The sequence below is a fragment of the Caballeronia catudaia genome (assembly GCF_001544755.2).
Taxonomy (GTDB): Bacteria; Pseudomonadota; Gammaproteobacteria; order Burkholderiales; family Burkholderiaceae; genus Caballeronia; species Caballeronia catudaia.
In genome coordinates this window covers 168609-225075 of the sequence record NZ_FCOF02000002.1, presented here as the reverse complement: position 1 = coordinate 225075, position 56467 = coordinate 168609, and the positions used below count along the sequence as shown (strand labels likewise).

The following is a 56467-nucleotide window of genomic DNA, read 5'->3' as shown; positions in this document are numbered from 1 at the left end:
TCCACAGCAGGTGCAAGGTAGAAAGTTGTAAGTCGGCTGACGCATAGTGTTTCATTTAACCGGGTTTGGCACCGGGACACGACGAGCGGCGACCCTTTGACCACGTGCTCGACAACTCGACGTGACTGCGCCCTGAGCGCACCGCGCGGCCTGCGCTGCATCCCGTTCTTGCGGAAGACTCATATAGCGACGACGCGATGCCCAGCCGGTCAGCCGAGACCCATCCCTTATTGCGGCGACCGAAAACCGGTCGCCAAAGTGGCGGAGAAGCATGCGTCGCATTTTGAATATAACGACAGACGCACAAAATGCGTTCGGCGCAGCAAATAGCGCTGAGAATATTTCGGAAACGCCAAATAATCTCACAACTGGGGGGCAATTTCCACCGAAACCACCCCCTTGAAAAGGGCCAAAGCCGTTAAGAAACGAATCTTGACACGCGCGGCGACTACCATTAAGGGCCAATTCGGTCTTCGTTTTTCTGTAAAAATCGAGACGCATTCCTATTGCGCAAAATACCCGTGAGCTTCGCCCAAATGAGCGCCCCAAAATGCCTGCGGAAATCTGTCGCACTTTCTGCAGAAGATGGGAACGGGTTTACGGCCCTCAACTCACCGTTCGCTGCCTTACTGTCTTTTACGAACGGCGGGATTACGCACCGCTCCAGAACGGCCCACGATTCCGTCCCAGAGTCCGGTTCCCATGAGCCGCAGACGCCTGATTCGCGGCGCGGCGACAGCGCCGAAAAACACGATCGTCAGGATGAGGCGCACGATAAGAAAAGTGCGCCATGCCAGCGACATGGGAATGTTCCGGACGATCGCGACGGTATTTCGGCAAATATAGTAGTCACGCACCGGCGAATGTACGAAGACCTCACGCCACCTCCCCATCCATACGCGCACGACCGCATCGCCGAGGGTGTGCAGGAGACGGGCACGGCACGCGCCGAAAAGCGCATAACCGCAATGCACTGCCCGCAGGCACCACTCAGTATCGACATGATCGATGAACAATCCTTCGTTCATGCCGCCGACGTCTTTCAATACATCTACGCGAATCAGCGTGCCGGAGGAAATCAGGAAATCGACCTTCATCTCGCGACAGTCGGCGCGGCATGTCCGGCGGTGGATCCACCATCGACCTTCCTGCATGAAGCGCCCGTCGGTATGCGTGCGCTTGTCCAGCGTGAGCGGCCCGACCGCGCCCACACGCACCCCCTTCTCGCGCATGCGGGCATCGGTCGCGAGCAGTTCCCGCACCATGTCGCCTTGCGGCACGCTGTCGTGGTCCAGGAACAGGATGAAGTGCTCACTGTCCGTCGCCGCCGACAGTCCGCAAATCAACTCGCTCACGCCGCGATTCTGCGCCGCCCCGATACCGACGTTCGTCGTCAGTCCGATGAACTTGCAGTCGCGCTCAGCCGCGATCTGCCTGAGCGCTTCGGCGGTTCCGGCCGCCGAAGCATTGTCGACTATCGCGATGCCTTCCACCTGCGGACGCACGGACTCCAGGATGGTGACGACGTTCGTCAGGTCCGGATTGAACGTCACGATGACTGCCGATACTCGCGGCCGATTTCCGGAACGACCGCGCTGTAATACCGCATCCGTGTCACTCATCCGTCGCCTTCGCGGAGGGATCGGTTCGCGGTGCGGAGAGCATCGTCCTGGCGCGACTCACGAGCAACAGCGAGCGCAAGCGGATGCGGCTCGCCGTCTTGCGCGCCCAGAGTCGCGCCTTGGTCGACGTACTCGGCATCTCGACGCTCGCGAACGTGCGGTATTCGCGCGCGAAACCGACGAGCGTGTCCCGCCATCTCGATGCAACGACGTGTTGCGCGTAATTCGCAGCCACGTCTTCGTATGCGGCGTTCGCGATGTCGGTGCGCAGCCTCGAGTCCGTGACGAGCAGCTCCATCGCGTCATACCACGCTTTGGGGTCGTGTTCGATCAGCAAGCCGGTCTTGCCGTGCGCTACGGAATCCTTGTACGGCGACATGTTGGTATAGATGCCCGCCACGCGCAGCCCGCCGTACTCGCGATACTTGTTGTTGGTCTTGTACCGATTGGAGGCCGTATCGGCCATCGGAGCGAGCCCGATATCGAGTCCGTACGACTCCTTCAACGCGATGAATTCGGCGTAGTCCCTGACGGTCGGGACGTCGATCACGCGTTCGCGTCCAACGAGCTCCGGCGGGCAATAGCCGAAAAAAACCAGCGTCACGTTCGGATATTTGTCTAGCAGGCGCTCGAACGCCGGAATGATCTCGACGAAGTCGGCCGCGCGCGAAACGTTGCCGGCAAAGCCGATGCGCACTTCTCCCGGCGCCTTGTTTCGCGGCTCGACCTGACGAACCAGCGAAAAATCGAACGGTGCATTGAGCACCTGCACGCGCGCGCGCGCATGACGCTTCTTGATGTATTCGCCGAGCAAGGGCGAATTGACGATTACGCCCTTCGAGTGCCGAATGGCAAGCCGCAGGGTTTCGCGCACCGGCTCGCACTGGTAGTACTGCGCGAGCGGGGTATCACCGGTCAGTTCCCAGAAATTGTCGTCGATGTAGTACAGATACGAAACGCCGTGCATGTCCATCCATTCGATCATCGGAATGGCTGCCGGACTCGATATGCGGCTGAAGACGACCAGCCCGCCGTCGAGCACGACATCGGGCGTGAAGTCGGTGAGCAAGAGCGGCTCGACGGAGCCCTCGTCGCCCAGCGCTTCCTCGATGACGCGCGCGATGATCTGATTCGTCGGAATGTCGCCTTCGATGATCAGCTTCACGTTCACAGGCGGCGTCGCCGCGCCAGCGCCCATCGCAGCCGTCCCGCCGGCGTTCGCCGTTTTCGCATGACGCGCCCTCGGCGCGAGCAGTTGCATGAACGGACTGGGCATGCCGTAAAACATGTTCAGCCAGCGTCGATTGACCAGTTCGTACACGTACACGGGTGTCGCCGAACGGCAGCGCAGCCGCAGACGCCACGTCTGCGCTTCCTCGATGGTCACCGGATCGAATGTGAATTCGACTGGCTGCGACAAATCAAGCCGTTTCAGATCTCGCGTGGCCCGCCCGGCAACGGTGCCCGACGGCGCGATCAGTTCCACCGAGACGCGGCCCTGTTTCAGGCCATCGACCGTGAAAGCAAGGGCCACGCCGCCAAACTCGCCCTTCGGCATCGGCACGTCGAATGTGTAATAGGGGCGGTCGTGCAGGCTGTCGCTCATCTCGAGCGAACCGCCGCGCCGTTTCCACCCGTACTTGAGCGTGTCCTGCTGCAGCGGCCAGAACGCCGTACCGCAGCCGTTCCAGAGGTCCGAGGGCCGCGCCAGAATGCGATGCCGCCACGAATACCGCCGCCCGCGACGCAGCGCGAGCAATTCCTCCGCGCTGCGCTGCAGGGCATGCTCGTCACGGGAGCCGCCGAGGCCGATGCGGTCTTGCACGAGGGGCAGCGAAGCGAGCCGGCGATATTGCAGTTGCCACGACGGTAAGCCGCCCGCCTTGCTGATCAGGCCGCGCAAGACGTCGGCGTTTTGCTCCCCGGAGAAGGCTTCGTCGCAATACTGGCGGTTGCGTCGCTTGATTGCCTCGCTGTCGACCCGTCCTTCGACAATGCGCCTCAGCACGCTCTCCCACGCATCCTTCTCGAACGGCTCTTCGACGACGAGCGCAATCGAATCCGGTTCGATGTCGAGATACGGGGCAAGCTTCGGCAGGACAGGCACCGCATCGATGAGGCTCGCAGTCAGAAGCGGATGACGCGTCTTGAACGGATTGTTCGGCGTGTCATTGCCTGCGAGCAGCATGAAGTCCGGTTTGAAACGCGCGAAGCGGCGCACGACATACGCATAGCCCGGATCCCACGGCAGCAGCGTCACGCGCAGCGAGGCCGGCAGACGCTTCAGCGTGTCCGCGTCGGTGTTAAGCCCCGGCGCCACAAAGTGGATGCGCGCGCCCTCTTGCGTGAGCCGCTCGAGGCACGGGATGATCAGTTCCCACACGACCTTCGAGCGCGCGAGACCACCCATGAACGCGAGCACGATTTCGTCCGCATCCTTGCTCGCGGCCTGGCCGATACGGGCGCGCTCCTCGTCGCCGATGCGCCCTGCTACCGGAAAGTAATGCAGATGCTCGTGGAAATTCTCCTGGCGGAAGAAGTCGATGAGCGGCAGGCTGCTCAGCAACACGCCATCGAAGCGTTTGAGGTCCGCTTGAAACGCCTTGCGTCCGAAATCCTCGCCGTTCATGCTCGCTTCGCCGATCTCCTGGAGAAGCGGCATGTTGTCGTCGAGAAAGTAATACGTCGGGATGCCCAGTGCCTTCGCCGCGTCGGTCCACGGCTGATACGCACGCAGCGCGCGCGACACGACCAGGATGCTTGCCCGCGCGAGGGCGTCGAGATAGCGCCGTGGATCGTTCGGCACCACGCGCACGCGACGCCCCAGCGCTTCCGGCAGCATGTCGAAATAAAGTGCCGCCGACGCGTCGTATTGCACGGAAACGACGAGGACATAACCTTCGTCATCGCGCGCGGGCGCGGCCGTGTCCATGGAAATGTGCCCGTGCGCACGCGCGGCCGCCGCACAGGCGTCGCGCGTCGCGCGTCCGTGACTCGGATCGGGAGAATGCACGTCGTATTCGCCGATGCGATTTGTCGTCAGGCGCGCGTTGCGCTCCGTGCGCATCCATTCCTCGACCGCCCAGCGATCGACGTCGAGCACGCCGCCGAGCGCCGCGCCCGCGTGGCTGAAGCTCACGAGCACGTCCGTGAACCTGAATTCGAAGCGCTCCGACGCGCGACGCCAAAAATCCCAGTCCGATGCGTACGAAAGAAGCACGTGCGGATCGAACAGCCCGATGGCGTCGAAGACCTGGCGCGGGATCAGCACCGCGTTGCGGGCGATGAAGTTCGCGACGCGCAGCATGATCATCGACTGCGCGCGCTGCTCTGCGCTCGACGCATTGCGTTCGCCGGCGGGGTGATCGGTAGAAACCACCTCGACATAGCCAAACGCGATTTGACGAGGGTTTTCCCGCGACGCGTGCAGCAAACCCTCAAGCGCCTCGGCACAAAATTCGTCCTCATCGCGCGCGAGCATCACGAATGCGCCCCGCGCGCGAAAGAAGGCTTCATTCCAGCAAACCGCCGCGATGCCAACGCGCTTGACGTGACGCAATACCGCGACCCGCGGATCGAGACTTTGCACACCCTGCAAATATTCGGCTACCGCCGCATCGCCACTGTCGTCGGCTACGATCAATTCAATGGAGGTGAGCGTCTGCGCGAGAACCGACTCGACGGCACGGCGCGCCGTCTGCGCGCCCCCTTCAGACAGGGACAGGAGAACCGACACGTCCGGCGTCGACTCTTCGCGCGCCGCAAACCATTGTGTATCGCGAATCAGAGTTTCAAATTTCATCGGAGATCCAGCCAGACGTATTCCGCATTGCACCGAACCGCATGGGCAGCACGGCCGTTGGTTCGCGCTCACTGCCCGGCAGCGCGCTCATACTCACCGAGTACATGCTTCGACGGGCCGTCCATCACGATCTCCCCCTTGCGCAGCCAGATGACGCGCTCGCAGAAGGCCTCGAGCATTTCGAGACTGTGGCTCGAGAACACAAGAATCTTTCCCTGCTCCATGAACTCATGCATGCGACGCTTTGCCTTGTTGGCGAATTGCACGTCGCCCGCGCCCATGACTTCGTCCAGCAGCAAAATTTCCGGGTTGATCGCCGTTGACACTGAAAAGGCCAGCCGGATGAACATGCCGGCCGAATACGTCTTGACCGGATAGTCGAGGAACTCGCCGAGTTCCGAGAATTCCCCGATCTGCTGGATGCGCTCTTCCACTTGCGCCGGCGTGAGTCCGAGAAGCATGCCGCGAATGCGGATGTTGTCCCAGCCGGTTTGCGTCATCTCAAAGCCGGTTGCGAGCTCGAACATCGCAGAAACGTGGCCGCTTATGCGCGCTTCTCCCGAAGTCGGCGGATAGATGCCCGCCATGACTTTCAGGATCGTGCTCTTGCCCGCGCCGTTCAGCCCGATGAGTCCGACACGCTCCCCATGCTCGATCTCCAGGGACACGCCCTTGAGCGCGTGGATCATGCGCCGCTCGGGCCGTTGCTTGTTTCGTCGCAGCGCGTTGGCGATGGTCGATTTGAGACTGTCCTGCCGCGCAGACACATCAAAGCGCACGCCCACGTCGCGCAGACTGATTTTCAGTTCCTGGGTCATAGCACGTAGACGATCCGGTGCGACATCTTCTTGACAATGAGCGACGCGACGAGTCCGGCCGCCACGCAGTAACCGATGGACACGTAGATGACTTCCGCGGGAGGCGCTTCGCTGTTCAGCAGTGGATATCGAATGAGCTCGAGCAGGTAGTACAAAGGATTGACCATGTACACGAACGCCAGGCCGCGGTCCTTGAGCATCGCTACCGTGAACATGACCGGCGTCAGATAGAACGCGATCTGAATCGCGCTGCCGAGCAGGTGCGGCAGGTCCCGAAAACGCGCGCCGATATGCGCGACGATCACCAGGTGAAAGAAGTTGACGATGAGAAAAAGCACGAAGCACGGCAGCACCCACAGCGCGCCCCAGCCCATCGGACGCTGATAGATCGCCGCACAGACGAAGAACACCCCGAGCCCGATGGCGAACACGATGATGTACGGCACCATCGCCCGATAAAGGTAGATGGTCTTGGGAAACGGGAACTGCTTGATGTAGCCCTCGGCGACGATGAATGCGTTGCAGCCCTCGGTGAGCGAGGAGCCGATGAACGCCCAGGTCACGAGGCCCAGCGTCAGAAATGGGAGGAACTCATTCATCGGCTGATGAAACAACCGCCCGTAGATCATGCCAATTGCGCCGATGATGGCGGCCAGATTCACGAGAATCCAGCCCGGTCCGAGGAACGAGCTGCGGAATCGGCTTTTTACGTCCTGCAGACCCATATGAAGCCACACGCGCCACAGTTTCAGCGCGCTGACAAACTCCCCAAAGGTCGGGCGCGAACTCGCGCTGTTATATGTAATCATCAAATAGTTCGCTCCATTCGCGCGAGTCCGTCGATGAAATCGGTCTTTACGAAACCGAGGGTCTCGTAAAGGCGCTTCGCGCGGGCGTTGGTGTCGAGCACTTCGAGGTATACCGACGTGAGGGACAGCTCGTGAGCCGCGAAGCGCATCAACGCTTCGATACCCCGTCGCATGAATCCCTTTCCCTGAAATTCGGGCGCTGCGACGAACCGCCCGATTTCAGCGGTTCGCTTGTCGCGATCGATGGCATAGATGGCCGCCTGACCCACTCGCGCGCCCGTCAGGACATCTTCGACGATGAAGACCAGATCGTCCGCCTTGTCGCTGTAGCGGACGAACCACGCATGATGAGCCTCCCATTCCAGCAAGGCCGAACTCTTGAACTGCTGACGTACACCGTCGCGGTTGCGCCATGCAAGCGTGATTCGAAGATCGTCTTCGGCAAGAAGGCGCAGCCGCACGCCACCGAGCTCGAACGGCGCGTGGTTTTGCTTCATTCTGCGGCGTACTGACGGACGAGGGATGTGATCCGCTCCGTATCCGCGCGGGTCACGCGCATGTGCATGGGCAACGACAGGATTTCCGAGCTCGCGAGATGCGCGTTCGGACACTGGCCCTTTCCGCTCGCGTACATGCGATATTCAGTGTTGTCGCGATAATGCACGCCCGGGTACACCTCGTGTTCGTTCAGGGCGAGCATCAGTTCGTCACGATTCTTCACGCGAATCTGGAACAAATGGCGGGATGATTCGCAGTTCTTCGCGATTTTGACGAGTCGAATCTTCGACTGTCCGGCGAATTGCTCTTCATACCATGTCGCGAGCTGGCGACGGTACGCATTGTCGCCGTCGAGATACTTGAGCTGCACGAGACCGATCGCGGCCATGATCGAGTTGCCGTGATACTTGAAGCCAACCTCTTCGACGTCGTACATCCACTTGTACGCGCCCTGCGACGCGGTGCGCGCGTACGTGTCCTTGTTGATGCCGAGCCAGCTCATCTTGCGCACGCGCACGTCGTCGTCCGCATCCTGGAAGCAGATCATGCCGGAGTCGGCCGTGGGCAGATTCTTCACCGCCTGGAAGCTGAACACCGACACGTCCGCGTCATATCCGGCATGCCGGCCTTCGATGCGCGTACCCGCCATGTGTGCCGCATCGAGAATCATCTTGATGCCGCGCTCCTTGCACAGCGCCAGCACCTCATGGTAGCGGCCGATATTGCCGCCGATACCGACAAAAATGATCGCCCGGGTCTTGTCGGTGATGCGCGCCGCTACGCTGTCCGGGTCGAGGCACAGCGAGTCGTCGACGTCCGCGAACACGGGCGTGAGCCGCGAGTACAGGATTGCGTGATTCGAGGAGACAAAGGTAAGCGGAGTCGTGATGACTTCGTCGCCGTCGGCCCAGCCGAACTTGGTCTTGAAGAGCTCGATCGCGAGATGCAGCCCGACCGTGTTCGAACTCAGAAAATGCGCATGCTGCAAGCCGGTGTAGGCCTTCCACGCCTCTTCGAACTGATTGGTCTTGAATCCCAGACCTGTCCAACCTTTTTCAAGGCATTCCCGGATTTCTGCGAGACATTCGTCGATACGGAAATTCGGCACGAACAATTGAATAGCCACACGCTTCTCCTTAGATCTTGTCAATCGAACAGCTGAGCGCCGGCGAACGAAGAGCCGTCCGCATCTTTCTTCGAAAGAATCGGCTCAATGCCGGCCGGCCAGCGAATATTAATTTGCGGATCATCCCAGCGAATGGACTGTTCGAATTCCGGCGCGTAATAATCAGTGGTTTTATAGAGAAACTCCGCGAACTCAGAGATCACGACAAAACCATGCGCAAACCCTTCCGGAACCCACAGCTGACGCCGGTTTTCCGCCGATAACTCCACTCCCGCCCATTTGCCGAACGTCGGAGAGCTTCTGCGGATATCGACCGCTACATCAAACACGGCGCCTGCAATTACCCTCACCAGCTTGCCCTGCGTGTGCTGCGTCTGGTAATGCAAGCCTCGTAATACGTTTTTCGCCGACCGGGAATGGTTATCCTGAACGAATTCCCGCTTCAGGCCAGTGGCCGCCTCGAAGTGCTTCGCGTTGAAACTCTCATAGAAGAAGCCGCGATCGTCGCCGAATACTTTTGGTTCAAGAATGACGACTTCCGGAATCTCCGTGCTCACGGCATTCAGATTCATGCGACCGACTCCTTGAAGACACGCTGCAGATACTGACCGTAGCCATTCTTGGACAATTCGGCGGCGAGTTTCTGCAATGTTTCGGCGGAAATCCAGCGGTTGCGGAACGCGATTTCTTCAGGACACGCCACCATCAGCCCTTGCCGCTTTTGCAGCGTCGCGATGAACACGGACGCCTCCTGCAGCGAGTCATGGGTGCCCGTGTCGAGCCACGCGTAGCCGCGGCCCATGATTTCGACGTTCAGCGATTTTTTCGCCATGTAGGCGAGATTCACGTCGGTGATTTCGAGTTCGCCGCGCGCGGACGGTTTGATGCTCGCAGCGATGTCGCAGACCTGGTTGTCGTAGAAATACAAGCCGGTCACCGCGTAGTTCGACTTCGGCACGGATGGCTTTTCTTCCAGCGACAAAGCACGGAACGACGAGTCGAATTCCACGACGCCGTATCGTTCGGGATCCTGGACGTGATAAGCGAAAACCGTTGATCCCTCAGTGCGCGCCGCCGCTCGCTGCGCGCGAATCTGCAAATCGTGACCGTAGAAAATGTTGTCGCCGAGGATGAGCGCGGACGGGTCGCTGCCGATGAAATCGCGCCCGATGATGAACGCCTGCGCAATACCGTCGGGTCGCTCTTGCACCGCGTATTGGAGATTGAGCCCCCAGCGCGAACCATCGCCGAGCATTTCGACGAAGCGCGGCGTGTCCTGCGGCGTGGAAATGATCAGAATATCGCGAATACCCGCCAGCATCAGAGTGCACAGCGGGTAGTAAATCATCGGCTTGTCGTAGACCGGCAGAAGCTGCTTCGACACGGATCGCGTGATCGGATACAGGCGCGTTCCGGAGCCACCGGCGAGGATGATTCCTTTTCTATTCATGTTTATTTTCTCCAATACACTAGAACGCTCGCCTCATTGCAGAACGTCTTTCGACGCGGCAATCTGCAGCAGAACGTCTCGAACGCCAGCTTCCCACTGGGGAAACTCCACGCCCAATGCCTTTCGCAGCTTCGATGTATCGAGCCGCGAATTGGCCGGACGGCGCGCTGCGGTCGGATAGTCGGCTGCCCCGATGCTGCGGATGGCATCGACGGCGGTAGACATCGGCACGCCGGCGCGCGAGAGCGTATCGACGATGAACCGCGAGTAATCGTACCAATTCGTCTCACCCGAAGCCGCAAGATGATAGACGCCGTTCGCAAGCGGACGGTCGTCCCGCAGATAAGCCCGCACCGCCAGCGCCGTGACATCCGCAACGAGCGCCGCCGACGTTGGCGCGCCAAACTGGTCAGCCACGACCGACAAAGCGTCGCGCGTGCGTGCGGCTCGCGCGATCGACTTCAAAAAGTTGGCGCCGCGCAGACCGAAGACCCAACTCGTACGAAAAATGTAATGCTTGCCGCCCGCTTCCATGACGGCGCGCTCGCCAGCCAGCTTGCTTTCGCCATACACGGACAACGGATTGGGCTCGTCCTCTTCGGTGTAGGCGGTGGCCTTTTCGCCGCTGAATACGTAGTCGGTCGAGTAGTGCACCAGGAGCGCATCCATTCTCGACGCCGCACGCGCGAGAACACCCGGCGCCTCCGCGTTCACGCGATGGGCTATCACGCTGTCACTCTCTGCGCGATCGACTTCCGTGTAGCCGCCCGCATTCAGTATCACGGCCGGCCCGACTTCGTTCATCATCGACTCGACTTGCTCCGACCGGCCCAGATCGCATTCGCTCCGCGTAACGGCGACCACGCGCCCCAGCAAACTCATGCCGCGGATTAGCTCGGTGCCGACCTGCCCGCCCGCGCCCGTGATCAGAATCACGGGCGCGGTCCGTTCGCCCTTACTCATTCCCAAGCGACTCCACCCTGCGATATTCACCCGATGTCACGTGCTCCCACCATTCGCGGTTGCCGAGATACCACTGCACCGTTTTGCGCAGACCCGTTTCGAACGTTTCCGCCGGTTTCCAGCCGAGTTCACGTTCGAGCTTGCGCGCGTCAATCGCGTAGCGCTGATCGTGGCCCGGCCGATCCTTCACAAAGGAAATCTGTTCGCGATAGGACCCGTTCTCCTTCGGCCGCAATTCATCGAGGAGATCGCACAGCGTATTGACCACGTCGATGTTCGCCTTTTCGTTCCAGCCGCCGATGTTGTACGTTTCGCCCACCTTTCCCTGTTCGAGCACGCGGCGAATCGCCGCGCAGTGATCGCTGACATAGAGCCAGTCACGCACGTTCTTTCCGTCGCCATACACAGGCAGCGGCTCGCCAGCAAGCGCGCGGGTGATAACGAGCGGAATCAGTTTCTCCGGGAAGTGATATGGGCCGTAATTGTTCGAGCAATTCGTGGTGAGCGTCGGCAAACCATAAGTATGATGGTAGGCTCGCACGAGGTGGTCCGACGCCGCCTTGGAGGCTGAATAGGGACTGTTGGGCGCGTAGGGCGTGGTTTCCGAGAACTGCGGATCCTCCGAACCTAGCGAGCCGAATACCTCATCAGTGGAAACCGCCAGAAAACGAAACGCGGCTTTTTCCTGCGGTGCCATTGCCTGCCAGTAAGCACGCGTGGCTTCGAGAAGCGTGAACGTACCGACGATATTCGTCTGTACGAAATCCGCCGGACCATGAATCGAGCGGTCGACGTGACTTTCAGCAGCAAAATGCAGAATGGCGCGCGGCTTGTGCTCGGCCAGCAGCGCGTCGATCGCCTGACGATCACAGATATCGACTCGCGCAAAGACGTGTTTTGGATTTCCTGCAAGCGGCTTGAGCGTTTCGAGATTGCCGGCGTAAGTCAGCTTGTCGACGTTCAGGACGGGTTCATCAGACCCTTTGAGCCAATCCAAAACGAAATTTGCGCCGATGAATCCGGCGCCGCCTGTCACAAGAATCATGAAAGTCCTCTTCTGCTGCCTACAGTCTCAAGAATTGAAGGTCCTTACGCGCAGACCAAGAATGTGCGCCCGTGCTGCCCCGCAGTTGCGCGGAGCTTCTGACCAGCCCCGAATGCGTACGAGGTCCGGCCCAGTTCCGGTCAACCGTTTATTATACGGCCGAGCAAAGCAAAAACGACATGGCTAACAACTTGATACAGCTACGCCCGACGGTTGCACCAGGTTGCAATTTGTGACGTTGTCCCGGACTTTCGTACGAAAAGACAGCGTTAGCCCTTTGTTTCATAATCCCGAATGTCCCAATCAGGCCGCGCTCCGGTGCTTCACGCGCACTTTTCTGCATGACCGACGCCCTCACCTCCAGCATCGACATCTCGCACGCCCCTCTCGCTTTCGGCGATCTCCAGGGCTGCTGCGACCCGTACCAGCGTCTTCTGAAAAAAGCCGCGCCCGAGCCCGGCACGCCGCTGTGGTTCGCCGGCGACCTGATCAACCGCGGGCCCAAGTCATTGCAGACGCTGCGCGAGGTGATCGCGCTCGGCTCGCGCGCGACCGTCGTGCTCGGCAACCACGATCTGAACCTACTCTCAGTCGCGGCGGGTTTGCGCAAGCCGAAGAAAGGCGACACGCTCGATGACATCCTCGACGCGCCCGACGCCGCCGATCTGATCGAATGGGTGCGGCACAAGCCCGTCGCGCATTTTGAGAACGACATCCTGATGGTCCACGCAGGCGTGCTCCCGCAATGGGACGCGACGATGACGATGGAACTCGCGCACGAGCTGGAGCAGGCATTGCGCGCGCCGAACTGGAAAGAGACGCTCGCGGCGCTCTACGGCAACGAGCCGCATCGGTGGGAAGACACGCTGACGGGCATGGATCGGCTGCGCGTGATCTATAACGCGCTGACGCGAATCCGCTTCTGCACGCCCGAAGGCGCGATGGAATTCGCCAACAACGGCGGCCCCGATGCCGCGCCGCCCGGCCACATGCCGTGGTTCGACGTGCCGGGCCGCCGCACGCAGGACGTCACGATCGTGTTCGGCCATTGGGCCGCGCTCGGCCTGATGATTCGCGACGACGTGCTCTGTCTCGACTCGGGCTGCGTGTGGGGCAATAAACTATCGGCGGTGCGCATGGCCGCCGATCCCGCGCAACGCGTGCTCACGCAGGTGAGTTGCGCGATGAAGAAGTGAGCGGCATCTCCGCCATCGTTTCGACCACGGCCGGCGCACCGCGCATGCGCTGCAACGCCGTATCGACCGCGGCCTGCGCCTCGCTCGCGAGCACGCGCCGGTCCGCGCCCGGCGCAAGCGGATCGCACACATACAGATGCGCGGTGAGCGGCGCCGCGCGCAAGAGCGCACTGAGCGAAGCGTCGAGCGTCATGTCGCCGATATACGCGGGCGCGGTCGACTGCCTGCCCTGCGCATCCTCGTACATCAGGCAGACCGGCTGCACCGGACACGACGCCGACACCGCCGCCTGAAACATGTTCGCGTGAAACGGCAGCAGCGACTGACCATCGGTCGTCGTGCCTTCGGGGAACACGCACATCAGCTCACCGGCGTGCAGGCGTTCCGCCAGCTCGTGCATGATGCGCTTCGCATCGCTGCGCTTCTCGCGCTGCACGAACACCGTGCCCAGTTGTTGCGCGAGCCAGCCGACGACCGGCCACTTGCGGATCTCCGCCTTCGACACGAACGGCGTCGGACGCCACGCGTTGATCACATAGATGTCGATCCACGAGATGTGATTGCCAACGACGAGCACGCCGCTATCGAGCCGCGCTTCGTCGTTATGGACGACGAGCTTCATGCCCGACAGCCGCAACATCTCGAGCGACCACGCGCGATTCGACGTCATGCGCTCGCGCGCCGACGCGCGCGGAAAACGCGTCGCGACGATCCACATGCCGCGCAGCAGGTGAACGGCGAGCCGCAGTTTGCGCAACACGAGCGTCATGATCAGCGGCTCTCGTAAGCGACGTGTCCGCCGACGAGCGTCGCCCGCACGCGCGCTGGCAGTTCATAGCCGAGGAACGGCGTATTGCGGCCCTGGCTCTTGAGCTTCTGCGGATCGACGCGCCAGTCGCCCGATGCATCGAACACGCAGAGATCGGCGAGCGCGCCCGTCGTGATGCGGCCCGCGGGCAGTTTCAGCACGTCGGCTGGCGCGGACGTGATGCGCGCCAGCGCCTTCACGAGCGGCACGTTCGCTTCACGCGCCCACTTCACCGTCAGCGACAGCAACAGTTCGAGCCCGGTCGCGCCCGGCGTCGCTTCGGCGAAGGGCAGAAGCTTCTCGTCGTCGTCGAGCGGCGTGTGATCGGAGCAGATCGCGTCGATGGTGCCATCGGCCAGGCCCGCGCGAATCGCGTCGCGGTCGCGTTGCTGACGCAGCGGCGGATCGAGACGGAATTGCGAATCGAAATAGCCGATGTCGATATCGGTCAGATGCACGTGATTGATCGTCACGTCGCAGGTCACGGCGAGCCCTTCGGACTTTGCCGCGCGCACGAGCTCGACGCCCGCCGCCGACGACAGATGCGACAGGTGCACGCGCGCGCCCGTCACGCGCATCAGTTCGAAGATGGTATGCAGCGCGATGGTCTCCGCCGCTACCGGCACGCCCGACAGCCCGAGCCGCGACGCAACCGCGCCGCTCGCCGCCACGCCGCCCTTCGACATGTACGCGTCCTGCGGGCGCAGCCACACGGTGTAGCCGTAAGTCGTCGCGTATTGCAGCGCGCGCTGTAGCGTGCGCGTATCGACGATCGGGTTATCCGCCTGCGAGAAGCCGACGCAGCCCGCTTCGGTCAGTTCGACCATCTCGGTGATAGCCTCGCCTTTGAGACCCATCGTGAGCGCGCCGAGCGGATACACATGCGCCAGATGCAGCTTCTGTGCCCGGAACTTCAGCATTTCGACGAGACCGGGCTCGTCGAGCGTCGGATCGGTGTCGGGCGGGCACACGAGGCTCGTCACGCCGCCCGCCATCGCGGCGGCCATTTCGGATTCAAGCGTCGCCTTGTGCTCGAAGCCCGGTTCGCGCAGGCGCGCGGACAGATCGACGAAGCCCGGCGCGATGTAAAGCCCGCTCGCGTCGATGACCTTCGCCGCGTTGAAATCCGCGGGCGCCTCGCCGAGGCCGACGATCCTGCCCGCCGCGATGAACACGTCCTTGCGTTCTTCCGTGCCCGCTGCCGGATCGATGAGCGTGCCGTTTTGAATTTGAATCTTCATGTTTAGTCGCTATTCCCAGCCACGATGCCCATCACCGCCATGCGCACGGCGATGCCGAAAGTCACCTGATTCAGAATGACCGACTGCGGGCCGTCGGCCACTTGCGAGTCGATTTCGACGCCGCGGTTCATCGGGCCGGGGTGCATCACGATCGCGTCGGGCGCGGCGAGCGCGAGGCGCTCGGGCGTCAATCCCCAGCTCTTGAAATACTCCTGCGCGGAAGGCAGCAGCGCGCCGCTCATGCGCTCGTTCTGCAGGCGCAGCATGATGATCACGTCGACGCCCTTCAGCCCTTCGTCGAGGTTGTGATAGACGTGCACGCCCATCTGATCGAGATTGCCCGGCAAGAGCGTGCGCGGACCGATCGCGCGCACTTCGGGCACGCCGAGTGTCGTGAGCGCATGAATGTCCGAGCGCGCGACGCGCGAATGCAGAATGTCGCCGACGATCGCCACGCGCAGCTTCGTGAAGTCGCGCTTGTAATGGCGGATCGTGTACATGTCGAGCAGACCCTGCGTCGGGTGCGCGTGACGGCCATCGCCCGCATTGATCACGTGCACGTGCGGCGCGCAATGCTCGGCGATCAGATACGGCGCGCCGCTCGACGCGTGACGCACGACGAACATGTCGGCGTGCATCGCGGAGAGATTGTTGATGGTGTCGAGCAGCGATTCGCCCTTGCTCGTCGACGATGCGTTGATGTTCAGATTCAGCACGTCCGCCGAAAGACGCTTCGCCGCGATCTCGAACGTGGTGCGCGTGCGCGTCGAGTTCTCGAAGAAGAGGTTGAACACCGACTTGCCGCGCAGGAGCGGCACCTTCTTCACCTCGCGATCGGTAACACTTACGAACTGCTCGGCGGTATCGAGAATATGCGTGACTATCGAGCGCGGCAGCCCTTCGATGGTGAGCAGGTGCTTCAGCTCGCCGTTTTTCGTGAGCTGCGGATTGCCCTTGAGAAAGCCGTACCGGAACGTGTCGGCGCTCTTTTCCGATGACGGCGCGCCCGATCCGGCTGCGCCCTGGGTGGCGATGTTCATGATGAATCCCGGGTGTTTCTTTGAGAAACGCGAGCGCGCGTCAGTTTGCGCGCGGCTCGGTCGTGAAAGTGAACGTGTTGTCGTCGCGGCGCGCGAGCACGAGATTGGCACTCGCCGGAACATCGACCGTGCCGCCGGTGAAGCGCGCGCCGATCGGCATTTCGCGCCCGCCGCGATCGGCGAGCACCGCGAGATCGATCGACGCCGGACGGCCGTAGTCGTACAGCTCGTTGACCGCCGCGCGCACGGTGCGGCCCGTGGACAGCACGTCGTCGATGAGCACGATGCGACGGCCATTCACATCGAACGGCAAGTCGGTCGGGCGCGCCTGGCTGTGCAGACCCTTCTTCGCGTAGTCGTCGCGATGCAGCGCCACGTTCACCACGCCGAAGCTCGGCGCGTTCAGGTCTTTGGCGAGCCGCTCGGCCAGCCACACGCCGCCGCTGTAGATGCCCGCGAGCACGGGGCCATCGTTCTCTGCGAACGACGATCCGAACGCCAAGCGAATCTGGTCGACGAGCGCGCGATACAGCGCCTCGGCGTCAATGGAACTCATGATCGTCGGCAAGTCCGTCGAGATATTGTTGAAGGATGACGCGGGCGGCTTCGGCGTCGATCTCGTCGAAGCGGCCGCGCGCATTGACGCGCACGCCGCGCTCGCGCAGCTCGGCCTTGGCGTCGACGGACGAATAACGCTCGTCCACCCATTGCACGGGCACGTTGAAACGGCCGTTCAGTTGATTGCCGAAGCGCTTGGCGAGTGCGCTCATTTCATGCGGCGTGCCATCGGGATGCATCGGCATGCCGACGACCACGGCGTCGGGTTTCCATTCGTCGAGCAGCTTGCCCACTTCGACGAAGCGATGTTCGCGGCTGAGATTTTGCACCGTGACGAGCGCGCGGGCGTGCTTCGTGAACGTATTGCCGACGGCGACCCCGATGCGCTTCTCGCCGTAATCGAATGCCAGCAGCGTGGCCTCGCGGCTCATGCGTGCCCTGCTTCGCCGGACAACATCGAGCGCGACACGCCGAGCAGCGAGAGCGCCGCCTCCAGCCGGTCTTCGGCGGGCACGTCGAAGATGATGCGCGGATCGGCTTCCACGGTAAGCCAGCCGTTCTTCGAGATTTCTTCTTCGAGCTGGCCCGCGCCCCAGCCGGCGTGACCCAGCGTGAGCAGGAAGCGCTCGGGGCCCTTGCCGCTCGCGACCGCTTCGAGCACGTCTTTCGACGTGGTCATGGCGAGGCCGCCGGGCACGCTCATCGACGAGCTATAGGGCTCGCCCTCGCCCGCTTCGTGCAGCACGAAGCCGCGCTCGGTCTGCACGGGACCGCCGAAATACACGGGCAAATGGACGAGCGGCTCGATCTCGAGCTTCAGATCGATGCGATTGAAAAGCGACTGGAGATCGATGTCGGTCGGCCTATTGATGACGAGGCCGAGCGCACCTTTCTCGGTGTGATCGCAAAGATAGACCACCGTTCCCGAAAACGTCGGATCGACCATGGATGGCATGGCGATCAGGAACTGATTCGTCAAATTGATGCGATCGGAAGTCTTGGACATAATTCAGAATTTTAACAAAGGCGCTGCGAGATGGCCGACTTTGATGTGGGTCTGGTCTGGTTTCGGCGGGACCTGCGCGCGGCAGACAATGCTGCACTCTATCATGCGCTTACACGTTGCCGCCGCGTGCTGTGCGCCTTCGTTTTCGATCGCGATATTCTCGCGCCGCTCGCCAAAAACGATCGTCGCGTGCCGTTCATCCATGCGAGCGCCGTCGAGTTGGAGCGCACGCTGCGCGAGGCGGGCGGCGGGCTGATCGTGCTGCATGGACATCCCGTTCACGACATTCCGGCGCTCGCGCGCAACTGCGGCGTGAATGCCGTCTTCGCCAATCGCGATTACGAGCCTGACGCCCTGACGCGTGACCAAGCCGTCGCCTCCAGGCTGGCGAGTCAGGACATCGCGTTCTTCACGTTCAAGGATCAGGCCGTCTTCGATCATGACGATGTGATGACAGGCGCCGGCAAGCCCTACACCGTCTTTACGCCGTACAAGCGCAAGTGGCTCCAGACGCTCACGCCGGATGCGCTGATGCCGTATGCGTCAGAAGGTCATCTGAACGCGCTGGCCATGCCGCCTACGCGCATAAGGCATGCGTTTCCGTCGCTGGCCGCGCTCGGTTTCGCCGATGCGCTCGCGCCCGCATTTCCGGCGGGCGCGAGCGGGGCCTACGCGCTTTTCGACGACTTCCGCGAACGCATGTCCGACTACGGCCGCACGCGCGATTTCCCCGCCCTCAGAGGCCCGAGCTATCTCGGCGTGCATCTGCGGCACGGCACGGTGTCGATCCGCGCGCTCGCCCGCACCGCGCACGATGCGCAGCGCCACGGCGACAAGGGCGCTGAAACGTGGCTGGGCGAGCTGATCTGGCGGGAGTTCTATTTCTCCGTGCTGCACCATTTCCCGCACGTCGGCGTGGCCGGGGATCATCGCGCGTTCAAGCCGGAATACGATCGCATCGGCTGGGAAACCGGCGACGCCGCCGACGCGAACTTCGCCGCGTGGTGCGCGGGGCAAACCGGCTATCCGATCGTCGATGCGGCGATGCGTCAGATCAATGCATCGGGATATATGCACAATCGCCTGCGCATGGTGGTGGCGAGTTTTCTGACGAAGGATCTCGGCATCGACTGGCGGCGCGGCGAAGCTTATTTCGAGGCGCTGCTGAACGATTTCGAGCTCTCGAACAACAACGGCGGCTGGCAATGGGCCGCATCGAGCGGTTGCGACGCCCAGCCGTACTTCCGCATCTTCAATCCGGTCACGCAATCGAAAAAGTTCGACGCTGCTGGCAAGTTCATCCGTCATTACGTGCCGGAGATCGCAGGTTTATCCGACCGCGATATCCACGCGCCGTGGCTCGCGAAACCCGATGCGCTCAAAACGGCGAAGCTATCGCTCGGCGCGGATTATCCGCAACCGGTCGTCGATCACGCCGCGGCACGACAACGCACGCTCGCACGCTATGACGTGGTGCGCAAGCCGGGCGCGAGAAATACCGCGCCCGACGACCGCGATGACGATTAACGCGTGATCGGCATCGGCCGCTCGATCATCGCGGTGAGCGCGACGATCGATCCGCGCCCTTCGGAAGGCGCGATGCCCGCGGCCGCCTGATGCAGCATCGAGCGCAGCATTTGCGCGGCGCGCTCGGGCACCATGGCGTCGAGCCCGCGCGTCGCGCCTTCGGCGCCGTCGGCGTGCGTTTCGCCGTGATGCGCGACGCGCCGCCACGCAAGGCCGAGCGTGTCCGCGAGCAGCGCGACGTGCCCGAGCCCGAGCGCGCAGGCCGCCGTGCCCAGCCGATGCGAAGCGTCCGCCGCGGACAGCGCCGCGGCCTCGTCCACCGTACCGGTTTCGCTCGCCTGCGCGCCGCGCTCGACCAGCGCGTCGATCGACGTTTCCGCGCTCTGCAGGAAGTCTTCGTAGGCGGCCGAATTCACGCGCAGCACGCCGAGATCGCGCGTCGCGGCCTCGCGCGACGCTTCTTCGCCCGCCTGCGCCGCGCCCTCTTCCCAGGCCGCTTCCGATGCCTGGGTCGCCGCCACGTGCCACGCGACGGTCAAGCCGTAGTCGCGCAGCACATCCACGTGTTCGGTGTCTTCCGGCGCCGCGCCGTAAAGCGCGAAATCGCGCCACAGCAGCGCGAGCGTCGCGCGCACGAGCGAGCGCGGCGCGTACGACAGCGCGTGCGCCTGATCCGCCAGAACGAGATTGAAGCGCGCGTAGAGGCGCTTTGCATCGGCGATATGGTCAAGCTCCGCGCCGTTGCGCTCGGCACGCTCGCGCAACGCCCGCACCGCGGACGACGCAAGCCGCCAGAAGTCGTAGGGATCGGAGCCGCGCAGTTCGTCCAGACAGGCATCGAGGCGCGCGAACGCATCGGCGGATGCTTCTACCGGTCCGCGCAAAAGCTCGAGCAGCGTCTCCTCGTAGTGCGCCCGCACGTGCGCGAGCCGCTCGGGCGCGAAGCCGCGCAGCGTCGCTGGTGCGATCGCACGGCCGACGAGGGCGAGATCGTCGTAAGAAACCGGCGCGACCCGCGTATGCGCCGCGAGCAGCGCATGCAGCCCGCGATAGTGATCGAAAAGCACGGTCGAACAGGACAGCTCGCGCAGATTGTGGCGCTCGACCGCCGCGCGGAACACCGCGAGCGCCTCCGCGATGCGCGCGTGACTTCCACCCGATTCCTCGCCGAGCGGCGCGACGAGCGCAAGCGCCTCGGCGAAGCGCTGCGCGGGCAGCCAGCCCGCCGAGTGCAGCGCGGCGATGGCGCGCTTCAGCGCAGCGCCGGTTTCACCTTGACGCTGAAAAGCGTGCAGCGCGTCGGTAAGCGCCATTTCGGCGAGTCGCACCGATCCGCCGCGCGGATTGGGCAGGGCTTCGAATGGAACGGGCAGATCGGGACGAGAAGTCATAACAAGCGCTCACAAGCCGGTTCGCGGGCGCGGCGGTCGATAGCCGCCGACGCACGCGGTTTGATTGCATCATCCGTAGGCGGGCGACGGACGTCAGCCATCACCGCGCTCGGAACTCCTCGCGGGCGGACCGCGCGCCGCTCGCTGCGCCTGCCTCAAGCGTATGCGCTAACGAGCCGGCAGGGAAACGAATGCGCCTGCCGCCGCCCTTCGCACCTTCGTTCGCCGCAACGAACTTGCCTCACGCTGCAAAGCCCGAAACCCACGCGACTCGCGCCGGCGTGTCCGAACGCAGTCCGCAAAAAACGCGCGCCGCATGACGCGAGTCATGCGGCGCGGCAGAACGACAAGATCAGATCTGAACCATCTCGAAATCTTCCTTGCGGGCTCCGCATTCGGGACAGGTCCAGTTGATCGGAACGTCCTCCCAGCGCGTGCCCGGCGCGATGCCCTCTTCGGGCAATCCCGCCTCCTCGTCGTAGATCCAGCCGCAGATCAGGCACATCCAGCTTCTGTATTCCATACTTATGCCGCATCGATTGGTCGGTTGAAATTAGGACATGATGGTACCGTGTTGCCGTGTCGATGCCTAGCAAGCCGCCCGCCCGGATGCGCGCGCCATGTGACATCGGTCGAAACGGCCGTCATGCGGGCGGACCGTGCAAAGGCTAGCGCGCCGGAAAAAAGTGCGCAAAGAAAACAGCCGGGCGGCATTAGGACGCATAATCAGCCATGACCGGGCGGGCCTTCGCTCACGCGCCCGAGGTGCGGACGAGTCCGCTCCACGCCGATCATCCAATCAAGCAATCCAATACCATAATGTCCGCTTTTGCCATGACCGGCGACTCCCCACCGATCGTACTCACCTTCGGCCTCTCGGACCCCACGGGCGGCTCCGGCCTGCAAGCCGACCTGCTGACGCTCGCGAGCATGGGCTGCCACGGCGTGACCGTGCTCACCGGCTACGCGGTGCGCGACTCCGCCACCTGCGATGAAGTGACGGGCCTCGACCCGGACGCCGTCGCGACTCAGGCGCGCATGTTGCTAGAGGACATGCCGATCGCCGCATTCAAGATCGGCGCGGCGACGCGCGCGGAGCTCGTGTCCGCCATCGCCGAGGTCGTATCCGACTACGACGACGTGCCGCTGATCCTCGCGCCCGATTTCACACTCGACGACGAACACGTCCTGTCCGCCGACGAGCTGCGCGAATCGCTCGCCGATCTGCTCGTGCCGCAGACCACCATGCTGATTGCCGATCACGCCACATTATTGCAACTCGCGCAGCCGGACAGCGACGCGGAATCGCCCACGCTCGATTCCGCGATTTCGCACATCCTCGCGCAGGGCTGCGAATACGTGCTCGCGATGGAAACCGGCACGCACCGGCACGTGAACACGCTTTACAGCGAGGAAGGCCAGGTGCGCCAGGATACCTGGGAGCGCGGCGTGCAACGCATCATGGGACTGACCGATACGCTCGGCTCGGCGGTCGCCGCGCTGCTCGCGAACGGCCAGGAGCCTGCCGAAGCCGCGCGCGAGGCGCAGGAATACGTGTTCCAGGCTGCGCGCGCGGCGTTCCGGCCGGGGATGGGCGCGTATCTGCCGGACCGTTTCTTCTGGGCGCGTTCGAACGACGCCGACGAAGACGGGGACGCGTCCGCGCTGCCCGACGATCCGGCGGGACTGCCCGGAGAAGCGCGCCACTGAATCCGCGTCGACGAAATCAATAAGGGAGGCCACGCGAGCGCATGCCATACCGACTGCCCCATCTGCACAAGCCCGGCCCGCAAGGTGCGATCCGCATCGGCTGCGCGGGCTGGGGACTGTCGAGCGCCGTCTCGGCCAGCTTCCCTCATGAAGGCACGCATCTCGAACGCTATTCGCACGTGCTGACGTGCGTCGAGATCAACACCAGCTTTTACAAACCGCACCGCGAACAGACCTACGCGCACTGGGCGGAGAGCGTGCCCGAGTCGTTTCGTTTCTCCGTCAAGCTGCCGAAGGCGATCACGCACGATGCGCGTCTCGCCGACACCGAATCCCTGCTCGACGAATTCTTCCATTGCGCCGGGCAACTCGGCGACAGGCTCGGCTGCTGGCTCGTGCAAGTGCCGCCGAGCCTGCCGTTCGATGACGCCACCGCCGAGACATTTTTCAAGGCGCTGCGCGAGCGCACGAAGCTGCCGATCGCATTCGAGGCGCGCGAACACAGTTGGTTCACCACGCACGCGGCGGCGCTGCTGAAGGCGCATCACATCGCCTACGTGGACGCCGATCCGATACCCGACGATTGCGAGATCAAGCACCGCGCGGACACGTCGCTCGTGTATGTGCGGCTGCATGGCTCGCCCGAGCTCTACAAGTCTTCCTACGACTACACCTACCTCGACGATCTCGCCCATACGCTACACGCGCGCGCGAAGAAAACGGCCGAGGTCTGGTGCGTCTTCGACAACACGGCGGAAGGCAACGCGCAGCCCAATGCGCTGCATCTGATGGAGCGCTTGCGGATTCATCACAAGGTCTGATTCTCTGGAGGATTGCCCGATGCGAAAGTCTGCGGGACGAATTGCCCATTTGCTTGGAGTCACACTGCTCGCCTCGCTGCTCGGTTTCGCCGCGCCGAGTCAGGCGCAGACTGCCACGCCCGCGGGCGACGGCACCTTCCTGCTGACGATTTTCCTCAAGCACGACGAATCGAAGACATTGCCGCAGATCAATCAGCAGTTGAAAGAACAAGGCTACTTCAAGACGTTTCCGCCGCCGGGCATCGAAGTGGTGTCGTGGTACGTGATGATGGGCATCGGGCAAGTGGTGACGCTGCGCGTGCCCGCCGACCGTCTGCGCGAAGTGAACCGGGCTATCGAAACGACCGCGTGGGGCGGCTATCGGACGGAGTTTTATCCGACTTACGACTACAAGGCCGCCGCGCAGAAGCTGCGCGACGAGATGAACAAGTAACGCGTTTCCTTCAGGCGAAAAAAAACCCGCATCGCTGCGGGTCTTTTGGCATGATGCGGGCCTCTTTCGAAGCCCGCGCCGATATAACCTGGCGTGACGCCAAATTACATATCCATGCCCATGCCGCCCATGCCGCCGGGCATGCCGCCAGGCATCGGAGCATCTTCCTTCGGCAGTTCGGCAACGGCTGCGTCGGTCGTCAGCAGCAGGCCCGCCACCGATGCCGCGTTTTGCAGCGCCGTGCGCGTGACCTTCGTCGGGTCCACGACACCTGCGTCAACCAGGTCGACGTACTCGCCGGTTGCCGCGTTGTAGCCGTAGTTGCCCTGGCCAGCCGCAACAGCCGCCACGACCACCGAAGCTTCTTCGCCGCCGTTCGTGACGATCTGGCGCAGCGGCTCTTCCATTGCACGCAGAACAATCTTGATACCGGCGTCCTGATCCGGGTTTGCACCCTTCACGCCTTCGATTGCCTTGCGAGCGCGGATCAGCGCGACGCCGCCGCCAGCCACGATGCCTTCTTCCACAGCCGCGCGCGTTGCGTGCAGTGCGTCTTCGACACGTGCCTTCTTTTCCTTCATTTCGACTTCGGTCGCAGCGCCGACCTTGATCACTGCAACACCGCCGGCCAGCTTGGCCACGCGCTCTTGCAGCTTTTCACGGTCATAGTCCGACGTCGCTTCTTCGATCTGCGTGCGCACTTGCTTCACGCGCGCTTCGATGTTCACGGCTTCGCCAGCACCGTCGATGATCGTCGTGTTTTCCTTGCCCACTTCGATACGCTTCGCCTGGCCCAGTTCAGCCAGCGTTGCCTTTTCCAGCGTGAGGCCGGTTTCTTCCGCAACCACTTGACCGCCGGTCAGGATCGCGATGTCTTCCAGCATGGCCTTGCGACGGTCGCCGAAGCCCGGAGCCTTCACGGCGACGGTCTTCAGGATGCCGCGGATGTTGTTGACGACCAGCGTTGCCAGAGCTTCGCCTTCGACGTCTTCAGCGATGATCAGGAGCGGACGGCCAGCCTTCGCGACTTGTTCCAGAACCGGCAGCAGATCGCGGATGTTCGAAACCTTCTTGTCGTGCAGCAGCACGAACGGGTTTTCGAGGACGGCGACTTGCTTGTCCGGGTTGTTGATGAAGTACGGCGACAGGTAGCCGCGGTCGAACTGCATGCCTTCGACGACGTCGAGTTCGTCTTGCAGCGACTTGCCGTCTTCGACGGTGATGACGCCTTCCTTGCCGACCTTGTCCATGGCTTCAGCGATGCGATCGCCGATCGACGTGTCGCTGTTCGCCGAGATCGCGCCGACTTGCGCGATTTCCTTGTTGGTCGTGCAGGGCTTGCTGATCTTGCGCAGTTCTTCGATGGCTGCTGCGACGGCCTTGTCGATGCCGCGCTTCAGGTCCATCGGGTTCATGCCCGATGCGACGTACTTCATGCCTTCGCGAACGATGGATTGCGCCAGGACCGTTGCGGTCGTGGTGCCGTCACCGGCGTTGTCGCTGGTCTTGGAAGCGACTTCCTTGACCATTTGCGCGCCCATGTTCTGGAGCTTGTCCTTCAGTTCGATTTCCTTCGCGACCGAGACACCGTCCTTGGTGACCGTCGGGCCGCCGAAGCTGCGCTCGAGCACGACGTTGCGGCCCTTCGGACCCAGCGTGACCTTGACCGCGTTGGCCAGGATGTTCACGCCTTCGACCATCTTCGCGCGTGCGGAATCGCCAAAAGTGACTTCTTTAGCTGCCATATCCAAACTCCTTGAGTCTATTCAGTGTGCTGGCTTCGCTGCGGCGCTTATGAAAGCGATATCGCGCGAAGCCAAACGTGCAGGAAGGATGCTTACTTGACCAGAACGGCCATGATGTCTTCTTCGCGCATGACGAGCAGTTCCTGCCCGTCGACCTTGACGGTCTGGCCGGCGTACTTGCCGAACAGCACGCGGTCGCCGACCTTCACATCGAGGGCGTTTTGCGTGCCCTTGTCATCGCGCTTGCCCGGGCCGATGGCCAGGACTTCGCCTTGATCCGGCTTCTCAGCCGCGGCTTCCGGAATCACGATGCCCGATGCGGTCTTGGTTTCCTGGTCCAGACGCTTGACGATGACGCGATCGTGCAAAGGACGAAGGTTCATACACACTCCTCTCTAGATTGAGACTGAAAACGCGGGAAAACCCGTCCTTGGAGAACATTCTCGCCGGACGGAAATCTTGTTAGCACTCTCGTGCAGTGAGTGCCAATTATATGGACGGGCTTTGACAATTTCAAGGAGGGGAGGAGCGGGGAATCCCGTAGAGGGTGCGCGTCACGGGATAAGCGCCCTAATCGGACCAATGATGATGCCGCATCCGATAGAGAGGATTGATGCTAATCCGCGAAGGCTGATTTGTTCAGATCAGGGTTTTTACCTAGATCGGTGCGGCCTAGACTGCCTCTAACGACGAAGCAGTGGAGAGACACCTCACCACCCGCAACGTTCCTCAAATCGGCATTCGGAGGTCATCATGTTCAAGTCCATCGTTCCCGCCATCGCCATTGCGGCCGTTCTCTCGATCCCGGGTTTCGCTCAGGCGCGCGAAGACGGTCCCGTCACACGGGCGCAAGTGCGTGCCGAACTGGTTCAACTGGAGCGCGCAGGTTATAACCCGACGGGCGACCAGACCACCTACCCCGCGCAGATCCAAGCCGCGGAAGCGCGCGTGGCCGCGCAGCAAGGCGAATCGCAAGCGTCGTATGGCGGAGCGGACGAAGGTGCGTCGACCTCGGGCCATGCAAGCCGTCCGAGCTTCCTTGACCGCATCGTCAGGCCGTCCGCGGCAAACCCCGTCGACTTCAACCGTCCGTAATTCACGCGGCTCTTGCGTGCGGCAGCCCGGCCCCAAGCCGGGCTTTTTTACATTCAAAAACGACGAATTGAAGAAATTGACGCCTTTCACCGCGCTGTAAGGCATGAATTCGACGATGTTTTTCAGACCGTGCTTTTTCATCGGTCAGCCGGGCAGGACTACAATTTGTGTCCGCCGCCGATACAAATTCTGGATTCGCCGCCTCTCATGCCCATGCCGTCCCCGCGTCTCGTTCTCGCTTCTTTCGGATTGATCGCCCTCGCCGCGTGCGGAGGCCGCGCCGCCACCACGCCGAGCTATCAGCAGGAGCTGTTCAACACCGGAGTGAGCCCGTATGCGCACAATTTCGACGCCACCGTCAACGAAACCTGCGAAGCCGCGCGTCGCGCGCTGCTTTCGCAAGGCTTTCTCACGACGATGGGCCAGCCCGACACCGTCGACGCCACCAAGAATTTCCAGCCGAACGCCGACACGCACGCTGTCGTCTCTTTCCACGTCGTCTGCACGCCCGGTGAAAACGCGACGAACCAGAGCATCGCGTACGTGAACGCCGTACAAGACGGCTATGCGCTCAAGAAGAGCGATACATCGGCCAGCGTCGGGCTTTCGGTGCTCGGCTCGCTGTCGCTGCCGATCCGCTCGAACAGCGACGCGATGGTCAAGATTTCGAGCGAGACCGTGCCTGCGGGCAAGTTCTACGATCGCTTCTTCAACCTGATGAGCCATTACCTCAATACGGTGCCGCGCAGCTCGCCCATCGCGTCCGATGAAGTAAAGAGCAAGCCGCTCGCGCCGTCGCTCATCGTCAGCTCGCCCGAACTCACGCCGACGCCGATCGTCGTGCAGGCGCCCGAAGCCGCCACAGCGATTCAGGCATCGGGCGCCGCCGCCGAAACGAAGCGCCAGGCGCAAGCGGCGGCATCGGAGGCGGTGGCCGCATCGGCGCCGAACGGGACGTCGGCGCCGGCGCATTGAGTCCAGGTAACGCCTTCATCACGCACGTCTCGCGCCGCACCGCCATCAATTCGGCACGTTGACGGCACCTCCGCTCACCGTGATCGCGTTCGCGCCCGGATCGGTTGCGATAGGCGGCAGGTTCGTCGTCGAGAGCGCGGGCGCCGCCCCCGCCGTGCCGCCACGCGCGACCGCGCGCACCACTTGCGAAGGCGGTAGCGGCGCATTGTTCTTCAGGTGATTCCACATCAGGTTGAGCGCCTGAATGTCGTAGTAATGCACCGGAATGAAGCGCGTGTCGAAGCCCGCCACGGACAGGAACGCGTCGAAGTGCTGACCGTTCATGATCTCGTAGAGCGAAAGCTGGCTCTTGCTGCCCTCCGCCACGCGATTCGCGCCGAGGTACGGACGCGACGCATGGTTGATCGGCACCAGCGCGTCCGCGCGGCCCTGCACGATGATCGCCGGTTTGCCGCGCAGGTTCGCGTTGACGCGGATCGCGTTCACGCTGTCGACCATCGTCGGATTGCCATTCGTCCACAGCGCGCGCATGCACGCGGCGCCGGCGTAGCTGGCATCGGGCGTCGCGAAGCGATGATCCGCCGCGCCCGTCGTTCCGGCGTTATAGACGAGGTTGATGCCGCTCGTCGGCGGGATGCCGTTGCCGGTGCCGAAGATGGTCGGCATCGGCGAGACGATGGGCGTCACGCCCGCCGCGCCCGTCACGGCATTGGTCGTGCCGAAGCTGAAGTTGCACAGGTTGTCGAGCACGCTCGCTTTCATGTAGGCATCGACGTAAGTGACGGCCACCGCCGGCACCGCCTGCGAATCCCACATCGGCGCGTGCAGCGTATCGGAATCGGTCTGATAGCCCGCCTGATGAAGCTGGTTCAGCGCGTCGGTGGCCTGAGCGACCGTATTGCCGCCCGAGACGAAGCCGTTCGTGGCGAGCGTCGCGCAGCGCGCGGTGCGAATCGCGTTGGTCGTCGAGACGGCAAGCGTCGTCAGATACGGCGCGCCCGCGGCCGCCGGCGCAAGCGCCGCGCACGGCTGCAGCAGATTGGCGAGCGTCGTGTAGTCGACGAGCGGACGCCCGAACGAGCCGACCGGCACGCCGCCCTGCCGCACGGAAACCTGCGACGGCAGATTCAGGTTGATCTGCGGCTCGCCGACGACGACCGCCGTGATCCAGCCGTCGGTGTCCTGCTCCGCGGCCGCCAGCGACGCGCCGCCGCCGTTACTCACCGATGCCGCGATCGTCGTGATGTCGCCTTTGTTGTAGCGCACCTGACGCGTCGAGCCGCTTACCGGGCCGAACATGTCGTTGAGCGCCCAGTACGCGAACTGGATCGCCTGCAAGGTGTTCTTGCCCCAGCTCGCTTCGGGGTTCTGTTGCGAATGCGCGTGCTTGTACGCGTAGCGGTTCGGAAAAGCCGAATTGAACGACGCCAGGTCCGACGCGCTCGCGTTCGCCTTGAAAATGGCCTTGGTCCCGGCGAGGCTGGTGCTGGCGAGCGTGCCATCGATCATCGTGACGAGACTGGTTGCCAGTTCGTGCGCGCCGTTGCCGCCGCCCTTGTCGTTGTAGGCCACCGCGCAGCCGCGCTTTAGCCCCCACTCGCCCGCGGCGGAGATCGCGCCGTAGACGCCGCGCGATCCCGACGACGTCGCCGTCACGATGCAAGGCTGATCCGGATCGAAGCTCGCCGGAATCTGCACGAGCAGACTGACGTTCTGCGTGCCGCTGCCGTCGTCCGAATACGCGATGTATTCCTTGCCAGCGATCTTGCCTTCGCCGAGTGTGTCGTTGCCGTTCAGGTCGACGTTCGGCCCCCAGAAGCGGCCATAGCCGCCATTCGCCGACATGTCGACCAGCGCGCGATAGTTCGAGTAGATGGCGAGCCGCCGCAGTTCGGCCGACGTCGGCGCCGCGGGCTTGGCGATGCCGGGCGCGCTCGCCGAAGCGAGGCCGGTCTTGCCGAGGCCGGCCGTCAGCAGATCGTCGGAGGTGCCGTCGTAAGTCTGCGTATTGACCGACCCGGAGACGAAGGCCGGCAAGGTGTTCGGCGCCGGGCCGCCGCTGCTGCTGTCGTCATCGCCGCCGTGGCATGCGGCGAGCGTCGCCGCAGCGAGTATCGCGAACGCGCCGGACGCGGCCGTGCGCGGCGACGTCTGCAAGCTCTGGAAACGCGCGAATCTTTTCATTTTGAGTCTCCGCCTTCCGTTCCGATCGAGTGGTGCAACCCAAGCACTGCAACGCAGATGCCAGTATCGCGTCGGATGAATGCGCCGTCGCTGCTGAATTTCCCTGCTCGTCGCACGCGCCCCCCGAGGCACGTGACGCGATTCAAACGACAACGGGCTCCGGCGGGTGTGCCGGAGCCCGTTCAAAGATCCGCGAGACGAGCGACGAGAGCGGCATCGCGCGATGCCCCCCGCTGTCCGCGACTCGTGTTATTGGCCGCCGCCTTGCACGCCGAGCGTGATCTTGTTCGACACGGACTTCACGCCGGGCACGCCCTTCGCGACTTCCTCCGCCTGGGCGATCTGGCCGCCTTCCGGCACCGTGCCGGTCAGCGTGATCGCGCCGCTGCGCGCACGCACGTACACCTTCGATACGTCGAAGCCCTGCGCCTTCGACAGCGCGCGGCGCACCGAGTAGCCGAGCTTGCGGTCTTCCTTCTTGACTGCCGATTTCTGAGCCTTCGTCGGCGACGCCGATTCCGTGCTCGTGGTGGCCGCCGCGTCGCTCGACTGCGCATAGGCGCTCGAAGCCACCGCCACGCACACCACCACGCCCAGCGCCTTCAACAGATCGACTGCTTTCATGATTTCTCCTTTTGTTTCGCTTGTTGACTTCGCACAGTTGCTACTTCGCTCGTTTTGCACTTCCAAACCGGGCCGCATTCCCAGCGGCTGGGCTACGACATCGGGTGACTCACCGTGGCCGCGCGCGCCCGTGGCCCGAAAGGCGCAAAGGCAAAGCGGCGGCAAGCCGGCGAATGCGGCTCACGATGCTGCGAGAGGCTGGCGAAACGAAACAAACTGCGGCCGGTTGGTCGGGCGGCAAAACCCGTCGGCTCGAATATGTGCTGCCGCATGGCGCGTGCTTGGCGCGCCCTTCGTCACGGTGTGCGGCGCGTGGCGCGCGGCTCGCATGCCCACATTCCGGGCTGCGGCGCGAGAAAGGCCATGTCGTGCGGCGGCGAACGTCAATTTAGCCCAGCGCGGCCATTAGCGCAAAACATTTAGCGACGCGCCCATCCGCGTAGCCGCGCACGAGCAACAGCGCCCGCGGCCTCCCCGCGCGCCTACACGCGCATGTCACACCCGGCGCGCGGCAGGCGGCTTGCGTTGCGTCCGGACGCCGAGCGATTCCGTTCGTGCGGGTAGTGACGCATCGCGATCAGGTAAGCTCGTGGGCACGAGTTTCACGATCACCGACGAGATGACCCACCCTTCAGGAAACAACCCGGGCGACGATCCGGACGTCCCGCCAAGACGCAAACCGCAACCGAGGATCGTCGCGCGCTTCGTCGCGATTTCCTGGCGCGATCTGGCGCTGACCTTCGGCCCGATCCTGCTGCTCTGCGCGGCCGCGCTATGGCTTGCCGTGCGGCTGATCCAGCCCGCGCCGCCGAGCACGCTGACCATCGCGGCGGGGCCGAAAGGCAGTTCGTTCTGGAACAGCGCGCAGAAGTACAAGACGATCCTCGCGCGCAACCGCGTGACGCTCAACGTCCTGGAGACGCAAGGCTCGCTCGATAACCTGACGCGCCTCGACGACCCGAAATCGAACGTCGATGTCGGATTCGTGCAGGGCGGCCTGACCAAGTCCGGCGCGACGCATGACAATCTGGAATCGCTCGGCAGCGTGTCATACGTGCCGCTCGCCGTGTTCTACCGGAGCGCGGCGGTCGTCAGCCGCCTGTCGGAGCTGAAGGGCAAGCGGCTCGCGATCGGCGCGGAAGGCAGCGGCACGCGCGTTCTGGCGCAGACGCTTCTGAAGGCGAACGGCATCGAGCCGGGCGGCGACACGGAACTGCTGCCGCTCGCCGGCGACGAAGCCGCCAAGGCGCTCGAGGCCAGCCAGGTCGACGCCGTTTTCCTGACGGGCGACTCCGCCCAGCCGCCGACGATGGCCAAGCTCCTGCGCACGCCCGGCATCCGCTTCATGGATTTCGCCCAGGCCGATGCCTACGCGCGCCGCTTTCCGTATCTGACGGAAATCGAGTTGCCGATGGGCGCGTTCGATTTCGCCCGCAACCTGCCGCCGCGCCCGGTCCACATGATCGCGCCGACCGCCGAGCTGGTCGCGCGCGACAGCCTGCATCCGGCGCTGTCCGATCTCCTGATCGAAGCGGCGCGCGAGGTGCATGGCCGCGCCAATCTGCTGCAGCGCGCGAACGAGTTTCCGGCGCCGCTCGTGCACGAGTTCCGCATCAGCGACAACGCCGAGCGCTATTACAAGTCGGGCAAAAGCTTCATCTACCGCACGCTGCCCTTCTGGATGGCGAGTCTCGCGGATCGCGTGCTCGTCGTGCTGTTGCCGCTCATCGTGGTGCTGATTCCGGGCTTGCGGCTCGTGCCGGGACTGTACCGGTGGCGCGTGAAATCGCGCATCTACCGGTGGTATGGCGCGCTCATTGCGATCGAACGGGAAGCGATCAGCGGGCCCGACACCGCGCAACGCGATGCCCTCCTCGACCGGATCGACGCAATCGAGTCGGCCGTGAATCGCATGAAGATGCCGCTCGCGTTCGCGGATCAGTTTTACGTGTTGCGCGAACACATCGGTTTCGTGCGCCAGCGTCTTGCTCACGTGCCGGTGGCGCAAGGCGCGCAGGGCGACGAGACGCGCGCGCGGGACGTGGCGCAAACAGATTCACCGGCTGTCGTATCGCGGGCAGACACGGAACAAGGCAGCACGTAATATCTAAAGATGCAGAGAGAAAAAATGGATGCGATGCCCGCGCGCCGCATCCGGCATGCAGGACACGTCCGGAAAACGAACAATAGTTGAGGCTTCACGCGCCGCCGCGCCTGAAGCGACGGAAACTCAGGGAGAAGTGAAATGAGTGCCCCGCATTCGAGCAGTGGTGGTCAGCCGTATTTTTTCTTCGACTTCATTTCGCCGTTTTCGTACCTGCTGCTGGAGCAGCACGAAAAATGGCCGGCCATGCCGTTCGAGCTCGTGCCCGTCCAGTTGATGAAGCTGCTCGAACGATGGGGCCAGCCGCACGCCGCGACGATTCCGTCCAAGCGCGTATTCACGTATCGGCACGCCCTCTTTCGTGCAGAACAATTGGGCATTCCGTTCAGGATGCCGCCCGCGCATCCGTTCGATCCGAGCAAGGCGCTGCGGCTCGCCGTGCTGGCGAAAGCCGAGATCGCCTGCGTGCGCGAAATCTTCCGCTACATCTGGCGCGAGGGGCGCGACCCCGCGACGCCCGAAGGCTTTCGCGCGCTGTGCAAGCACGTCGGAATGCCGGAAGCGGAAACGCGCATCGAGGACGAGGACATCAAGGCGAAACTGCGCGCCAACAACGACCGCGCCGTGGAGATGGGCGTGTTCGGCGTGCCGACCTTCCTCGTCAACGATCAGATTTTCTGGGGCGAGGACACGCTGCCGATGGTGCTCTACGTCGCACGCTCGCCGAACTGGCTCGATGGCGCGGAAGTGAAGCGCATCAGCGCGCTGCCGACCGCGCCGCGCGACGCGGATTTCGCCTGACCGAAGGCAGTTCGGGCGGCGCGCCTATGCCGTGCATAGGGCGTTCACTATGGCGTCAAAAAAGAGAAGCGTTTAACTTCGGGTGAGGGTTCGCGAGTTCGCGCCCGCGTCCTGATTTCAACCGCTTTACAGGCCATGAACGAACCCGCCGACTCACTCGACATCTGGCTGATCCGCGTCTTGCGCACGCTCCTGCTCGAGCGCAGCGTGACGCAGACCGCGCAGCGCCTGAACCAGACGCAGCCGGCGATCAGCACCGCATTGCGCCGCCTGCGCGAAATCCTGAACGACCCGATTCTCGTGCGCGGCAAGCAGGGCATGGTGCCGACCGAGTACGGCGAATCGCTGCTCGCGCCCGCGCAGCGCGCGCTGCGCGAAGTCGAAGTCGTCGCGACGCCGCATGGCGATTTCGATCCGGCGAGCTCGCGCCGCACGTTCCGCGTCGCCGCGCCCGATTATCTGAACGATTTCTTCATGCCGACGCTCGTCGCCGCCTTTCGCGATGCGGCGCCGCACGCGCGTCTGGAGATCGAATCGCTGAATCCGATGCGCGATCACGAGCGCATGCTCGACGAGGGCGAGATCGATCTGATGGTCGCCAACTGGACGAAGCCCGAGCCGCGTTTCGAGCGCGAGGATTTGTTCACCGACGTTTTCGTCTGCCTGATGCGCGCGAATCATCCGCTCGCGCGCGAGCCGCTGACCGCCGAACGCTACGCGCTCGCCGCCCATCTCGCACCGACGCCATACAGCGGCGGCAGGCGTCATCCGATCGATGTCGGCCTTTCGCGCGCGGGCATAGAGCGGCGCATCGTCACGACGATTCCGTACTTCGGGCTCGTGCCGCAAGTGCTGTTGCAGTCCGATCTCATCTTCACCGCGCCGCGCCGTTTCGCGCAGCACTATGCGGCGATGCTGCCGCTCGCGGTGCTCGACTCGCCGGTGCCGTTTCCGCGCATCAAGTGCTATCAACTGACGTTGCCGCAGCCCGATCAGCCGACCGATGTCGCGTGGCTGCGCACGCTGATGTCGAACGTGTCGGAGGCGCTCACGCGCAAGAGGGCCATCGCCGCGCCTTCCGGCGACATCGCTGCGGAAGTGGGCGAAGTCGCGAAATAGCGCGCGGGCGCCGGTACTTCGGTAACATCCGCAACGACACCTTCAGCCGCCCGCCCACATGGACGCTCTCGACAAACTGATCCAGCTTGCGAATCTTTCCGGCTCGCTCGATTTGCGCTGTCTGCTGAGCGGCCCGCTCGAACTGGATCATGCGCCGGCGCCCGCTGGCGAAGCGGTGTATCACGTCGTGCTGGATGGAAAATGCACGGTGTTGCGCAAGGGCCAGGCGCCGCTCGAACTGAATGCGGGCGATATTTTCTGTCTGCCGCGCGGCGATGCGCACGTGCTGAGCATCAAGGCACGCGAAGATTGCGCGGCGAAGGCGGAGCTGGAGAAGCATCACAACGGCGCGGTGACGGTGGAAAGCAATTGCGGCGACAGCGCGCCTGGCATCGATCTGCTGTGCGGGCGCTTTCTCTATGCGCCGCGCGCGCTTCTGATCGACGTGCTGCCGGATGTCGTGCATGTGTCGTTCTCGAATGCGTCGGCGCCCTATCTCGCGCCGCTCGTCCAGACGATGCGCCGCGAGGCGGAGGATGCGCAGCTCGGAGCGCCGTCGATCGTGACGGCACTGTCCACCGCGCTATTCACGATGGTGCTGCGCGCGTGGCTCGCCGATCAGCCCTCGCTCGCGGGCGTGCTCGGGTTGCTCGCGAACCGGCGGCTGGGCGCGTCGATCATCGCGATGCTCGAGCGTCCCGCCGAGCCGTGGACGCTCGAAATGCTGGCGAAAGAAGCGGCGATGTCGCGCGCCACGTTCATGCGCGCATTCTCCGCGCATTCGGACAGCTCGCCTCTGGCATTGCTGAGCCACGTGCGCATGCAACTCGCGAGCACGATGCTGACGCACACGAAGAAGAGCGTCGCGGATGTCGCGGTGGAGGTCGGGTATCAGTCCGAGGCGGCGTTCAGCAAGCGGTTCAAAGAGCTTTACGGGGTTGCGCCGGGACGCTTCAGACAGACGAATGGCCTCGTCTGAAGCGTACACGGGCGCGCCCGTGCCCGTGCCGTTCCTCAACGTGCGGCAGTAAGCGCGCGGAAGCGTTGCGTCGACGGCAAACCGAGTCTTGCCGTCATCTCCCTCACCCTCAACAACTGCGCCGCGACCGCCAGCCCGATCGACCACGGCGCTTTATCGACGATGCCTTCCACGCCGATCGGACACGTGATCTCCGGCAGGCGCTCCGGCGCGAGACCGCGCTCCATCAGCCGCCGTTCGAACTTCACCCGTTTGGTCTTCGAGCCGATGAGCCCGAAGTACGCGAAGTCATCGCGCCGCATGATGCGTTGCGTAAGGGAGAAATCGAGCGAATGATCGTGCGTCATCACGATGAAATACGCGCCGGCGGGCGCTTCGTCGACGATCGCATCGGGCAGATCGGTCGCTTCTATCTGCACGTTCGCCGGGACTTCGTCGGGGAAGAGTTCGTCGCGCGCATCGACCCATTGCACGACGCACGGCAGCGTGCCCAGCACCTTAACGAGCGCATGGCCGACGTGGCCCGCGCCAAAGAGGACGACGTGCATCATGCCCGTACCCTCCGCACCGCGTTCACCGCCTTCAGGATTTCTTCCGCGGTCGCGGGCGCGTTTAGCGGCGGATTTACCTTGTGATCGCCGACCGCGGAAACCGCGTCGCGGATCGCGAAGAACACCGAGAACGGCAACAGGAGCGGCGGCTCGCCCACGGCCTTCGAGCGGTGGATGCTGTCTTCCACGTTGCGGTTCTTGAAGAGATTCACGCGGAAATCGGCGGGCATGTCGTTCGTCGTCGGGATCTTGTAGGTGGACGGCGCGTGCGTCATCAGCTTGCCTTTGTCGTTCCACCAGAGCTCTTCGGTCGTGAGCCAGCCCATGCCCTGCACGAACGCGCCTTCCACCTGACCTTTATCGAGCGCCGGATTCAGCGATGCACCCACGTCATGCAACGCGTCCGCGCGCAGCACGCGCATCTCGCCGGTGAGCGTGTCGATGACCACTTCGGACACCGCCGCGCCGTACGAGTAGTAGTAGAACGGGCGGCCCTGCATCGTCGCCTGATCCCAGTAGAGCTTGGGTGTCGCGTAGAAGCCGTCGGACCACAACTGCACGCGCGCGAGGTACGCCTTCTGCACGACTTCGCCGAACGGAATCGCATCCCCGCCGACGATCACGTGATCGTTCGCGAAACGCACGTCGGCCGCCGCGACCGTGCCGCCGCCGAACTTCTCCGCCGCGAACTTCGCGAGCCGCTCGCGCAACTGACGCGCGGCGTCCTGCGCGGCCTTGCCGTTCAGATCGGTGCCGGTCGATGCCGCCGTCGCCGATGTATTCGCGACCTTGCTCGTGTCCGTCGCCGTCACGCGCACGCGCTCGAACTTCACGCCGAGCTCGTGTGCGACGACCTGCGCGACCTTCGTGTTCAGGCCCTGGCCCATTTCCGTGCCGCCGTGATTCACGAGCATCGAGCCATCGGTGTAGATGTGAACCAGCGCGCCCGCCTGATTGAAGTGCGTCACGTTGAACGCGATGCCGAATTTCACCGGCGTCAGCGCGAGGCCCTTCTTCAGGATTTCGTTGTTCGCGTTGAATTCGTCGATGGCCGCGCGGCGGCGACGATAATCGCTCGTCGTTTCGAGCTCGCTGAGCAACTCGTGCAGCACGTTGTCTTCGACCGTCTGACCATACGGCGTCTGATTGTTTTCGCCCTTGCCGTAAAGGTTCGCGAAGCGCACGTCGAGCGAATCCTTACCGACCGAACGCGCGACGTCATCCATGATGTATTCGATCGCGAACGCGCCCTGCGGCCCGCCGAAGCCGCGGAACGCGGTGTTCGACTGCGTGTTGGTCTTGCCGCAATAACCTTCGATCTTCACGTCCGACAGCCAGTACGCGTTGTCGAAGTGGCAGACCGCGCGCGTCATCACCGGTCCCGACAAATCGGCGGAGAAACCGCAGCGCGAGGTCATGTCTACGGAAACACCATCGATCTTGCCGTCGTCGTCGTAGCCGACTTCGAAGTCGTACACGAAATCATGGCGCTTGCCGGTGATCATCATGTCGTCGTCGCGGTCCGGACGGAGCTTCACCGGGCAGAGCAGCTTCCACGCGGCAAGCGACGCGCAGCACGCGAAGATGCCCGATTGCGATTCCTTGCCGCCGAAGCCGCCGCCCATCCGGCGGCATTCGACCAGCACGTTATGCGAATGCACATTGAGCACGTGCGCGACGAGATGCTGCATTTCCGTCGGATGCTGCGTCGAGCAGTAGACGTGCATGCCGTCGTCGTCCTTCGGCACGGCGTAGGCGATCTGGCCTTCGAGATAGAACTGCTCCTGACCGCCCAGCTTCATCGCGCCGCGTTCGTGATGCGCGGCCTTCGACATGCGGCCTTCCGCGTCGCCGCGTGAAAGCTTGAGCGGATTCAGCACGTACGATTCCGCACGGCGCGCATCTTCCGGCGTGAGGATCGGCACGAGGTCTTCGAACTCGATCGTCGCGCGGCGCGCGGCAAGACGCGCCGTATCGTGCGATGTCGCGACGACCATGAACATCGGCTGGCCGACGTACTGCACGATGCCCTGCGCGAGCACCGGATCGTCGTGGATGATCGGACCGCAATCGTTCACGCCGGGGATATCGTCGGCGGTGAAGACGGCGACGACGCCGGGCGTCGCGCGCACCGCGTCGAAGTTCATCGACACGATCTTCGCGTGCGCCTTCGGGCTCGTGCCGAGCGCGGCGTGCAGCGTGCCCGCGACGAGCGGAATGTCATCGGTATAACTCGCGCGTCCGCTCACGTGCAGATGCGCCGATTCATGCGGACGCGACACGTGGACCTGCTTGAAATCGTCGACTTCGTTAGCGAGCGACTGGGCTTCGGCGAGAAAGGCTTCTGCTTGCTGATTCATTTTTTTCGCTCCTTACTTCGCTTCGACCAGTTCGATTGCACGCACATCCAGTTGCGACTTCGACAGGGGATTCTGCGGACGCGTCTCCAGCCAGAAGCGATACAGCAGGCTCTTCGCCGTGTCGAGGCGATAGTCGCTGCTCGCGCGCATGTCGGTGAGCGGCTGATAGTCCTTGCTCAACGCGAGCATCGCGCCTTGCGCGGTGGCTTCGTGCCAGTGCGCGTCGGTCAGGATCGCTTCCGCGTGCGATGCGCGCTTCGGCGTCGCGGCCATGCCGCCGAAGCACAGGCGCGGCTCGCGGATCGTGTCGCCATCGGCGATGAAAGCGAACGCGGCGTACACGGCGGAAATATCGGAGTCGAAGCGCTTGCTCAGCTTGTACGCGCGGAACTGGAGCTTGGCCCGACGGCCCGTGCGCGTCGGCACGCGAATCGCCGAGACGAACTCGTTCTCCGCCATGTCCTTCTTCTGATATGCGATGTACAGGTCTTCGAGCGGCATCTCACGCGTGCCGCCGACGCTCTGCAACACCACGCGCGCATTCAACGCGATGAGGCCGGGCATCGAATCGCCGATCGGCGAGCCGTTCGCGACGTTGCCGCCGAGCGTGCCCGCGTTGCGGATCGGCAGCGACGCGAAGCGCAGACGCGTTTCTTCCAGTTCGGGATACGTTTTCACGAGCTCGGCATACGCGCGCTCGACGGTTACGCCCGCGCCGATTTCGATCCATTCGTCCGTCGTCTCTACATGCCTGAACGCCTCGATCTGCCCGACATAGACGATGTCGCCGAGATCGCGCAACTGCTTCGTCACCCACAAGCCGATGTCCGTGCTGCCCGCGAGGATACGCACGTTCGGATTCTTGTCCTTCAGCGTGGCGAGCGCCTCGACGGTGCGCGGCGCGTCGAACTGACGGCCAGCGTGCTCGTAATGAAAGGTGTCGTCGCGCTTCAGGCTGTCGAGCGTGCGCGCGAGCGCGGGCACGTTGACGGGCGCGAGCGGCGCGCGCTCGAACATCTGCTCCGCGGCGTCGATGATCGGCCGATAGCCCGTGCAGCGGCACAGGTTGCCCGTCAGCGCGTCGCTGATTTCCTGGCGCGACGGCTTGGTCTTCTCGCAGGCGCCGGCACAGCCGGTCGTCGCATGGCCGTGCTTTTCGTAGAGCGCGAACATCGACATGGCGAAACCGGGCGTGCAGAAGCCGCACTGCGAGCCGTGGCAGTCGACGAGCGCCTGCTGCACCGGATGCAGCGTGCCGTCCGGCTGGCGCAGGTCTTCGACGGTGAAGAGCGCGCGGCCATCGAGCGTCGGCAGGAATTGGACGCACGCGTTGACGGCCTTGAACGCGACACCGCCCTTCCCGTCCGGCTCGCCGACGACGACCGTGCACGCGCCGCAATCGCCCTCGGCGCAGCCTTCCTTGGTGCCGGTGCAGCGCGCGTCTTCGCGCAGGTATTGCAGCACGGTGCGTGTGGTCGACGCGCCGCTCACTTCCTGGACCGCGTTGCGGTGATAGAAGCGGATCGGCTGATTGGACGACGGATTGATGGGCTCGCTCATGGATGTCTCGGGGCTGTTCGATGCTTTTTTGCTGGTTGCGCGGGATACGCAGCCGGTGGCATGTGCGACTTCGCGGGACTTTTTCGGACTGGTCCTGTCGCTTCGATGGTTCGAAAGCTATCACCGTCAAAAAAGACAACCCATAGGCGACGTTGCATGAACGACATATTCTTCGTCCGATATGTGGTTTGGGCCTTATACAGCAAGGCTCTCCGCGACGCGCACCGGCCGTCCCGACGGGCAATTTGTCCCACCTGGTTACAAAAGGAGCGCGACGTTGCGTCGCAACATATGTGAGAATCATGTCTTCGCGCCGAATTCAACCCCGCAATTTCCCTATGTCCTCCGAGTCTCGCACCCAGCCGCAGAGCGATTTCGCCGTCACGCTGCGCATTCTGCCGGTCGTGCTGTACACGTTCCTCTGCTACCTGACGATTGGCATTCCGCTGGCGGTGCTGCCGGGCTTCGTGCACACGGATCTGGGCTACGGCTCGGTGATGGCGGGCGCGGCGATCAGCGTGCAGTACTTCGCGACGCTCATCTCGCGGCCGCTCGCTGGCCGCACCGCCGACACGCTCGGGCCCAAGAAGACAGTGCTTTACGGACTCGCGGCGTGCGCGGTGAGCGGCGTGCTGCTGCTCGGTTCGGCGCTCGCGGCGCAATGGCATGCGGCCAGTCTCGCGCTGCTGGTGATCGCGCGGCTCGTGCTCGGCTTCGGCGAGAGCTGGGTCGGAACGGGATCGATCACGTGGGGCATCGGGCGCGTGGGCGTGACGAACAACGCGAAGGTGATTTCGTGGAACGGCATCGCGACCTACGGCGCGCTCGCGATCGGCGCGCCGCTCGGTGTCGCGATCGATCATTCGATCGGCTTCGCGTCGCTCGGGCTGATCGTGATCGCACTCGGCGGACTCGGCTACTGGCTCGCGACGCGCATGGCGAGCGTGCCCATCGTCCACGGCGAGCGCATGTCGTATCGCAGCGTTTTTTTCCGCGTGCTGCCGCATGGTATTGGGCTCGCGCTCGGGTCGGCGGGTTTCGGTTCGATCGCGACATTCATCACGCTCTACTACGCCGCGCACAGTTGGCCGAATGCGGCGTTGTCGCTGACCGTGTTCGGCACGATGTTCATCGGAGCGCGCTTGCTGTTCGCCAACACGATCAAGGCTTACGGCGGGTTTCGCGTGGCGATCGTGTCGTTTGCGTTCGAGTGCGCCGGCTTGCTGATGCTGTGGCTCGCCGCCGAGCCCACTGTTGCGCTCGCGGGCGCGGCGTTGACCGGGTTCGGGTTCGCGCTGGTGTTTCCGGCGTTGGGCGTGGAAGCGGTTGGGCTCGTGCCGCCGGCCAGCCGGGGCGCGGCGCTATCGGCCTATTCGGTGTTTCTGGATTTGTCGCTAGGACTGACCGGACCGCTTGCGGGGTTTATCGCCGGCGAGATGGGGTATGGATCGGTGTTTTTATTCGCCGCGCTGGCGGCGGCCGCGGCGGTGGCGTTGTCGGTTGCGCTTCAGATGCGCGCGGGGCGTGGGGTGGGAGGGGCGGCTACGGCTTGATTGTCGTGGCGGTTTGCGTGGAACGACAATCGGCACGAGACCGAGTCTCCCGGAACGCCAAGCAATAAAAAACAGGCAATGAAAGGCGTGCGCCCCCAGACCAACACTCCCGCATGTCTTAAAATCCCCGCTTGCCCCCTCAGCGTCCGCTTTATGAACCCGACCTCGGAAGACCGCTGGCGCGACTTGCGCCCGGACCCGGACAGCGACACACCGCTCTATCTTCAACTCGCCCGCAAACTCGCCACCGCGATCCACGACAATCGCTGGAACGCGGGCGAAGCGCTGCCGTCGGAGCGGGTGCTGTCGGAAGCGCTCGGCGTATCGCGGATCACGTCGAGAAAGGCGATCGCGCTGCTCGTCGAACAAGGGCTGATCCGCCGCGAGCAAGGCGCGGGCAGCTTCATCACGCCGCGTTATGAAGATCCGCTTTCGCGTCTGTCGAGCTTCTCCGAAATGCTCCGGCGGCGCGGCTTCAAGCCCAGTTCGAAGTGGCTCTCGCGCACCATCGAGCCCGCCAATCGCGATGAAGTCATCCAGCTCGGCCTCTCGCCGGCCGCCACCGTCACGCGGCTCAAGCGCCTGCGCCTCGCCGACGACATCGTGATGGCCGTCGAAAACTCGACCTTTCCCGCATCGTGCATCCCCGATCCGCAAGCCATCGGCGATTCGCTGTACAGCTATCTCGATGCGCGCGGGCTTTCCATCGTGCGCGCGCTCCAGCATTTCCGCGCCGTGAACGCGAGCCCGGAAATCGCGCAGCAAATGGGCATCGCGCCGCACGACGCGCTTCTACTCATCACGCGCGTCGGATACACGGCCGATCAGCGCGCGATCGAACTCACCGATACTTACTGTCGCAACGACTACTACGACTTCGTCGCCGAACTGCGAAAGTAAGCCCCATATGACCGATACCGCCACAGCCCAGCCGTCCGACCGATCGCTCTCCATCATGCTGTGGCTCGTCGCCACGGGCTTTTTCATGCAGACGCTCGACTCGACGATCGTGAACACCGCGCTCCCCGCGATGGCCCGCAGCCTGGGCGTCGCGCCGCTGCGCATGCAGGGCGTCGTGATCGCCTACTCGCTCACGATGGCGATGATGATTCCCGTCTCCGGCTGGCTCGCCGACAAGCTCGGCACGCGGCGCGTGTTCTTCAGCGCGATCCTCGTATTCACGATCGGCTCGCTGCTGTGCGCGAACGCCCAGTCGCTGACGGCGCTCGTCGCGTACCGCGTCGTGCAGGGCGTCGGCGGCGCGATGCTGCTGCCGGTCGGGCGGCTCGCCGTGCTGCGGGTGTTCCCGGCGGAACGCTATCTCTCGGCGCTCGCGTTCGTCGCCATTCCGGGGCTGATCGGTCCGCTCATCGGACCGACGCTGGGCGGCTGGCTCGTGCAGATCGCATCGTGGCACTGGATCTTTCTCATCAACGTGCCGGTAGGCGTGATCGGCTGCATCGCGACGAATCTGTACATGCCCGACAGCCGCAACCCGGCGACCGCGCGCTTCGATCTCGCGGGCTATTTGCTGCTCGCCGTCGGCATGGTCGCGCTGACGGTCTCGCTCGACGGTCTCGCCGATCTCGGCCTCGCGCACGCGATCGTCATCGTGCTGCTCGTGCTGTCGTTCGGCTGCTTCGTCGCGTATGGCCTGCACGCGACGCGCGCCGCGCAGCCGATCTTCTCGCTCGATCTCTTCAAGATTCACACGTTCAGCGTCGGGCTGCTCGGCAATCTGTTCGCGCGCATCGGCAGCGGCGCGATGCCTTATCTGATTCCGCTGCTGTTGCAGGTGAGCCTCGGCTACACGGCGTTTCAGGCCGGCATGATGATGCTGCCCGTCGCGGCAGCGGGCATGGCGTCGAAGCGGCTCGTGACGCGGCTCATCGAAAAGCATGGTTATCGGCGCGTGCTGGTGGTGAACACCGTGCTCGTCGGTCTGATGATGGCGAGCTTCAGCCTCGCGAGCGCGCATCAGCCGCTTTGGCTGCGGCTGGTGCAACTCGCCATCTTCGGCGCCGTCAATTCGATGCAGTTCACCGCGATGAACACACTCACCCTGAAAGATCTCGGCACCGGCGGCGCGAGCAGCGGAAACAGCCTGTTCTCGCTCGTGCAGATGCTGTCGATGAGTCTCGGCGTGACCGTCGCCGGCGCAATTCTTTCGACTTTCACCGGACTTCTGCCGCACGTGACGCCACAGAACTCGCTGCCCGCGTTCCACGCGACGTTCCTGTGCGTCGGCGTCATCACGGCGGCGACGGCGTGGATCTTCGGTCAGCTCGCGCCGGAGGTGCGCGCGGCACGCAGAAAGCCTGATCCGTCCGAATCGAACTGAACCGAATCGCGTTGCGCACCGCGCCGGTGCCTTCCCGCACGTTTGCGCGGCGCGCGCTCCCACGCGTGCGGCACACGTCACGCAATCCGCACACGAATGCGCGCGAAGAACGCGCCGGCTACCCGCCAGCGCCGCTTGAATATTGAATTTGCACGCTTTTTGCTTTTACGCTCGGGCGCCGATCCGGTAAACTAATCTCGATAAAGTCACTCGCTCCCAGCATCGACATCATGAGCATGGTTGATCTCGACCCGCCCCGCTTCCAGCCGCCTCGCCCGATTGCCGGCGACGATGGATCGCGTCGCACCGTGCTGTACGGCGAGTACACCGTTTTCAGCGTGTTTCAGCCCGTGTTTTCCGTGTCGCACCGGCGCGCGATCGGCTATCACGCGTCCTTGCGCGCCCGCGACGACGCGCACGGTCACGTTGCGTCGCACGAAGTCTTCACGCAAGCCGCGCGGCGCGGCGATCTGCTCGAACTCGGCCGGCTCGCGGAATCGCTGCATCTGGGCAACTTCAATGCGTTCGACAGTCACGACGAATGGCTCTTCCTGAGCCTGCATCCCGCCGCGCTGATGGACACGAGCTACGGCGATGCGCTGCTCGCGTCGCTGAAGAACATCGGTTTGCCGCCTCAGCGCGTCGTGCTCGAAGTGCCCGAGCAGGCGGGCGGCGAGACGACGCGCTTTGCCGCGATCGTCGACTCCCTGCGCAAGTCGGGCTTTCTGATCGCGCTGGACGGCTTCGGCGTGAAGCATTCGAACATCGATCGCGTATGGCAACTGCGGCCCGATATCGTGACGCTCGACCGCTGCATCCTGCAGCAGGCGACGGAGCATTCGCATATCGAGCGCGTGTTGCCGCGTCTTGTTTCACTGCTGCACGAATCGGGGCAGCTCGTTCTGATGGGCGGCCTTGCGACCGAGCGCGACGCGCTGATCGCGCTCGAATGCAACGTCGACTTCGTGCAGGGCGCTTATTTCGCCCAGCCGAGCGTGGAGGCGGTGCACAGCGAGGTCGCGGCCGGCGTGATGGACGCGCTGTCCGCGGCATCGCGCGAACGCATCGCGTCGCGCGAGCGGGCGCAGGCCACGCGGCTCGAACCGTACGTGAGCGGGCTGGAACGGGCGTCGGTCAAGCTGATGGAAGGCGAAGCGCTCGTCGCCGCGACGAGCGAGCTGCTGCAACTCGCCGATACCGCGCGCTGCTTCCTGCTCGATCAATCCGGACGGCAGATCGGCGACAACGTCGTGCCGGTGGTGCGCACGTCGCAGCGCGCCAAGCGCTTCAGCCCGCTCCTGCATTCGGAAGGCGCGAGCTGGGAACGCCGGCCCTACTTCATCGAGGCGCTGCGCGCGCCGGGCCGCGTGCATCTGACGGCGCCGTATCTGTCGATCAACGAGGCGCACCTATGCGTGACGGCGTCGATCGCCGCGCAAACGCCGTATGGTTTGCAGGTGCTGTGCGTCGACATCAATTGGGAAGCGGCGAAGCGTCGATAGATTCTTATGAGCCGTTGTTCGAATCGGGCCGCAGAAGATCGAAGCCCGCGAGCGCGATGACGCCGGAAAGCGCGATGAGCGCGACGGAATGACGGCCGAAATACAGCAATGCCGCGGCTGACCAGGCCGAGAGGCAGAGGAAGGCGAAGCGTTTCATGATGGACTTCCGATGCGGAGAGCCTTGCGGCACTGACGTATTCTAGGCTGGCGTCCCGAATGGCGCAGCGACGGGTGTGCTGTCGATGAGCCAGCGCAAATACGTCGCCGCCAACAATTAGTGATCCGAACGATCTAGCATTGAATTCTAATGCAAGGGTGAGCATCGGGCGCGGAACGAATAAAGACGCTCGCATTCTACGGACGCAAAGGCGCTTCACATACGCGACGTCCTCCGAACCTTGCCACAAAAAAAAGCCGCATCGGCCAAGGTCGATGCGGCTTCCGATACTTCAAGCGAAGGTCGCCTGAACCTTCAACGGCTATTAGGCGCCAAAATTCTTCGCCGCGAAATCCCAGTTCACGATATTCCAGTAAGCCTCGATGAACTTCGGACGCGCATTGCGATAGTCGATGTAATACGCATGCTCCCACACGTCGATGGTCACGAGCGCCTTAGCGTCGGTCGTGAGCGGCGTGGCGGCGTTGCTCGTCGACACGATGTCCACGGTGCCGTCGGTCTTCTTCACGAGCCACGTCCAGCCCGAGCCGAACGTGCCAGTCGCGACCTTCGCGAACTCTTCCTTGAACTTGTCGAACGAGCCGTACTTTGCGTTGATGGCGTCAGCCAGCGCGCCGGTCGGAGCGCCGCCGCCGTTCGGCGACAGGCTGTTCCAGAAGAAAGTGTGATTCCAGACTTGCGCCGAGTTGTTGAACACGCCGCCCGACGACTTCTTCACGATCTCTTCGAGAGGCAGGTTCTCGAATTCGGTGCCCGGGATCAGCTTGTTGAGGTTCGTCACATAGGTCTGGTGATGCTTGCCATAGTGATACTCGAGCGTTTCTTCCGACATGTGCGGAGCGAGCGCGTTCTTGTCGAACGGCAGCGGCGGGAGCGTATGTTCCATGATGCGAGCTTCCTTTCTATGTGGTTTGTGGGGGACTGTGAGGAATGATGCAGTGGAGCATGGATTGTAGGCGAGTTGGGATAACCCGGCAAACCGTGTGCCCTTTATGAGGAAGATCGCTTTCGATTCGATTCGAGCGGCGTAAAAAGTGCTCCGGCGCGCACCTCGGCCAACGTCAAATGTACGCTGCTCCTGCGCTCAGAATTCGTCTGACAGACGCGGCTGGACATCGGCGAGAATCACATCCGCCGATCCTTCCGCGAGGTGAACCGTCAGCGGCCGCTTCGGCTTGAGCGCATTCGGCGCACGCAATGCGCGGCCAGATTGCGCGTCGATCAGCGCGGCATAACCGCGTTCGAGTGTGCGCTGCGGGCTCAGCACCTGCAAGCGCGCCGCCAGTTCCGAAACGCACGCCTTCTCGCGTTCCGCTCGTCGCGCGTACGCGCTCCCGATGCGCTGCGCGAGCCGCAATACATGCTCGCGCCCGGCCGCGACATCCGGGCGTCTGCGCTGCCAGCGGAAATGCACCAGCGCGAAGTGTGCGCGCGCATCGCGCACGGGCCGCGCGCCCGCCGCGACGAGACGGCCCGCCAGTTGACGCAGATGCGTCCGCTGGCGCGCGAGCCGCTCGGCGGGACTCACGAGCCTGCGCGCAAGCCAGTCGAGTTGCTGCTCGCGACGCTCCATCGTCCTGCCGAAAGCGCGCGCGAGCGCCGCATGCCGATGATCGAGCTCGCGCAACAGCAGCACGCGCTGCGGGCTCACGAGTTCGGCGGCGGCGGTCGGCGTCGGCGCGCGCACGTCGGCGGCGAAATCCGCGATGGTGAAATCCGTTTCGTGCCCGACGCCGCTCACCACCGGCAGCGCGCTCGCCGCGATCGCGCGGGCGAGCACTTCCTCGTTGAACGCCCACAAGTCTTCGATCGACCCGCCGCCACGGCACACGATCAGCACGTCGAGCCTGTCGACTTCGCGGCGCGCGTTGGCCGCTTCGACCATCTCGGCGAGCTTCGCGCCCACGCCCGCGCCCTGCACCGGCGCCGGATACACGACGACGGGCACATGCGGTGCACGGCGCGCGAGCGTCGTGAGCACGTCGCGCAGCGCGGCCGCCTGCAACGACGTCACGATGCCGATGCCACGCGGATGCCCCGGCAACGCGCGCTTCCTCTCCGCCGCGAACAGCCCTTCGCTTTCGAGCTGCGCCTTCAGGCGCAGGAACGCTTCATAGAGCCTGCCCTGCCCGGTGCGGCGCACCGCTTCCACGTTCAGTTGCAACTCGCCGCGCGGCTCGTACATCGTGACGAGCGCGCGCACTTCGATCTTGTCGCCTTCGCGCGGCATGAACTCCGCGTACTGCGCGCGGCCGCGGAACATCACGCAGCGCATCTGCGCGCCCGCGTCCTTGATCGAAAAATACCAATGGCCGCTCGCCGCGCGCGTGAAGTTCGACACCTCGCCCGACACCCAGACGAGCGGAAACGACCGTTCGAGCATCGAACTGATCGCGCGGTTGAGCACGGAAACAGGGATGACGGCGTCGCCGCTTTGTGATGGCAGGGTGTCGGGAGTCATGGCTCGAACGGAGAAAAGCTGGCGATGCGGCCGCCTGCCCGATGGACAAACGCCGCTGGACGCGGTGCGCAAGTGTAACAAGTGTCCACACAGAAAGACTTACCGTCGCGCACGCCGCAGCGTCGCCGGAAGCCCGACACTTCGTTCTAACAGGTTGATTTCGCTAAAAAAAATTCAAGTAATGAGTGTAAGTCCCGGAGCAACTCTTTCCTGACGCGGTTTTGCGGTTTGCGGGCCACAAGTTCTTCACAGAGTTATCCACAGGCGTCTTACCCGCGCCGCCGACTGGCGCACACGGCGCTCGCGCGCTAGAGTGCCGGGTTCGAGTAACGGACCGCGCAGCCCGTCAGCCGCGTTTCGCCGAAGCCGTTCAACGCCAACCGATATCACGAGGAGCTGCCGTTGCACGTCACGCCACGTCCGACTTCCTTCCCGACAGCGTCCCGCGCGAAGGCGGTCCATGTCTGATTTCAAGCCGCCGATCGAGAACTTCCTCGCCCGCGAATGGCGCCGGCGCGGCCCCGTTGCGTGGGCGCTGACGCCTTTCGCCTGCCTCTTCGGCGCAGTCGCGGCGACGCGGCGCGCCTTCTTCGAACTCGGCTGGCTCAAGCGCATCGATCCTGGCGTGCCGGTTGTCGTCGTGGGCAACGTGACCGTCGGCGGGACGGGAAAGACGCCGACTGTCATCGCGCTCGTCGAGGCCCTGCGCGCCGCCGGCTTCCAGCCGGGCGTCGTCTCGCGCGGCTACGGCGCGAAAGTCGCGAAACCGACGAGCGTCACGCCGACGAGCAGCGCCACGCAGGTCGGCGACGAGCCGCTCCTGATCGCGCGCCGCACGCACGCGCCGGTGTTCGTCTGCCCGGATCGCGTGGCGGCGGCGAAGGCGCTGCTCCAGGCCCATCCAAATGTCGATGTGCTCGTCTCCGATGACGGCCTGCAACACTATCGCCTCGCGCGCGCGTTCGAACTCGTCGTGTTCGACGACCGTCTCGGCGGCAACGGCTTCCTGCTGCCCGCCGGCCCGCTGCGCGAGCCGATGTCGCGCCGCCGGGACGCCACGCTCGTCAACAGTCCGTATGAGCGCACGCTGCCGCCGTGGCCGAACACGTTCGCGCTCGAGCTCGAAACCGGCGAGGCATGGCTGCTCGACGATCCGCACCAGCGCCGTCCGCTCGACCAATTCGTGGGCGAGAAAGTGGTCGCGGCGGCGGGCATCGGCTCGCCGGAGCGCTTCTTCGCGACGCTGCGCGCGGCGGGCATCACACCATCGACGCGCGCGTTTCCCGATCACTACGCGTTTCGCGAGAATCCGTTCGCGGGCGTGGAAGCCGATGCCATCCTGATCACCGAAAAGGATGCAGTAAAATTGGGTGCCTGGCGCGACGCACGCATCTGGGTCGTTCCGGTGCAAGCCGTGCTGCGGCCGCGCCTCATCGCTCTTGTTGTGGAGAAACTCCGTGGACGCACGTCTGCTTGAAATCCTCGTTTGCCCGATCTGCAAAGGCCCGCTCACTTACGATCGCGCCGCGCAGGAACTCGTCTGCAGCGCCGACAAGCTCGCCTATCCGATCCGCGACGGCATTCCCGTGATGCTCGTCGATGAAGCGCGTCAAACGGTCGAAGGCACGCCCGTCGAGCCGATCAAACCGGCCGGCGACGCCTGATCCTGTAGAAAAAACATGTCCGTTCCGTTCATCGCGGTCATTCCCGCGCGCCTCGCGTCCACGCGCCTGCCGAACAAGCCGCTTGCCGATATCGGCGGCAAGCCGATGGTCGTGCGCGTAGCCGAGCGCGCGCGTGAATCCGGCGCATCGCACGTGCTCGTCGCGACCGACTCCGACCGCGTGGTCGAAGCCGCGCGCGATCACGGCATCGAAGTGATGCTGACGCGCTCCGATCATCCCACCGGCACGGATCGCCTGGCCGAAGTCGCGACGCGTCTGAACTGGGCCGACGACGCGATCGTCGTCAACGTGCAGGGCGACGAGCCGCTCATCGATCCTCGGCTCGTGCGCGATGTCGCCGATCATCTCGCGGCGCATCCCCAATGCGCGATCGCCACGGCCGCGCATCCGATCCACGATCCGGCGGACGTGTTCAATCCGAACGTCGTGAAGGTCGTGCTGGACGCACAGAGCGTCGCGCTCTACTTCTCGCGCGCGCCGATTCCGTGGACGCGCGATCTCTGGCAACCGCACTGGCCGGACGTCGCCGCGCTCGGACAGTTGCCTTGCGTGCCGGAGAACGTGCTGCGGCATATCGGGCTGTACGCCTATCGCGCGAAATTCCTGCGCGGCTTCCCGAATCTCGCGCAGGCGCCGATCGAAGCCGCCGAAGCGCTGGAACAACTGCGCGCGCTGTGGCACGGCGAGCGCATCGCGGTGCGCGTGACACGGGACGCGCCGCCGCCCGGCGTCGATACGCCCGCCGATCTCGAGCGCGTCCAGGCGCTCTTCCCCAAAGCGAACTGAAAGCCGCGGCACAACCCGTGTAAACCCCGCCGAATGCCCGATTCGACGGGGTTTCTGGCGGTTTCCATACGCGTTATTACGGTCGCGATCGTAAAGAGCCGTGGCATAATCAAGCGATTGCGCGAGCCTTCCGGTCAGCGCCACGCTCAACGTTGCGCCGCTGTCCGCCGGTGCCCGCCGCCTCTCTTTTCGGCCGCGCGCCCTGTCGTCGACGCCGCACGAGCCAGGCCTTCCGGATGTCAAATCAGCCTCGCGGCTTGAAGCGGTTTATAGACGATTCGGAGATATCACCATGCGTTTGATCCTGTTGGGCGCACCCGGTGCGGGCAAGGGCACCCAGGCAAACTTCATCAAGGAGAAATTCGGCATTCCGCAGATTTCGACCGGCGACATGCTGCGCGCGGCCGTCAAGGCAGGCTCGCCGCTCGGCGTCGAGGCGAAGCGCTACATGGACGCGGGCGAGCTGGTGCCGGATTCGCTCATCATCAATCTCGTGAAGGAGCGTTTGCTTCTCGACGACTGCAAGAACGGCTACCTCTTCGACGGCTTTCCGCGCACGCTGCCGCAAGCCGAAGCGATGAAAGACGCCGGCGTCGCGATCGACTACGTGCTCGAAATCGACGTACCCTTCGAGGAGATCATCACTCGTATGAGCGGTCGGCGCGTGCATGCGGCATCGGGCCGCACCTATCACGTCAGGTTCAATCCGCCGAAGGTCGACATGACCGACGACGTCACCGGCGAGCCGCTCATCCAGCGCGACGACGACAAGGAAGAAACGGTGAAAAAGCGTCTCGACGTGTATGTCGCACAGACGAAGCCGCTGATCGCGTACTACAACGACTGGGCGCAGAACGGCTCCGCACCGAACGGTCTCAAGGCGCCGGAGTATCGCAAGATTCTCGGTCTCGGCACCGTCGATGAAATCCGCACGCGCGTGTTCGACGCGCTGAAGTAAAGCTTCTCGCGTTCGTTCGTGTCCGATGAAAGCCCGCTCCCCGTGAGCGGGTTTTTTTGTGCCCATGCATCCGTATAAGCGCGCATGACCGTCGTGCGGATTTGCAGCAGGCGGCTTCGCTACAATCGACGCGTTTCCTACAAGGACACGCATCGGCGCGAGCGGCTTTCATCCCCGCCCTCGCACGCACGAATCACATAAAGGAGAAGAAGCATGGAGATGCAAGGCAACGTCTTTCTGATCACCGGCGGTGCATCCGGTCTGGGCGCGGCGACCGCGCGGCTCATCGCGAAGAACGGCGGCAAGGTCGTGCTGGCCGACATGAACGAGGCAGCGGGCGAAGCGCTCGCGCAGGAACTCGGCGGCGCGTTCGTCAAATGCGACGTGAGCCAGGAAAGCGACGGCCAGCGCACGATCAATGCCGCGCTGAAGCTCGGCACGCTGCGCGGTCTCGTGAACTGCGCGGGCATCGCGCCGGCGGCGAAGACGGTCGGGCGCGACGGACCTCATGCGCTCGATCTCTTCTCGAAGGTGATCGCGGTGAATCTCATCGGCACGTTCAACATGATCCGGCTCGCGGCGAACGTGATGTCGAAGAACGAAACGAATGACGCGGGCGAGCGCGGCGTGGTCGTGAACACGGCATCGGTCGCCGCGTTCGACGGGCAGATGGGTCAGGCGGCTTATGCTGCGTCCAAGAGCGGCGTCGCGGGCATGACGCTGCCGATCGCTCGCGATCTGAGCAGGAGCGGGATCCGCGTGATGACGATCGCACCGGGCCTCTTTGAAACGCCGATGCTGCTCGGCATGCCGAAGGACGTGCAGGATGCGCTCGGCGCGATGGTGCCGTTCCCGCCGCGTCTCGGCAAGCCGGACGAATACGCGATGCTCGTCAAGCAGATCTTCGACAACCCGATGCTCAACGGCGAAGTGATCCGCCTCGACGGCGCAATCCGCATGCAGCCGAAGTAACCGCGCGCGCGGCGATGGTCAGTCGTCGTCGTGCTGCGTGCGTTGCCGCAATTCGTGCAATTCGGTCTCGACGACCGTCGCGTCTTCGGCGTCGGGCCGAATCTCGATATAGCGCTGCAAATCCTCCAGCGCCGGACGCAGGTAATCGAGTCGCGCATACGCGAAGCCGCGATCGCGCACTTCCTCGATGCTGTGCGGCAGCGCGATCACGAGCCGTTGCTGAACCGCGAGCAGACGCTGCCAGCGCTCCGTCTGCAAGTAAATGCCCTTCAGATTGCGCAGCATGCGCGCGATGATCTCGCGGCGCGTCGCGGGCTGCAGCAGAACGCGCAGCGCGCTGCCGATCGATTCTCCCGCGCGCTGCACATACGGCTCCAGCATCTCGACCATCTGCGCTTCGGAGAGCGTCTGACCGGTCGTCGGATCGAGCATCAGATCCTGGCCGGGCGTCGCGACGCGCAGCAGGAAATGCCCCGGAAACGACACGCCGCGCGCCGGCACGCCGAGCTGCTCGGCCATTTCCAGATAGACCACGGCGAGCGAAATCGGAATGCCGCGCCGGCGCCGCATCACCACGTTCAGATGGCTGTTGTCGGGGTCGTAGTAATCGTTGAGGTTGCTGGAGAAACCCAGCTCGCGAAAGAAATAACGATTGAGCGCATCGACTTTCTGCTTCACGTCCGCGTCGTCGGGCACGCGGCGGCGCGCACGCACGACGAGTTCGTCGATCTCGGCGAGCACCGTCTGCATGTCGAGGTCGGGATACGCGTCCTGCGCGAGCGACAAGGCCGCTTCCGTGAGCGGAAGCGTGTCGTCATCCGCCATCAGCGAAGAAAAGTAGTCGAGGATACGCGTTGTCGTCATCAAAGCGTGCGTCTCTTGAAATAGGCGTATTTGAAGCCCATTGCGGACAGAATACCGAAATATAGCGCGGCGAACACGACGAGACTCGCGCCGAGCAATGCGACGCGCAGGAACGGCGTCGCGCGCATGCCGATCCAGTCGAAGTTGATCGCGACCCAGTGCATCGTGCCCGCAAGAATCAGGCACGCGCCGATCAGTTGCGCGAAAAAGCGCAACCACCCCGGCGACGGACGATAGATCTTGCGGTGGCGCAGGCCCAGGAACAACAGACCCGCATTGGCGAGCGCGCCGAGGCCGATGGAAAGCGTCAGACCCGCGTGGGAAAAGATCGGCACGAAGACGTAGTTGCTCACCTGCGTCATCACGAGCACGAAGACGGCGATCTTCACCGGCGTCTTGATGTCCTGCTTCGCGTAGAAGCCCGGCGCGAGAATCTTGATGAGGATGAGGCCGACAAGCCCGATGCCGTACGCCGACAGCGCGCGGCCGACCATCACGACGGAATGGTTGTCGAATCTGCCGTAGTGAAAGAGCGTCGCGGTGAGCGGCTCGGCGAAGAAGAACAGCGCGATCGCGCTCGGCGCGGCCAGCAGGAAAGTGATCCGCAAGCCCCAGTCGAGTAGAGCGGAATACTCGACGTTGTCTGCGTCGACATGCGCCTTCGAAAGGCTCGGCAGGAGAATCGTGCCGAGCGCCGCACCGAGGAGCGCGGTGGGGAATTCCATCAGCCGGTCGGCGTAGTTGATCCACGAAACGGCGCCCTGCCCGATATTCGACGCGATATTCGTATTGATGATGAGGCTCAGTTGCCCGACCGACACCGCGAAAGTCGCGGGCACCATCTTCAGCAGCACGCGTTTGACACCCGGATGCGCGAGCGCGCGCGGAAAACTCAGGCCGATGCGCGGCACCATGTCGATTTTCTTCAGCCCCGGAACCTGCACGAGCAATTGCAGGATGCCGCCCACGATCACCGCGTAAGCGAGCGCGTACACGGGCATTTTCAAGTAAGGCGCGACGAACACCGCCGCAAAGATGAACGACACGTTCAGCAGCACCGGCGCGAACGCGGGCAGCGAGAACTGCTTGTAGGTATTGAGCACGCCGGACGCGAGCGTCGTCATCGAGATGAAGACGATGTACGGGAACATGATGCGCGTCATGTCGACCGCGAGTCCGTAAGCGGTGCCTTCGTGCGCGAGCCCCGATGCGACCGCGAACACGACCCAGCTCGCGCCGGCCATGCCGATGATCGACAGCACGACGAGGCCCCACGTCAGCACGGTCGACATCGCGTCGACGAGCGCCTTGGTCGGATCGTGGCCCTTGCTGTTCTTGAACTCGGCGAGGATCGGCACGAACGCCTGCGCGAACGCGCCTTCCGCGGACAGGCGCCGCAGCAGGTTCGGAATTCGGAACGCGACATAGAACGCGTCGGTATAGAGACTGGCGCCGAAGGCTCGGGCGATCAGCGTTTCGCGGATCAGGCCGGTCACGCGGGACAGCAGCGTGAAGCCGCTGACCGTCAGGAGGGCTCGGAATAGATTCATGGGGCGCTTATTATACGGGGCGCCCGCGACGCGCCTACCAGACTGCGCTGATTGCGAACGCTCGCTGGCGGGCAACGCCGCACGATTGGCCGATTGCATCCACCGCGGCCCCGTCGGACGGCGTGCGTACGCCGCGCTTGTCACGTCTCATATTCCCTTGCTATAATTGCGGGTTTCGGAGCTCCGCTTTGCGTGGCTTCACGTCTTTTCCGGCCCTGCCGGCTATGTTTTAAGGTTCTCGGGCAATCGTTCCCGGGATTTCAGATCAAAGGCAGCACGCTCGAACGGCCTGTCTCCAAGGCTCTTCACGGCCCTCGCCGGCCGCGTGCTCCGGACAAGTAACAGCTGAAACAGGAAAAAGGAAACCGTCATGGCAAATACCGCACAAGCTCGCAAGCGCGCCCGTCAGGCCGCCAAGGCCAACTCGCACAACTCGGCGCTGCGCTCGAAGTTCCGCACGGCCATCAAGGCAGTTCGTAAGGCTATCGATGCTGGCGATCAGGCCAAGGCCGCCGAAGTGTTCAAGTCGTCGGTCAAGACGATGGACATCATCGCGGACAAGAAGATCATCCACAAGAACAAGGCCGCTCGTCACAAGAGCCGCCTGGCTGCAGCCATCAAGGGCCTGCAGGCCCCCGCGGCTCAGTAATTCCAGCTCGCTTCCGGCGCGCGCTCCGCTCTTAAGGACCGGCCGTTCGCCGAAGCAGCTTCCTGTTTCCGCTGCGCAGTAACGAAAAAGCCCGCTTCGGCGGGCTTTTTTGCGTCTGAGCTCTCTCGCGCTTCAGGTGTTCTGCTGCGTCTGCGTGCCGTGATGCGGCGGCAGCTCGCACGCCTCGGTCACGACGAGATCATTGTCTTTCGCGAAGTTGAGAACGAAGTCGAATGCCATCGGCTCGATGTCGCGCAAGCGCGAATCGAGGATCACGACCTTGATGTCGCCGATCATCGTCGGGCGAACGTAGATGGAATATTGCAGACGCGCGTTCGGCCCTCTCGCCTTGGGACCGAAGCCGGACATCACGCCAGCCAGGCGCTCGCACCAGTCGCTCGGCCGAAACTTCCTCCCGCTCTTGGTGATGCCTTGTATGAAGTATTCGGTAGGGGATGATTCAGCCATGTAGCAATACCTTTTGACGGCCGGTGGCGCGCACCGGAACGCACATGCCTGACGCAGGAAACCGAAAGTGCCGGCGCAGCGATGGCGCCGGGCGGTCTTGCGCGAGCCGATTCTGTGAGAGAACCGTACGCGCCCGCGACAGGAATGGCGGACTCGACAGCACTGGACAGACCACCGCGGAATCGAAAACGCGCACAATCACGCCGACCGGATTCTTGCGAATCGTTCGCCGCTGATGCGCATGAAACGCTGCTGAGTGTTGCAGAACTGTTGAAACGAGCGAGCGCAATTATACAGCAGCGGCCTCTATTCCGCAGCGCACACAGACATCCGACACGCCGCGCCGGGACACGAACGCGCCGCCGACGGGGCCTGTGCGACGACGATCGTCCTTTTGGCCAGCCTCGTCAAACATCACAAAATCCTTTATGCTCAAATGCGATACCCACTTCCGACGGCGGCGCCGTCCGGCCCATGAACGCGGCCGGTTCGGAGCCGCCGCTTGCGTTTCATGACCGCCAAGAAAATTCGCCACTATC

At 63.6% G+C, this 56467-nt stretch carries 54 protein-coding genes (2 of these 54 only partly in view); 23 read left to right on the top strand and 31 right to left on the bottom strand.

What is annotated here, in order from left to right:
- Positions 1-21: the end of a hypothetical protein gene (locus tag AWB75_RS37600; protein ID WP_159462763.1), read on the top strand. 567 nt of this gene lie to the left of the window's left edge; the window shows 21 of its 588 coding nt (coding positions 568-588); its start codon lies beyond the left edge, outside the window; its stop codon occupies positions 19-21.
- Between the two features lie 605 nt (positions 22-626).
- Here AWB75_RS37600 and AWB75_RS03275 read toward each other — a convergent pair.
- The 10 genes from AWB75_RS03275 to rfbB all read right to left on the bottom strand — a co-directional run bounded on the left by AWB75_RS03275 (position 627) and on the right by rfbB (position 12133).
- Positions 627-1622, bottom strand: a complete 996-nt coding sequence (locus AWB75_RS03275) for a rhamnosyltransferase (RefSeq protein ID WP_087086454.1) — start codon at positions 1620-1622, stop codon at positions 627-629.
- A complete protein-coding gene (locus AWB75_RS03270; protein WP_061122635.1) occupies positions 1615-5424 on the bottom strand; it encodes a glycosyltransferase in 3810 nt (1269 codons plus the stop codon). The genes AWB75_RS03275 and AWB75_RS03270 overlap by 8 nt, the downstream gene beginning before the upstream one ends.
- A 68-nt stretch (positions 5425-5492) precedes the next feature.
- Positions 5493-6242: an ABC transporter ATP-binding protein gene (locus AWB75_RS03265; protein WP_061122634.1), complete on the bottom strand. Its 750-nt coding sequence runs from the start codon at positions 6240-6242 to the stop codon at positions 5493-5495.
- Positions 6239-7051 carry an ABC transporter permease gene (locus AWB75_RS03260; RefSeq protein WP_061122633.1) on the bottom strand — a complete coding sequence of 271 codons (813 nt, stop codon included), beginning with the start codon at positions 7049-7051 and terminating at the stop codon, positions 6239-6241. Before AWB75_RS03260 ends, AWB75_RS03265 begins: the two co-directional genes overlap by 4 nt.
- Positions 7051-7548, bottom strand: a complete 498-nt coding sequence (locus AWB75_RS39395) for a GNAT family N-acetyltransferase (RefSeq protein WP_061122632.1) — start codon at positions 7546-7548, stop codon at positions 7051-7053. The genes AWB75_RS03260 and AWB75_RS39395 overlap by 1 nt, the downstream gene beginning before the upstream one ends.
- The gene (locus tag AWB75_RS03250; protein WP_061122631.1) at positions 7545-8675 is read right to left on the bottom strand and encodes a DegT/DnrJ/EryC1/StrS family aminotransferase; all 1131 of its coding nucleotides are present in this window, start codon (positions 8673-8675) and stop codon (positions 7545-7547) included. The genes AWB75_RS39395 and AWB75_RS03250 overlap by 4 nt, the downstream gene beginning before the upstream one ends.
- A gap of 20 nt (positions 8676-8695) precedes the next feature.
- Positions 8696-9247 carry a dTDP-4-dehydrorhamnose 3,5-epimerase gene (gene rfbC / locus AWB75_RS03245; protein ID WP_061122630.1) on the bottom strand — a complete coding sequence of 184 codons (552 nt, stop codon included), beginning with the start codon at positions 9245-9247 and terminating at the stop codon, positions 8696-8698.
- Entirely contained in the window at positions 9244-10125 is an 882-nt protein-coding gene (gene rfbA, locus AWB75_RS03240; RefSeq protein ID WP_061122629.1) for a glucose-1-phosphate thymidylyltransferase RfbA, read from the bottom strand. Before rfbA ends, rfbC begins: the two co-directional genes overlap by 4 nt.
- 33 nt (positions 10126-10158) lie before the next feature.
- A complete protein-coding gene (rfbD, locus tag AWB75_RS03235) occupies positions 10159-11088 on the bottom strand; it encodes a dTDP-4-dehydrorhamnose reductase (RefSeq protein WP_061122628.1) in 930 nt (309 codons plus the stop codon).
- Positions 11081-12133, bottom strand: coding sequence for a dTDP-glucose 4,6-dehydratase (rfbB, locus tag AWB75_RS03230; RefSeq protein ID WP_061122627.1), 1053 nt, complete (start codon positions 12131-12133; stop codon positions 11081-11083). Before rfbB ends, rfbD begins: the two co-directional genes overlap by 8 nt.
- 341 nt (positions 12134-12474) lie before the next feature.
- Here rfbB and AWB75_RS03225 point away from each other — a divergent pair, with 341 nt between their 5' ends.
- Entirely contained in the window at positions 12475-13329 is an 855-nt protein-coding gene (locus AWB75_RS03225) for a symmetrical bis(5'-nucleosyl)-tetraphosphatase (protein WP_061122626.1), read from the top strand.
- Here AWB75_RS03225 and AWB75_RS03220 read toward each other — a convergent pair.
- The 6 genes from AWB75_RS03220 to AWB75_RS03195 are packed head-to-tail and all read right to left on the bottom strand — an operon-like array spanning position 13298 to position 17982.
- A complete protein-coding gene (locus tag AWB75_RS03220; RefSeq protein ID WP_061122625.1) occupies positions 13298-14098 on the bottom strand; it encodes a lysophospholipid acyltransferase family protein in 801 nt (266 codons plus the stop codon). The genes AWB75_RS03225 and AWB75_RS03220 overlap by 32 nt on opposite strands.
- A gap of 2 nt (positions 14099-14100) precedes the next feature.
- Positions 14101-15378 carry a dihydroorotase gene (locus AWB75_RS03215; protein WP_061122624.1) on the bottom strand — a complete coding sequence of 426 codons (1278 nt, stop codon included), beginning with the start codon at positions 15376-15378 and terminating at the stop codon, positions 14101-14103.
- 2 nt (positions 15379-15380) lie between these two features.
- Positions 15381-16418 (bottom strand): aspartate carbamoyltransferase catalytic subunit, encoded by a 1038-nt coding sequence (locus AWB75_RS03210; RefSeq protein ID WP_061122623.1) that lies wholly within the window; start codon positions 16416-16418, stop codon positions 15381-15383.
- A 40-nt stretch (positions 16419-16458) separates the two neighbouring features.
- Positions 16459-16974: a bifunctional pyr operon transcriptional regulator/uracil phosphoribosyltransferase PyrR gene (gene pyrR, locus AWB75_RS03205; RefSeq protein ID WP_061122622.1), complete on the bottom strand. Its 516-nt coding sequence runs from the start codon at positions 16972-16974 to the stop codon at positions 16459-16461.
- Positions 16961-17407 carry a Holliday junction resolvase RuvX gene (gene ruvX, locus AWB75_RS03200; protein WP_061122621.1) on the bottom strand — a complete coding sequence of 149 codons (447 nt, stop codon included), beginning with the start codon at positions 17405-17407 and terminating at the stop codon, positions 16961-16963. Before ruvX ends, pyrR begins: the two co-directional genes overlap by 14 nt.
- Positions 17404-17982, bottom strand: a complete 579-nt coding sequence (locus AWB75_RS03195) for a YqgE/AlgH family protein (RefSeq protein WP_014192146.1) — start codon at positions 17980-17982, stop codon at positions 17404-17406. Before AWB75_RS03195 ends, ruvX begins: the two co-directional genes overlap by 4 nt.
- A 30-nt stretch (positions 17983-18012) precedes the next feature.
- Between AWB75_RS03195 and AWB75_RS03190 the strand changes: the two genes are divergently transcribed.
- Positions 18013-19509, top strand: coding sequence for a cryptochrome/photolyase family protein (locus AWB75_RS03190; RefSeq protein WP_061122620.1), 1497 nt, complete (start codon positions 18013-18015; stop codon positions 19507-19509).
- Here AWB75_RS03190 and AWB75_RS03185 read toward each other — a convergent pair.
- Positions 19506-20900 (bottom strand): hypothetical protein, encoded by a 1395-nt coding sequence (locus tag AWB75_RS03185; protein WP_061122619.1) that lies wholly within the window; start codon positions 20898-20900, stop codon positions 19506-19508. The genes AWB75_RS03190 and AWB75_RS03185 overlap by 4 nt on opposite strands.
- Before the next feature lie 352 nt (positions 20901-21252).
- Positions 21253-21423, bottom strand: a complete 171-nt coding sequence (locus AWB75_RS03180; RefSeq protein ID WP_025527884.1) for a rubredoxin — start codon at positions 21421-21423, stop codon at positions 21253-21255.
- A 311-nt stretch (positions 21424-21734) separates the two neighbouring features.
- Here AWB75_RS03180 and thiD point away from each other — a divergent pair, with 311 nt between their 5' ends.
- From thiD to AWB75_RS03165, 3 genes are read left to right on the top strand one after another with little or no spacing between them, the layout of a single operon-like run.
- Positions 21735-22610 carry a bifunctional hydroxymethylpyrimidine kinase/phosphomethylpyrimidine kinase gene (gene thiD, locus AWB75_RS03175; RefSeq protein WP_061122618.1) on the top strand — a complete coding sequence of 292 codons (876 nt, stop codon included), beginning with the start codon at positions 21735-21737 and terminating at the stop codon, positions 22608-22610.
- Between the two features lie 41 nt (positions 22611-22651).
- Positions 22652-23431, top strand: coding sequence for a DUF72 domain-containing protein (locus tag AWB75_RS03170; protein ID WP_061122617.1), 780 nt, complete (start codon positions 22652-22654; stop codon positions 23429-23431).
- A gap of 19 nt (positions 23432-23450) precedes the next feature.
- A complete protein-coding gene (locus tag AWB75_RS03165) occupies positions 23451-23864 on the top strand; it encodes a hypothetical protein (RefSeq protein WP_061122616.1) in 414 nt (137 codons plus the stop codon).
- 104 nt (positions 23865-23968) lie between these two features.
- Here AWB75_RS03165 and groL read toward each other — a convergent pair whose 3' ends face one another.
- Together groL and AWB75_RS03155 are read right to left on the bottom strand one after the other, a co-directional pair.
- Complete coding sequence (groL, locus tag AWB75_RS03160; RefSeq protein ID WP_061122615.1) at positions 23969-25609, bottom strand: chaperonin GroEL; 1641 nt, start codon at positions 25607-25609, stop codon at positions 23969-23971.
- Between the two features lie 92 nt (positions 25610-25701).
- Positions 25702-25992, bottom strand: coding sequence for a co-chaperone GroES (locus AWB75_RS03155; RefSeq protein WP_061122614.1), 291 nt, complete (start codon positions 25990-25992; stop codon positions 25702-25704).
- 370 nt (positions 25993-26362) lie between these two features.
- Here AWB75_RS03155 and AWB75_RS03150 point away from each other — a divergent pair, with 370 nt between their 5' ends.
- On the top strand, positions 26363-26704 hold the full coding sequence (locus AWB75_RS03150; RefSeq protein ID WP_061122613.1) for a DUF4148 domain-containing protein: 342 nt from the start codon (positions 26363-26365) through the stop codon (positions 26702-26704).
- 207 nt (positions 26705-26911) lie between these two features.
- Positions 26912-27679, top strand: coding sequence for a DUF2242 domain-containing protein (locus tag AWB75_RS03145; protein ID WP_061122612.1), 768 nt, complete (start codon positions 26912-26914; stop codon positions 27677-27679).
- A gap of 45 nt (positions 27680-27724) precedes the next feature.
- Here the strand turns inward: AWB75_RS03145 and AWB75_RS03140 are convergent, their stop codons facing one another.
- Together AWB75_RS03140 and AWB75_RS03135 are read right to left on the bottom strand one after the other, a co-directional pair.
- Positions 27725-29863 carry a D-(-)-3-hydroxybutyrate oligomer hydrolase gene (locus tag AWB75_RS03140; RefSeq protein WP_235011945.1) on the bottom strand — a complete coding sequence of 713 codons (2139 nt, stop codon included), beginning with the start codon at positions 29861-29863 and terminating at the stop codon, positions 27725-27727.
- A gap of 249 nt (positions 29864-30112) precedes the next feature.
- Positions 30113-30487: a BON domain-containing protein gene (locus tag AWB75_RS03135; protein ID WP_061122611.1), complete on the bottom strand. Its 375-nt coding sequence runs from the start codon at positions 30485-30487 to the stop codon at positions 30113-30115.
- A gap of 619 nt (positions 30488-31106) precedes the next feature.
- Between AWB75_RS03135 and AWB75_RS03130 the strand changes: the two genes are divergently transcribed.
- The 4 genes from AWB75_RS03130 to AWB75_RS03115 all read left to right on the top strand — a co-directional run bounded on the left by AWB75_RS03130 (position 31107) and on the right by AWB75_RS03115 (position 35490).
- Positions 31107-32591, top strand: coding sequence for a TAXI family TRAP transporter solute-binding subunit (locus tag AWB75_RS03130; RefSeq protein ID WP_061122747.1), 1485 nt, complete (start codon positions 31107-31109; stop codon positions 32589-32591).
- A 141-nt stretch (positions 32592-32732) separates the two neighbouring features.
- A complete protein-coding gene (locus tag AWB75_RS03125; protein ID WP_061122610.1) occupies positions 32733-33392 on the top strand; it encodes a 2-hydroxychromene-2-carboxylate isomerase in 660 nt (219 codons plus the stop codon).
- Between the two features lie 135 nt (positions 33393-33527).
- A complete protein-coding gene (locus AWB75_RS03120; RefSeq protein ID WP_061122609.1) occupies positions 33528-34511 on the top strand; it encodes a LysR family transcriptional regulator in 984 nt (327 codons plus the stop codon).
- Between the two features lie 58 nt (positions 34512-34569).
- On the top strand, positions 34570-35490 hold the full coding sequence (locus tag AWB75_RS03115) for an AraC family transcriptional regulator (protein WP_061122608.1): 921 nt from the start codon (positions 34570-34572) through the stop codon (positions 35488-35490).
- Between the two features lie 35 nt (positions 35491-35525).
- On the opposite strand, the gene xdhC is transcribed toward AWB75_RS03115, so the two are convergent.
- The 3 genes from xdhC to xdhA are packed head-to-tail and all read right to left on the bottom strand — an operon-like array spanning position 35526 to position 39961.
- Positions 35526-36041 carry a xanthine dehydrogenase accessory protein XdhC gene (xdhC, locus tag AWB75_RS03110; protein WP_061122607.1) on the bottom strand — a complete coding sequence of 172 codons (516 nt, stop codon included), beginning with the start codon at positions 36039-36041 and terminating at the stop codon, positions 35526-35528.
- A complete protein-coding gene (gene xdhB / locus AWB75_RS03105; protein WP_061122606.1) occupies positions 36038-38401 on the bottom strand; it encodes a xanthine dehydrogenase molybdopterin binding subunit in 2364 nt (787 codons plus the stop codon). The genes xdhC and xdhB overlap by 4 nt, the downstream gene beginning before the upstream one ends.
- Before the next feature lie 12 nt (positions 38402-38413).
- Positions 38414-39961, bottom strand: a complete 1548-nt coding sequence (gene xdhA / locus AWB75_RS03100; RefSeq protein WP_061122605.1) for a xanthine dehydrogenase small subunit — start codon at positions 39959-39961, stop codon at positions 38414-38416.
- A gap of 338 nt (positions 39962-40299) precedes the next feature.
- On the opposite strand from xdhA, the gene AWB75_RS03095 reads away from it, so the two are divergent.
- The 4 genes from AWB75_RS03095 (at position 40300) to AWB75_RS03080 (ending at position 45357) form a co-directional block, all read left to right on the top strand.
- Positions 40300-41514 (top strand): MFS transporter, encoded by a 1215-nt coding sequence (locus AWB75_RS03095; RefSeq protein ID WP_061122604.1) that lies wholly within the window; start codon positions 40300-40302, stop codon positions 41512-41514.
- 153 nt (positions 41515-41667) lie between these two features.
- A complete protein-coding gene (locus AWB75_RS03090; RefSeq protein ID WP_061122603.1) occupies positions 41668-42414 on the top strand; it encodes a GntR family transcriptional regulator in 747 nt (248 codons plus the stop codon).
- A gap of 7 nt (positions 42415-42421) precedes the next feature.
- Positions 42422-43855, top strand: coding sequence for a multidrug transporter subunit MdtD (gene mdtD, locus AWB75_RS03085; RefSeq protein WP_061122602.1), 1434 nt, complete (start codon positions 42422-42424; stop codon positions 43853-43855).
- Between the two features lie 230 nt (positions 43856-44085).
- On the top strand, positions 44086-45357 hold the full coding sequence (locus AWB75_RS03080; RefSeq protein ID WP_061122601.1) for an EAL domain-containing protein: 1272 nt from the start codon (positions 44086-44088) through the stop codon (positions 45355-45357).
- 4 nt (positions 45358-45361) lie between these two features.
- On the opposite strand, the gene AWB75_RS38005 is transcribed toward AWB75_RS03080, so the two are convergent.
- From AWB75_RS38005 to xseA, 3 genes are all read right to left on the bottom strand, one after another.
- Positions 45362-45514, bottom strand: a complete 153-nt coding sequence (locus tag AWB75_RS38005) for a hypothetical protein (protein WP_200821994.1) — start codon at positions 45512-45514, stop codon at positions 45362-45364.
- Positions 45515-45839: 325 nt separating this feature from the next.
- Positions 45840-46421, bottom strand: coding sequence for a superoxide dismutase [Fe] (gene sodB, locus AWB75_RS03075; protein WP_061122600.1), 582 nt, complete (start codon positions 46419-46421; stop codon positions 45840-45842).
- 198 nt (positions 46422-46619) lie between these two features.
- A complete protein-coding gene (gene xseA, locus AWB75_RS03070) occupies positions 46620-47996 on the bottom strand; it encodes an exodeoxyribonuclease VII large subunit (protein WP_061122599.1) in 1377 nt (458 codons plus the stop codon).
- Between the two features lie 460 nt (positions 47997-48456).
- On the opposite strand from xseA, the gene lpxK reads away from it, so the two are divergent.
- From lpxK to AWB75_RS03045, 5 genes are all read left to right on the top strand, one after another.
- A complete protein-coding gene (lpxK, locus tag AWB75_RS03065) occupies positions 48457-49473 on the top strand; it encodes a tetraacyldisaccharide 4'-kinase (RefSeq protein ID WP_061122598.1) in 1017 nt (338 codons plus the stop codon).
- Positions 49454-49660 carry a Trm112 family protein gene (locus AWB75_RS03060; RefSeq protein WP_061122597.1) on the top strand — a complete coding sequence of 69 codons (207 nt, stop codon included), beginning with the start codon at positions 49454-49456 and terminating at the stop codon, positions 49658-49660. Before lpxK ends, AWB75_RS03060 begins: the two co-directional genes overlap by 20 nt.
- 15 nt (positions 49661-49675) lie before the next feature.
- A complete protein-coding gene (kdsB, locus tag AWB75_RS03055) occupies positions 49676-50467 on the top strand; it encodes a 3-deoxy-manno-octulosonate cytidylyltransferase (protein ID WP_061122596.1) in 792 nt (263 codons plus the stop codon).
- A gap of 292 nt (positions 50468-50759) precedes the next feature.
- Entirely contained in the window at positions 50760-51425 is a 666-nt protein-coding gene (gene adk / locus AWB75_RS03050; RefSeq protein WP_061122595.1) for an adenylate kinase, read from the top strand.
- 213 nt (positions 51426-51638) lie between these two features.
- Entirely contained in the window at positions 51639-52397 is a 759-nt protein-coding gene (locus tag AWB75_RS03045; protein ID WP_061122594.1) for a 3-hydroxyacyl-CoA dehydrogenase, read from the top strand.
- Positions 52398-52415: 18 nt separating this feature from the next.
- On the opposite strand, the gene AWB75_RS03040 is transcribed toward AWB75_RS03045, so the two are convergent.
- Positions 52416-53261 carry a SirB1 family protein gene (locus AWB75_RS03040; RefSeq protein WP_061122593.1) on the bottom strand — a complete coding sequence of 282 codons (846 nt, stop codon included), beginning with the start codon at positions 53259-53261 and terminating at the stop codon, positions 52416-52418.
- Positions 53261-54811 carry a murein biosynthesis integral membrane protein MurJ gene (murJ, locus tag AWB75_RS03035; protein ID WP_061122592.1) on the bottom strand — a complete coding sequence of 517 codons (1551 nt, stop codon included), beginning with the start codon at positions 54809-54811 and terminating at the stop codon, positions 53261-53263. Before murJ ends, AWB75_RS03040 begins: the two co-directional genes overlap by 1 nt.
- A 370-nt stretch (positions 54812-55181) precedes the next feature.
- Here murJ and rpsT point away from each other — a divergent pair, with 370 nt between their 5' ends.
- On the top strand, positions 55182-55460 hold the full coding sequence (rpsT, locus tag AWB75_RS03030) for a 30S ribosomal protein S20 (protein ID WP_061122591.1): 279 nt from the start codon (positions 55182-55184) through the stop codon (positions 55458-55460).
- Between the two features lie 132 nt (positions 55461-55592).
- Here rpsT and AWB75_RS03025 read toward each other — a convergent pair whose 3' ends face one another.
- On the bottom strand, positions 55593-55928 hold the full coding sequence (locus AWB75_RS03025) for a DUF3579 domain-containing protein (RefSeq protein ID WP_061122590.1): 336 nt from the start codon (positions 55926-55928) through the stop codon (positions 55593-55595).
- Positions 55929-56439: 511 nt separating this feature from the next.
- Between AWB75_RS03025 and argF the strand changes: the two genes are divergently transcribed.
- Positions 56440-56467 carry the 5' end (the start) of an ornithine carbamoyltransferase gene (gene argF, locus AWB75_RS03020; protein ID WP_061122589.1) on the top strand. It continues 902 nt past the right edge of the window, so 28 of the gene's 930 nt are visible here — the first part of the coding sequence; the start codon lies at positions 56440-56442; its stop codon lies off the right edge, out of view.

Coding starts and splice junctions, on each gene's coding strand:
- rfbA (WP_061122629.1), bottom strand. CDS start 10,125: ATGAATAGAAAAGGAATCATCCTCGCCGGTGGCTCCGGAACGCGCCTG.
- AWB75_RS03260 (WP_061122633.1), bottom strand. CDS start 7,051: ATGATTACATATAACAGCGCGAGTTCGCGCCCGACCTTTGGGGAGTTT.
- AWB75_RS03270 (WP_061122635.1), bottom strand. CDS start 5,424: ATGAAATTTGAAACTCTGATTCGCGATACACAATGGTTTGCGGCGCGC.
- AWB75_RS03130 (WP_061122747.1), top strand. CDS start 31,107: ATGACCCACCCTTCAGGAAACAACCCGGGCGACGATCCGGACGTCCCG.
- AWB75_RS03080 (WP_061122601.1), top strand. CDS start 44,086: ATGAGCATGGTTGATCTCGACCCGCCCCGCTTCCAGCCGCCTCGCCCG.
- AWB75_RS39395 (WP_061122632.1), bottom strand. CDS start 7,548: ATGAAGCAAAACCACGCGCCGTTCGAGCTCGGTGGCGTGCGGCTGCGC.
- AWB75_RS03185 (WP_061122619.1), bottom strand. CDS start 20,900: ATGACTTCTCGTCCCGATCTGCCCGTTCCATTCGAAGCCCTGCCCAAT.
- xseA (WP_061122599.1), bottom strand. CDS start 47,996: ATGACTCCCGACACCCTGCCATCACAAAGCGGCGACGCCGTCATCCCT.
- AWB75_RS03215 (WP_061122624.1), bottom strand. CDS start 15,378: ATGAAGATTCAAATTCAAAACGGCACGCTCATCGATCCGGCAGCGGGC.
- rpsT (WP_061122591.1), top strand. CDS start 55,182: ATGGCAAATACCGCACAAGCTCGCAAGCGCGCCCGTCAGGCCGCCAAG.
- AWB75_RS03180 (WP_025527884.1), bottom strand. CDS start 21,423: ATGGAATACAGAAGCTGGATGTGCCTGATCTGCGGCTGGATCTACGAC.
- AWB75_RS03090 (WP_061122603.1), top strand. CDS start 41,668: ATGAACCCGACCTCGGAAGACCGCTGGCGCGACTTGCGCCCGGACCCG.
- AWB75_RS03265 (WP_061122634.1), bottom strand. CDS start 6,242: ATGACCCAGGAACTGAAAATCAGTCTGCGCGACGTGGGCGTGCGCTTT.
- AWB75_RS03165 (WP_061122616.1), top strand. CDS start 23,451: ATGCGAAAGTCTGCGGGACGAATTGCCCATTTGCTTGGAGTCACACTG.
- thiD (WP_061122618.1), top strand. CDS start 21,735: ATGACCGGCGACTCCCCACCGATCGTACTCACCTTCGGCCTCTCGGAC.
- AWB75_RS03150 (WP_061122613.1), top strand. CDS start 26,363: ATGTTCAAGTCCATCGTTCCCGCCATCGCCATTGCGGCCGTTCTCTCG.
- rfbB (WP_061122627.1), bottom strand. CDS start 12,133: ATGATTCTTGTGACAGGCGGCGCCGGATTCATCGGCGCAAATTTCGTT.
- lpxK (WP_061122598.1), top strand. CDS start 48,457: ATGTCTGATTTCAAGCCGCCGATCGAGAACTTCCTCGCCCGCGAATGG.
- xdhC (WP_061122607.1), bottom strand. CDS start 36,041: ATGATGCACGTCGTCCTCTTTGGCGCGGGCCACGTCGGCCATGCGCTC.
- kdsB (WP_061122596.1), top strand. CDS start 49,676: ATGTCCGTTCCGTTCATCGCGGTCATTCCCGCGCGCCTCGCGTCCACG.
- AWB75_RS03120 (WP_061122609.1), top strand. CDS start 33,528: ATGAACGAACCCGCCGACTCACTCGACATCTGGCTGATCCGCGTCTTG.
- rfbC (WP_061122630.1), bottom strand. CDS start 9,247: ATGAATCTGAATGCCGTGAGCACGGAGATTCCGGAAGTCGTCATTCTT.
- ruvX (WP_061122621.1), bottom strand. CDS start 17,407: ATGAGCCGCGAGGCCACGCTGCTGGCATTCGATTACGGCGAGAAGCGC.
- rfbD (WP_061122628.1), bottom strand. CDS start 11,088: ATGAGTAAGGGCGAACGGACCGCGCCCGTGATTCTGATCACGGGCGCG.
- AWB75_RS03220 (WP_061122625.1), bottom strand. CDS start 14,098: ATGACGCTCGTGTTGCGCAAACTGCGGCTCGCCGTTCACCTGCTGCGC.
- AWB75_RS03190 (WP_061122620.1), top strand. CDS start 18,013: ATGGCCGACTTTGATGTGGGTCTGGTCTGGTTTCGGCGGGACCTGCGC.
- AWB75_RS03155 (WP_061122614.1), bottom strand. CDS start 25,992: ATGAACCTTCGTCCTTTGCACGATCGCGTCATCGTCAAGCGTCTGGAC.
- AWB75_RS03195 (WP_014192146.1), bottom strand. CDS start 17,982: ATGTCCAAGACTTCCGATCGCATCAATTTGACGAATCAGTTCCTGATC.
- AWB75_RS03170 (WP_061122617.1), top strand. CDS start 22,652: ATGCCATACCGACTGCCCCATCTGCACAAGCCCGGCCCGCAAGGTGCG.
- AWB75_RS03115 (WP_061122608.1), top strand. CDS start 34,570: ATGGACGCTCTCGACAAACTGATCCAGCTTGCGAATCTTTCCGGCTCG.
- pyrR (WP_061122622.1), bottom strand. CDS start 16,974: ATGAGTTCCATTGACGCCGAGGCGCTGTATCGCGCGCTCGTCGACCAG.
- AWB75_RS03140 (WP_235011945.1), bottom strand. CDS start 29,863: ATGAAAAGATTCGCGCGTTTCCAGAGCTTGCAGACGTCGCCGCGCACG.
- AWB75_RS03135 (WP_061122611.1), bottom strand. CDS start 30,487: ATGAAAGCAGTCGATCTGTTGAAGGCGCTGGGCGTGGTGGTGTGCGTG.
- AWB75_RS03095 (WP_061122604.1), top strand. CDS start 40,300: ATGTCCTCCGAGTCTCGCACCCAGCCGCAGAGCGATTTCGCCGTCACG.
- AWB75_RS03025 (WP_061122590.1), bottom strand. CDS start 55,928: ATGGCTGAATCATCCCCTACCGAATACTTCATACAAGGCATCACCAAG.
- AWB75_RS03210 (WP_061122623.1), bottom strand. CDS start 16,418: ATGAACATCGCCACCCAGGGCGCAGCCGGATCGGGCGCGCCGTCATCG.
- xdhA (WP_061122605.1), bottom strand. CDS start 39,961: ATGAGCGAGCCCATCAATCCGTCGTCCAATCAGCCGATCCGCTTCTAT.
- AWB75_RS03145 (WP_061122612.1), top strand. CDS start 26,912: ATGCCCATGCCGTCCCCGCGTCTCGTTCTCGCTTCTTTCGGATTGATC.
- AWB75_RS03045 (WP_061122594.1), top strand. CDS start 51,639: ATGGAGATGCAAGGCAACGTCTTTCTGATCACCGGCGGTGCATCCGGT.
- adk (WP_061122595.1), top strand. CDS start 50,760: ATGCGTTTGATCCTGTTGGGCGCACCCGGTGCGGGCAAGGGCACCCAG.
- AWB75_RS38005 (WP_200821994.1), bottom strand. CDS start 45,514: ATGAAACGCTTCGCCTTCCTCTGCCTCTCGGCCTGGTCAGCCGCGGCA.
- AWB75_RS03275 (WP_087086454.1), bottom strand. CDS start 1,622: ATGAGTGACACGGATGCGGTATTACAGCGCGGTCGTTCCGGAAATCGG.
- AWB75_RS03040 (WP_061122593.1), bottom strand. CDS start 53,261: ATGACGACAACGCGTATCCTCGACTACTTTTCTTCGCTGATGGCGGAT.
- murJ (WP_061122592.1), bottom strand. CDS start 54,811: ATGAATCTATTCCGAGCCCTCCTGACGGTCAGCGGCTTCACGCTGCTG.
- mdtD (WP_061122602.1), top strand. CDS start 42,422: ATGACCGATACCGCCACAGCCCAGCCGTCCGACCGATCGCTCTCCATC.
- AWB75_RS03125 (WP_061122610.1), top strand. CDS start 32,733: ATGAGTGCCCCGCATTCGAGCAGTGGTGGTCAGCCGTATTTTTTCTTC.
- groL (WP_061122615.1), bottom strand. CDS start 25,609: ATGGCAGCTAAAGAAGTCACTTTTGGCGATTCCGCACGCGCGAAGATG.
- AWB75_RS03225 (WP_061122626.1), top strand. CDS start 12,475: ATGACCGACGCCCTCACCTCCAGCATCGACATCTCGCACGCCCCTCTC.
- xdhB (WP_061122606.1), bottom strand. CDS start 38,401: ATGAATCAGCAAGCAGAAGCCTTTCTCGCCGAAGCCCAGTCGCTCGCT.
- sodB (WP_061122600.1), bottom strand. CDS start 46,421: ATGGAACATACGCTCCCGCCGCTGCCGTTCGACAAGAACGCGCTCGCT.